Source organism: Geodermatophilus sp. SYSU D00742 (assembly GCF_054049935.1).
In genome coordinates, this window is sequence record NZ_JBJGYJ010000020.1 from 1 (window position 1) to 57,671 (window position 57,671).

The 57,671-nt window shown below is 72.1% G+C and carries 38 protein-coding genes and 1 riboswitch (1 of these 39 running past the window's edge); of the genes, 18 read left to right on the forward strand and 20 right to left on the reverse strand.

Going from position 1 to position 57,671, the window contains the following annotated elements:
* Positions 1-128 precede the first annotated feature (128 nt).
* The gene (locus ACI78V_RS14535) at positions 129-515 is read right to left on the reverse strand and encodes a hypothetical protein (RefSeq protein ID WP_456851888.1); all 387 of its coding nucleotides are present in this window, start codon (positions 513-515) and stop codon (positions 129-131) included.
* A 472-nt stretch (positions 516-987) separates the two neighbouring features.
* Here ACI78V_RS14535 and ACI78V_RS14540 point away from each other — a divergent pair, with 472 nt between their 5' ends.
* Positions 988-1,887: an SMP-30/gluconolactonase/LRE family protein gene (locus tag ACI78V_RS14540; RefSeq protein WP_456851890.1), complete on the forward strand. Its 900-nt coding sequence runs from the start codon at positions 988-990 to the stop codon at positions 1,885-1,887.
* Position 1,888: 1 nt separating this feature from the next.
* Here ACI78V_RS14540 and ACI78V_RS14545 read toward each other — a convergent pair whose 3' ends face one another.
* Together ACI78V_RS14545 and ACI78V_RS14550 are read right to left on the reverse strand one after the other, a co-directional pair.
* The gene (locus tag ACI78V_RS14545) at positions 1,889-2,113 is read right to left on the reverse strand and encodes a hypothetical protein (protein WP_456851892.1); all 225 of its coding nucleotides are present in this window, start codon (positions 2,111-2,113) and stop codon (positions 1,889-1,891) included.
* A 219-nt stretch (positions 2,114-2,332) separates the two neighbouring features.
* The gene (locus ACI78V_RS14550) at positions 2,333-2,503 is read right to left on the reverse strand and encodes a hypothetical protein (RefSeq protein WP_456851894.1); all 171 of its coding nucleotides are present in this window, start codon (positions 2,501-2,503) and stop codon (positions 2,333-2,335) included.
* Between the two features lie 320 nt (positions 2,504-2,823).
* A riboswitch (cyclic di-AMP (ydaO/yuaA leader) is annotated at positions 2,824-2,974 on the forward strand.
* A 15-nt stretch (positions 2,975-2,989) separates the two neighbouring features.
* On the opposite strand from ACI78V_RS14550, the gene ACI78V_RS14555 reads away from it, so the two are divergent.
* Entirely contained in the window at positions 2,990-3,484 is a 495-nt protein-coding gene (locus ACI78V_RS14555; protein WP_456851896.1) for a C40 family peptidase, read from the forward strand.
* A 16-nt stretch (positions 3,485-3,500) separates the two neighbouring features.
* On the opposite strand, the gene ACI78V_RS14560 is transcribed toward ACI78V_RS14555, so the two are convergent.
* Both ACI78V_RS14560 and ACI78V_RS14565 read right to left on the reverse strand, forming a co-directional pair.
* Positions 3,501-3,881 (reverse strand): hypothetical protein, encoded by a 381-nt coding sequence (locus ACI78V_RS14560; RefSeq protein WP_456851898.1) that lies wholly within the window; start codon positions 3,879-3,881, stop codon positions 3,501-3,503.
* Positions 3,882-4,044: 163 nt separating this feature from the next.
* Positions 4,045-5,190 (reverse strand): N-acetylglucosamine-6-phosphate deacetylase, encoded by a 1,146-nt coding sequence (locus ACI78V_RS14565; protein ID WP_456851900.1) that lies wholly within the window; start codon positions 5,188-5,190, stop codon positions 4,045-4,047.
* A 101-nt stretch (positions 5,191-5,291) separates the two neighbouring features.
* On the opposite strand from ACI78V_RS14565, the gene ACI78V_RS14570 reads away from it, so the two are divergent.
* Complete coding sequence (locus tag ACI78V_RS14570) at positions 5,292-5,867, forward strand: HAD domain-containing protein (protein WP_456851902.1); 576 nt, start codon at positions 5,292-5,294, stop codon at positions 5,865-5,867.
* Here the strand turns inward: ACI78V_RS14570 and ACI78V_RS14575 are convergent.
* The 7 genes from ACI78V_RS14575 to ACI78V_RS14605 form a co-directional block, all read right to left on the reverse strand.
* The gene (locus ACI78V_RS14575) at positions 5,818-6,426 is read right to left on the reverse strand and encodes a hypothetical protein (RefSeq protein WP_456851904.1); all 609 of its coding nucleotides are present in this window, start codon (positions 6,424-6,426) and stop codon (positions 5,818-5,820) included. The genes ACI78V_RS14570 and ACI78V_RS14575 overlap by 50 nt on opposite strands.
* Before the next feature lie 160 nt (positions 6,427-6,586).
* The gene (locus ACI78V_RS14580) at positions 6,587-7,066 is read right to left on the reverse strand and encodes a (2Fe-2S)-binding protein (protein ID WP_456851906.1); all 480 of its coding nucleotides are present in this window, start codon (positions 7,064-7,066) and stop codon (positions 6,587-6,589) included.
* On the reverse strand, positions 7,063-9,375 hold the full coding sequence (locus tag ACI78V_RS14585; protein WP_456851908.1) for a xanthine dehydrogenase family protein molybdopterin-binding subunit: 2,313 nt from the start codon (positions 9,373-9,375) through the stop codon (positions 7,063-7,065). Before ACI78V_RS14585 ends, ACI78V_RS14580 begins: the two co-directional genes overlap by 4 nt.
* On the reverse strand, positions 9,372-10,241 hold the full coding sequence (locus ACI78V_RS14590) for an FAD binding domain-containing protein (RefSeq protein ID WP_456851910.1): 870 nt from the start codon (positions 10,239-10,241) through the stop codon (positions 9,372-9,374). Before ACI78V_RS14590 ends, ACI78V_RS14585 begins: the two co-directional genes overlap by 4 nt.
* 13 nt (positions 10,242-10,254) lie before the next feature.
* Positions 10,255-11,499, reverse strand: coding sequence for an NRAMP family divalent metal transporter (locus tag ACI78V_RS14595; RefSeq protein ID WP_456851912.1), 1,245 nt, complete (start codon positions 11,497-11,499; stop codon positions 10,255-10,257).
* Between the two features lie 97 nt (positions 11,500-11,596).
* Positions 11,597-12,439 (reverse strand): polysaccharide deacetylase family protein, encoded by an 843-nt coding sequence (locus ACI78V_RS14600; RefSeq protein WP_456851914.1) that lies wholly within the window; start codon positions 12,437-12,439, stop codon positions 11,597-11,599.
* Positions 12,436-13,122 carry a GntR family transcriptional regulator gene (locus tag ACI78V_RS14605; RefSeq protein WP_456851916.1) on the reverse strand — a complete coding sequence of 229 codons (687 nt, stop codon included), beginning with the start codon at positions 13,120-13,122 and terminating at the stop codon, positions 12,436-12,438. The genes ACI78V_RS14600 and ACI78V_RS14605 overlap by 4 nt, the downstream gene beginning before the upstream one ends.
* A 69-nt stretch (positions 13,123-13,191) precedes the next feature.
* On the opposite strand from ACI78V_RS14605, the gene ACI78V_RS14610 reads away from it, so the two are divergent.
* Together ACI78V_RS14610 and ACI78V_RS14615 are read left to right on the forward strand one after the other, a co-directional pair.
* A complete protein-coding gene (locus tag ACI78V_RS14610) occupies positions 13,192-14,073 on the forward strand; it encodes a fumarylacetoacetate hydrolase family protein (RefSeq protein WP_456851918.1) in 882 nt (293 codons plus the stop codon).
* 127 nt (positions 14,074-14,200) lie between these two features.
* A complete protein-coding gene (locus tag ACI78V_RS14615; protein ID WP_456851920.1) occupies positions 14,201-14,911 on the forward strand; it encodes a hypothetical protein in 711 nt (236 codons plus the stop codon).
* 49 nt (positions 14,912-14,960) lie between these two features.
* Here the strand turns inward: ACI78V_RS14615 and ACI78V_RS14620 are convergent, their stop codons facing one another.
* Complete coding sequence (locus ACI78V_RS14620; RefSeq protein ID WP_456851922.1) at positions 14,961-16,628, reverse strand: FAD-dependent oxidoreductase; 1,668 nt, start codon at positions 16,626-16,628, stop codon at positions 14,961-14,963.
* Between the two features lie 47 nt (positions 16,629-16,675).
* Positions 16,676-16,990 carry a DUF3303 domain-containing protein gene (locus ACI78V_RS14625; RefSeq protein ID WP_456851924.1) on the reverse strand — a complete coding sequence of 105 codons (315 nt, stop codon included), beginning with the start codon at positions 16,988-16,990 and terminating at the stop codon, positions 16,676-16,678.
* Positions 16,991-17,284: 294 nt separating this feature from the next.
* Between ACI78V_RS14625 and ACI78V_RS14630 the strand changes: the two genes are divergently transcribed.
* From ACI78V_RS14630 to ACI78V_RS14660, 7 genes are all read left to right on the forward strand, one after another.
* Positions 17,285-17,920 (forward strand): hypothetical protein, encoded by a 636-nt coding sequence (locus tag ACI78V_RS14630; RefSeq protein WP_456851926.1) that lies wholly within the window; start codon positions 17,285-17,287, stop codon positions 17,918-17,920.
* Between the two features lie 77 nt (positions 17,921-17,997).
* Positions 17,998-18,504 carry a cupin domain-containing protein gene (locus tag ACI78V_RS14635; protein ID WP_456851928.1) on the forward strand — a complete coding sequence of 169 codons (507 nt, stop codon included), beginning with the start codon at positions 17,998-18,000 and terminating at the stop codon, positions 18,502-18,504.
* A 146-nt stretch (positions 18,505-18,650) separates the two neighbouring features.
* A complete protein-coding gene (locus ACI78V_RS14640) occupies positions 18,651-21,083 on the forward strand; it encodes a lysylphosphatidylglycerol synthase domain-containing protein (RefSeq protein ID WP_456851930.1) in 2,433 nt (810 codons plus the stop codon).
* Positions 21,084-21,701: 618 nt separating this feature from the next.
* Positions 21,702-22,538: a hypothetical protein gene (locus ACI78V_RS14645; protein WP_456851932.1), complete on the forward strand. Its 837-nt coding sequence runs from the start codon at positions 21,702-21,704 to the stop codon at positions 22,536-22,538.
* Between the two features lie 188 nt (positions 22,539-22,726).
* Positions 22,727-24,127, forward strand: coding sequence for an ADP-ribosylglycohydrolase family protein (locus ACI78V_RS14650; RefSeq protein ID WP_456851934.1), 1,401 nt, complete (start codon positions 22,727-22,729; stop codon positions 24,125-24,127).
* 32 nt (positions 24,128-24,159) lie between these two features.
* Complete coding sequence (locus ACI78V_RS14655; RefSeq protein ID WP_456851936.1) at positions 24,160-24,852, forward strand: HD domain-containing protein; 693 nt, start codon at positions 24,160-24,162, stop codon at positions 24,850-24,852.
* Positions 24,853-25,084: 232 nt separating this feature from the next.
* Entirely contained in the window at positions 25,085-26,131 is a 1,047-nt protein-coding gene (locus ACI78V_RS14660) for an EcsC family protein (RefSeq protein WP_456851938.1), read from the forward strand.
* 195 nt (positions 26,132-26,326) lie between these two features.
* On the opposite strand, the gene ACI78V_RS14665 is transcribed toward ACI78V_RS14660, so the two are convergent.
* The 5 genes from ACI78V_RS14665 to ACI78V_RS14685 all read right to left on the reverse strand — a co-directional run bounded on the left by ACI78V_RS14665 (position 26,327) and on the right by ACI78V_RS14685 (position 41,548).
* Entirely contained in the window at positions 26,327-27,298 is a 972-nt protein-coding gene (locus ACI78V_RS14665; RefSeq protein ID WP_456851940.1) for a DUF3048 domain-containing protein, read from the reverse strand.
* 635 nt (positions 27,299-27,933) lie between these two features.
* The gene (locus tag ACI78V_RS14670; RefSeq protein ID WP_456851942.1) at positions 27,934-29,148 is read right to left on the reverse strand and encodes an McrC family protein; all 1,215 of its coding nucleotides are present in this window, start codon (positions 29,146-29,148) and stop codon (positions 27,934-27,936) included.
* Positions 29,148-32,549, reverse strand: a complete 3,402-nt coding sequence (locus ACI78V_RS14675) for an AAA family ATPase (RefSeq protein ID WP_456851944.1) — start codon at positions 32,547-32,549, stop codon at positions 29,148-29,150. The genes ACI78V_RS14670 and ACI78V_RS14675 overlap by 1 nt, the downstream gene beginning before the upstream one ends.
* A 71-nt stretch (positions 32,550-32,620) precedes the next feature.
* Complete coding sequence (locus ACI78V_RS14680) at positions 32,621-35,869, reverse strand: TM0106 family RecB-like putative nuclease (RefSeq protein ID WP_456851946.1); 3,249 nt, start codon at positions 35,867-35,869, stop codon at positions 32,621-32,623.
* A gap of 255 nt (positions 35,870-36,124) precedes the next feature.
* Positions 36,125-41,548 carry an AAA domain-containing protein gene (locus ACI78V_RS14685; protein WP_456851948.1) on the reverse strand — a complete coding sequence of 1,808 codons (5,424 nt, stop codon included), beginning with the start codon at positions 41,546-41,548 and terminating at the stop codon, positions 36,125-36,127.
* Positions 41,549-41,978: 430 nt separating this feature from the next.
* Between ACI78V_RS14685 and ACI78V_RS14690 the strand changes: the two genes are divergently transcribed.
* The 4 genes from ACI78V_RS14690 to ACI78V_RS14705 all read left to right on the forward strand — a co-directional run bounded on the left by ACI78V_RS14690 (position 41,979) and on the right by ACI78V_RS14705 (position 51,210).
* Positions 41,979-45,035 carry a sigma-70 family RNA polymerase sigma factor gene (locus tag ACI78V_RS14690; protein WP_456851983.1) on the forward strand — a complete coding sequence of 1,019 codons (3,057 nt, stop codon included), beginning with the start codon at positions 41,979-41,981 and terminating at the stop codon, positions 45,033-45,035.
* A 714-nt stretch (positions 45,036-45,749) separates the two neighbouring features.
* Entirely contained in the window at positions 45,750-49,634 is a 3,885-nt protein-coding gene (locus ACI78V_RS14695) for a DUF3427 domain-containing protein (RefSeq protein ID WP_456851950.1), read from the forward strand.
* Positions 49,635-49,745: 111 nt separating this feature from the next.
* Complete coding sequence (locus ACI78V_RS14700; RefSeq protein WP_456851952.1) at positions 49,746-50,645, forward strand: HNH endonuclease; 900 nt, start codon at positions 49,746-49,748, stop codon at positions 50,643-50,645.
* 163 nt (positions 50,646-50,808) lie between these two features.
* Positions 50,809-51,210, forward strand: coding sequence for a very short patch repair endonuclease (locus tag ACI78V_RS14705; RefSeq protein WP_456851985.1), 402 nt, complete (start codon positions 50,809-50,811; stop codon positions 51,208-51,210).
* Positions 51,211-51,254: 44 nt separating this feature from the next.
* Here ACI78V_RS14705 and ACI78V_RS14710 read toward each other — a convergent pair whose 3' ends face one another.
* Positions 51,255-53,855 (reverse strand): GmrSD restriction endonuclease domain-containing protein, encoded by a 2,601-nt coding sequence (locus ACI78V_RS14710; RefSeq protein WP_456851954.1) that lies wholly within the window; start codon positions 53,853-53,855, stop codon positions 51,255-51,257.
* 177 nt (positions 53,856-54,032) lie between these two features.
* On the opposite strand from ACI78V_RS14710, the gene ACI78V_RS14715 reads away from it, so the two are divergent.
* Both ACI78V_RS14715 and ACI78V_RS14720 read left to right on the forward strand, forming a co-directional pair.
* Positions 54,033-56,909: an SNF2-related protein gene (locus ACI78V_RS14715; protein WP_456851956.1), complete on the forward strand. Its 2,877-nt coding sequence runs from the start codon at positions 54,033-54,035 to the stop codon at positions 56,907-56,909.
* Positions 56,909-57,671, forward strand: the 5' end (the start) of a protein-coding gene (locus ACI78V_RS14720; RefSeq protein WP_456851958.1) for a class I SAM-dependent DNA methyltransferase. 3,899 nt of this gene lie beyond the right edge of the window; the window shows 763 of its 4,662 coding nt (coding positions 1-763); the start codon lies at positions 56,909-56,911; its stop codon lies beyond the right edge, outside the window. The genes ACI78V_RS14715 and ACI78V_RS14720 overlap by 1 nt, the downstream gene beginning before the upstream one ends.

Below are 57,671 nucleotides of genomic sequence, written 5' to 3' on the forward strand. Positions count from 1 at the left end.
AGGACGGCATTAGCGTGGGACATGAGGACCTCCGAGCCGGTGAAGCCTTCGACAAGCCCCACCTCACTCGGAGGTCCTCCCTCACGTCACCTGCAACGCGCCGTCACCAACGTGTGTGGGCAGTACACCTAGGCGCGGCGGCCCACTCGACAAGTCCCTGTTGCGCAGAGCGCACGCCCGCATCGTCGCAGAACCGGCTCCACCGCCGCTCGGGCTCGGGCGTCGGGATCGACGTCCCGCTCCTTCCCTCTCTCGGCCACTCCAGCCGCCACCGGCGAACCCGGTGGGGACATCGCGCACGCCGGGGCGCCCGCGCGGGTGGCGGCGGAGTCGGCCCGATAGGCGCCAAGCCGCTCGTCGCCGCCGATCTCGATGCTGCCGCCGGGCACGCGCGCGGGGTCCAGCAGGACGGCGGCGGTGACCGCGCCGATGCCGGCGACGGCGATCGTCTGCAGCGGCACCCCGGCCGGCAGTGGCATCGGGACGACGACCCCACCGTTCTCCGTCGACACCATCCACGGCAGGTTCTCCATGAGACCGGCCGCACGATCGTCACGCGCAGGCCGAGGGACGTGATGTGCTGCTCGACGCGGCGCTTGCTCCCGGAGTGCGGGATGCCGGTGGACCGCGCTGACGACCGAGGTGGACACCAGGTGCTCGACGCGGGCGTCGGCGGCCGCGTCGGCCCGCGCGGTCCCCTGGGCTACCTCCGCCTCCGGGCTACCCGGACCGGGCCGGGGTGGTCATGGGGACACCCGGTGCGAGGCGGAACGCCGTCCGCAGGCTGTCGGGGTCCTGAAGGTGGGCGCGGACGAGTTCGGCGCCGCGGTGGGCGAGGTCGCGAGACCGCGCACCAGGGCACGGACCCCGGCGCGGCGTTCGGCGGCGTGCGGGCGACGGCGCTGCGCCGCCGTCCGGTGGCCTCGACGACGGGTCCGGGCGCGCTCTGCCCCTCGCTGGGGTCCGGTCCCCCTAGGGTGCCCGACCATGGCGGAGCGGCAGCTGCGGACGGTTCTGGAGGGCGGCGGGTTCTTCGAGGGCCCGCGCTGGCACGAGGGCACCTGGTGGGTGTCGGACTTCTACCGGCACTCGGTCAGCCGGGTGGCGCCGGACGGCACGGAGACGGTCGTCGTCGAGGTGGAGCAGCAGCCGTCGGGGCTGGGCTGGCTGCCCGACGGCTCGCTGGTGGTCGTGTCGATGAAGGACCGGCGCGTGCTCCGGTACGCCGACGGGGCACTGAGCACCCACGCCGACCTGGCCGAGCACTGCGGCGGGCACCTCAACGACATGGTCGTGGACGCGCGGGGCCACGTGTTCGTCGGCGACTTCGGCTTCGACCTGATGGGCGGCGGCGCCGCGGCGCCGGCGTCGCTCAAGCGGGTCGACCCGGACGGCACGGTGTCCGTCGCGGCCGGGGGGCTGCAGTTCCCGAACGGCGCGGTCATCACCCCGGACGGCGGCACGCTGGTCGTCGGGGAGACGCTGGGCAACCGGTACACCGCGTTCGACCTGGGCGCCGACGGGTCGCTGACCAACCGGCGCGTGTGGGCCTCCCTCGGCCCGGAGGTCACCGGGACGACGGTCGACGAGGTGCTCGGCCAGCTGGTGGTCGCCCCCGACGGGTGCGCGCTGGACGCCGAGGGGCGGATCTGGGCGGCGGACGCGGTGGGCGGCCGGGTGGCGCGCGTGGCCGAGGGTGGGGAGATCGTCGACGAGGTCGCCGTGCCGTCCGGGCTCGGGGTGTACGCGTGCATGCTCGGCGGCGACGACGGCCGAACGCTGCTGATGTGCTGCGCGCCGGACTTCTACGAGCACAACCGCGCGCCGGTGCGCGAGGCGGTGCTGCTGGCGACCGAGGTCGACGTCCCCCACGCCGGCCGGCCGTAGGTCAGCTCCCGGTGGCGCCGGGCGGCGGCTCGGCCGGACGCGGCTGCCCGTCGCTGCCGGGGACGCTCGGGTCGGCGGTGCCCATCGTGCCGCCCTTCGCGGCCCGCGGCTCCTCCTGCTCCGACGGCGGGCCGACCAGGTCGTGTTCCTCGCGCTCGCCGGGGTTGCCGCCGGTGGCCTCGTTCGCGCCCCCGTAGGGGCGGCCGGTCATGTTGCCCTCGGTCATCGGTGGACCTCCTCGTCCTGGGGCCGGAGGGGTACCCGGGACCGGCGGCCCTCACGCGGGGCCGTGGGAGGTGGTGACCAGGACGGCGGTGGCGCGACCGGTCGTCGACGATCGGCCCGCGGGAGGTGGCCGGCCGGGACGGCGGTGCGCGGCACGGTCGGACCATGCCGCAGCGGCCCCTGCCCGGGGGTCCGGGAGGGGCCGCTGGGAGGCGGGAGGTCAGTGCACGGGACCCCGGCCGTAGCCCTTGCCGCCGCCACGCTTCTTGTTCTGGTCGCCCATCTTGGCGATGAACTCCTTGATCTTGGCCTGGTTCTGCGGCTTGCTGGCCTCCTGGATGACCTTCGCCGCGAGCCCCGACGCCACCAGCTTCCGGATCATTCCGGCCATGTGGGTCTCCCTCCCTGGGTTGGTTGTGTCTTGTCGTGCCCGCCCAACGGCCCGGCCAACCCCCGAGGTTCCCGCAGCTCCTAGTGTTCGCGGAGCAACTCAGAGTCATAACACTCCGCGAGTGAGCGATCTGTCCGTCACCGCGCTGACCAGCGCACTCTCGGAGGAGGCGGGACCTTCGTCCCTGGTGTCCGTGGTGGTCATGACGGCGTGTCGCGCGCGTGTCGCGACGTCCGCCGGCGCGGCAGCGGGCGGCGCGGGAGTCGCCTAGCGTCCTCCGCGGTCCTGACGGGCCCCTCGTCGCCGCACCTGGTGACACCCGTCGGACCCCGCCGAACCGGGGCGTGGCCACTGGCCGCGCCCGGACCGGGGACCCACCGCAGCACTGGGGTGAAGCACGGCCGTGCGCCGTGCCGGGCGACCTCCCCGCCCGAACCCGTCAGCTAACCCGGTAGGCGGACGGAAGGAACAGGAGAACCGTCGTCGATGACGACTGCCCGCACGTCCTCTGCCCGTCGCACGTTCCGTGGGATCGCGGTCGCCGCGATCGCCGGCGCCGGGATCGCCCTCACTCCCGCGACCGCCTCGGCCGCGCCCGCCCCGACCACCGCGCCGGTGGCTGCCGCGAACCCCGTCGCCCAGGCCGCGGTCGACACCGCGCTGGCCCAGGTGGGCGACGCCTACCGGTACGGCGCCACCGGTCCGGACGCCTTCGACTGCTCGGGGCTGACGACGTTCGCCTACCGCGCCGCCGGCGTGGAGCTGCCGCGCACCTCGCGGGCGCAGGCCGGAGCCGGTGTGCCGGTCTCCCGCGACGCCCTGCAGCCGGGTGACCTGGTCTTCTTCTACAGCCCCGTCTCGCACGTCGGGATGTACATCGGCAACGGGCAGATGGTGCACGCCTCGACCGCCGGCCAGCCGGTGAAGGTCGTGAACATGGACTACATGCCGAGCTACAACACCGCTCGCCGCATCGCCTGACCCTCCGCCGCCGGTGTCACTGCTGATCGCGGCAGGGCACCGGCGGCTGGTCGGCCGGCTGCAGCGAGAAGACCGACCCGGCGTGCCGCGGCCAGGAGCGCAGGAACAGCAGGCCGAGCCGGGTGTCGAGGAACGCCTCGGCGCCGTCGGCCTCGACCAGCGCCGCCAGCCGGCCGGTGTCGTGGTTGCGGTGGCGCTGCAGCTCCCCGCCGGCCGCGATGGTGACGACGTCGTCCACGGCGCCCATGACGACCACCGGCTGCCAGTGCCCGCCGAGGCCGCCGTGCGCGAGCTGGACGTGCGCCGGGTGCGGGGCGTGGCCGCGGGCGTGCCGGCGGCAGGGGTTCGGGACCCCGACGCGGCTCGGGCCCGGATGTGCCTCGAGGTGGTCGGACACTGGCTCCCCCCTGGTTCGTGCTCCACCGGGCGGCCGGCGGGCCGTCAGCGAAGCACGGGAACGGCCCGGCGGCGGGGCCTGCCACACACCCGGGACGCCGAGGTCGCCCGAGTGGGTGGGCGCACCCCCGGATCCGCGCGGCCGGGTCACGGACAGCGACGGCTCAGGAGGGCGGGACGACCCACTCCCCCGCGCGCAGCACCCCGCGCACGGTCCGGTCCCGGTCGAGCAGGACGACGTCGGCCCGCCGCCCGGCCGTGATCGCGCCGACGTCGGTCAGGCCCAGCGCCGCCGCGGGGGTCGTCGCGGTGACCCGCGCGGCGTCCTCCACCGACAGCCCGAGCTCGGTCACGGCGCGGCGGAACAGCTGCGCGGACGTCGCCGTCCCCCCGGCGAGCGCGCCGCCGTCGGCCAGCCGGGCCACCCTCCCGGCGACGCCCACCGCGAGTCCGCCGAGGTCGTAGCTCCCGTCGCGCATGCCGGCCGCGGCCATCGCGTCGGTGACCAGCGCCACGCGGCCGGCGCCGGCCGTGGTGAGCACGTGCCGCTCCCACGCGGGGTGCAGGTGCACGCCGTCGGCGATGAGCTCCACGGTCACCCGCGGGTCGTCGAGCAACGCCAGCACCGGCCCGGGCTCGCGGCCGGCCGGTGCGGGCATCGCGTTGAGCAGGTGCGTGGCCGTGCGGGCGCCGGAGCCCACCGCGGCGCGGACGACGTCGTACGGGGCCTCGGTGTGCCCGACGGCGGGGACCACCCCGGCACCGACGAGCGCGGCGATCGCCTCCAGCGCGCCGGGGAGCTCCGGCGCGAGCGTCACCGTGCGCACGGTCCCGGGTGCGAGCACCCGGTCCAGCTCCTCCGGCGTCGGGGCACGGAGCGCGGCCGGGTCGTGCGCGCCGCGCCGCGTGGGGGCCAGCCACGGCCCCTCGAGGTGCACGCCGGCCAGCTCGCCGTCCCGGACCAGGCCGGTCAGGTCGGCCAGCGCCCGCTCCAGCGCGGCCGGCCGCAGCGACACCAGCGAGGCCACCACCGTCGTCGTCCCGGCCGCGCGGTGCGTGGCGAGGGCGCGGCGCGCGGCGGACGGGCCGCCGTCGTAGGAGGCGCCGCCCCCGCCGTGCTGGTGGACGTCGACGAAGCCCGGGACCAGGGTGCGGCCGGTGCAGTCGACGACGTGGTCGGCGGCCGGGGCGGCGCCGGTGCCGACGGCGGCCAGCCGCGACCCGGCCACGTGCACCCAGCCGCCGGCGAGGACGCCGTCGGGCGTGACGACGTCCCCACCGAGGAGCAGCCGGCCTCCGCTGTGTCCCATGCGGGCATCGTGGTGGCTCGACGCCCCGGGGGCTGCCTCGGGCGTCCGTCCGTCCGGGCCGGGTCGGGTCCGCGCCGCCGCTGCCGGGTACGGGGGTCGCCATGGCAGTACGTGGGGACGTGCCGATCCTGCTGCTCGACGTCGACGGCGTGCTCAACGCCGCCTGCGTGGACCTGCCGGAGGGCTGGGAGCGCGGGACGTTCGAGGGGTTCGTGCTGTCCTGGGACCCGGCGGCCACCGCTCGGCTGCGGGAGCTGCACGAGTCCGGCCGCGTGGAGATCCAGTGGCTGACCACGTGGGCCGCGAACGCCGACCGGCTGCTGGCCGGGCCGATGGGGCTGCCGCGCGGGCTGAGGGTGCACGCCCGGGAGGGTGCCGCGCCGACCGGCTCCCTCGGGCCGCTGGGTGGCCGGTCGGGTTGGTGGAAGCTCGACCGCGCCCGTGCGGTCGCCGAGGCCGAACCGGACCGTCGCATCGTCTGGATCGACGACGACCTGGCCCACCAGGCCGCCGACACCGCGCAGTGGCTCGCCGACCACCCGAACGTGCTCGTGGTCGCCCCGGAGCTGGCCGTCGGGCTCACGCACGCGCAGCTCGACGAGATCGAGGCGTGGCTGTGCGGCCCGGCTACGGGACCCGCACGAACTCCCGGCCGGTCCAGTGCCAGCGCACCGTGATGGGGATCGACGGGCCGTCGGCCCGGTTGTCCTCCGGCGCGTAGGCCCGCATCCCGGCGACGATGTCGCCGTTGCGGACCGAGAGCGCGGTCGGGTCGTGGAGCGGCGCCAGGATCGTCGACTCCCGCAGCGTGCGCGGGCTGGGCAGGAGCCCGAGCCGGCGCCCGTCGGCGGCGAAGACGTGGACCTCCTCGACGATCCCGTTGGACGGCTGCGGGGAGCACTGCAGCAGCACGACGGTGTCCGGCTCGCCGTCCCCGTCGACGTCACCGCTGGCCATGGCCTCGAACCAGACGTCGTAGTACTCGTAGTACGGGCTCCGGCCGGCGTCGGCGGGCACGCGGGCGGCCCCGCCGTCGAGGTCCGCCCGGAAGCCACCCGGGACGATCCCGTCGCAGGTCACGCTGTACGTGGCCTCGTGCCAGTCGCGCGCCGCGTCCGGGGAGGGACCGGCGGCGACCCCGCTGCCGCCGGCGGCGGCGCACCCGGCCAGCAGGCACGCCGCCAGGCCGGACGGTGCTCTGCGCAGCCGTCCCGGCGCGCTCCGGGATCCGGACATCGGCGATCACCTCGGCCGCGGAGGGCGGGGAGCTCCCTCCGGACACGGAGGGTCCCACGATGCGGCCGTCGTCGGTGGCTCTCGACGAGCGGCGCCCGTCCGGGACGCCGTCCACGCGGGCACGCCGCCGCGGTGGCGGGTGCCCAGCCGCCGTCCGGGTCTACCGCCCCGCGAGCCGACGCGCCGCCGCCTCGACCGCGTCCACGATCTCCCCGTAGGCGCCGCAGCGGCAGATGTTGCCGGCCAGGTGCTCCCGGATCTCCTCGCGGGTCGGCTCGGGGTTGCGGTCCAGGAGCTCCTTCGCCGTCATGATCATCCCGGGGGTGCAGAAGCCACACTGGAAGGCGAAGTGCTCGACGAAGGCCTCCTGCAGCGGGTGCAGGGCGCCGTCCTCGAGGCCCTCCACCGTCTCCACGGTGGCGCCGTCGCTCAGAACCGCCAGGCGCACGCAGGAGGCGACCGCGCGCCCGTCGACCAGCACGGTGCAGGTGCCGCAGACGCCCTGGCCGCAGCTCTCCCGGGCGCCGTGCAGGGCCAGCCGTTCGCGGAGGACCTCGAGCAGCGTCTCGCCGGGGTCCACCCGGAACGCCTGGCCGGTGCCGTTGACGGTCAGGGACAGCGACTGCTCGGCGCTGGTCATGCGGAACCTCCAGTGGCGTGGATCGCGTCGAGAACCCGCTCGGCCGTGAGCGGCAGCGCGGTGACGTCGGCACCGGTCGCCGCGAAGACGGCGTTGGCGATGGCCGGGGACACCGCGAACGTGCCGGTCTCCCCCACGCCCTTGGCCCCGTAGGGCCCGTCCCGCTGCGGTACCTCGACGATGACCGCCTCGATGGGCGGGACGTCGAGGATGCCCGGCACCTTGTAGAACCCGAGGCCCGGCGAGGTCGGCTGCCCCTCCTCGTACCGGAGCTCCTCGGACATGGTCATGCCGAACTGCATGACCGCAGCGCCGGTGAGCTGGGTGCGGACGAGCTCCGGGTTCAGTGCCCGCCCCGCGTCGCCGACGATGACGAGCCGGCGCACCGTGACCTGACCGGTCTCGGTGTCGACCTCGACGTCGGCGCCTGCCGCGCCGCTCATCCAGAACGCCGTCGCCCGCTCGCTCTGCCCCGTCTCGAGGTCCGGCGGCACGTAGTGCGGCGTGAACTCGCTGGCCTCGGTGATGTGGCCGGCCTGGACCCCGATCCGCGACACCATCACGTCGCGGAAGGACGCCTTCGGTCCGCCGCCTCGCACCAGGACCTCGCCCTCGTGGATGTCGAGGTCGTCGACGGACACCGAGAACATCTCGGCCGCCGCCTCCAGCAGCCGCTGTCGGACGGTCCGCGCGGCGGAGACCACGGCGTTGCCCACGTGGTAGGTCGACCGCGAGCCGAGCGTGCCGGTGTCGTACGGGGTGGTGTCGGTGTCGGGCTGGCTGATCCGCACGCGGCCGTCGGGCAGACCGAGGGTCTCGGCCACCAGCTGCGCCATGACCGTCGCCGAGCCCTGACCGACGTCCACGGTCGGGCACATGACCGAGGCGCTGCCGTCGGCGTTGAGCCGCACCACGGCTCCGGACGTGGAGGGGGTGACCACGGCCTTGAGCGCGATGGCGACCCCTCGGCCCCGCCGGACCGGGCCGGTGCCGGGATCCAGCGGCCGCTCCCACTCCATCGCCCGCACCAGTTCCTCGAGGACCTCCTCGTTGGCGGTGTCCTCGAGCACCGTGCCGGTGTGGTGCACGGCGCCGCGGCGCAGCAGGTTGCGCCGACGGATCTCGACCGGGTCGATGCCGAGCGCGTGCGCGATGAGATCGGTGTGCCGCTCGTAGGCCCAGGCCACCTGCGGGACGCCGAAGCCGCGCATCGCGCCGGCCGGTGGCAGGTTGGTGTAGACGGCCCGCGAGTCGATCCAGACGTTCTCGATGTCGTACGGTCCGGCAGCGGTCAACCCCGACTTCTGCGTCACCCGGGGTCCGATGTCGGCGTATGCACCACCGTTCCACCAGGCCTCGACCTTGCGGGCCCGGATGACCCCGTCGGCGTCCACGCCGCTGGTCACGGTGATCGTGCTCGCGTGGCGGGTGAGGGTCAGGAAGGTCTCGTCCATCGACAGGGCCAGCCGCACCGGTCGGCCGCTGATCACGGCGCAGGCCGCGACCAGGGGTTCCAGCTTGGGGTAGAGCTTGGCCCCGAAGCCGCCCCCGAGGAACGCCGTCCGGATCTGGACCATCGACTCGGGCAGCTCGAACAGCCGGGCCACCTCGAGCCGGACGATCGACGGGTTCTGCGTGGCGGAGTCGATGATCAGACCGCCGTCGTCGGCCACCCGGCCCACCGCCACCACCGGCTCCAGCGGGGCGTGCGCGATGGCCGGCGTCGTGAAGGTGTGCGAGAAGACGTGCGGCAGGCTGTCGAAGGCGGCGTCGACGTCGCCGCGGCGCAGCCGGTACTCCAGCGCCACGTTGGTGTCCCGCTTGCCGGACAGGTGCTTGAGGTCGGCGAAGGTGCTGCCCGGCCGTAGTTCGCTGTGCACCACCGGGGCGTCGGGCCGGCACGCCTCGACGGCGTCGAAGACGGCCGGCAGCTCCTCGTAGCCGACGTCGACCAGGGCCGCCGCCTCCTCCGCCGTCCGGGCGTCCCGGGCCAGGACGACGGCCACCGGCTCACCGCTGAACCGCACCTTGTCCAGGGCCAGCACGGGCTGGTCGTGGAAGGCCGGCCCGAAGTACGGGTGCGGCAGGACCCTGCGGACGTCCTCACCGGTGATGACCGCGTGCACGCCGGGCACGGCACGCGCCGCCTCGACGTCGATGCCGGTGATCGTGGCGTGGGCGTGCAGGCTGCGCACGACGCGGGCCTCGAGCATCCCGGGCACGCTCAGGTTGTGGACGTAGGAGACCCGTCCGGTGGTCTTGGCGCGGCCCTCGATGCGGGTCGTGGACTGCCCCACGTGGGTCTTCATGCCTGGCTCAGAGCCCCTTCCAGCAGCCGCCGTGTGCTCACGCGGACGATGGTCTGCTTGTAGTCGGCGCTGCCGAACTGGTCGGACGCGTAGTCCAGCCCGTCGGCCGCGGCCTCGGCGCACTCGGCGATCTGCGCGGCGGTCGGCAGGGTGCCGACCAGCATCCGCTCCGCCTCCGGACGACGCTCGGCGCGGTCGGTCACCGCGCCGACGGCGACGGCGACGTCGCTGACGACCCCGTCGGCGACGCTCACCGACACGGCGACCCCGGCCGCGGGCCAGTCCTCGACGGTGCGCGCCGTGGTCTTGGTGTAGCCGGCGACGGTGCCGGGCGGCTGCGGTGGGATGCGCAGCGCGGTGATGAGCTCGCCGGTGCCGAGCGTGGTCTCGTAGTAGCCGCTGAGCACCTCGCCGAGCGGCCGGACGAAGTCGCCGTCCGGGCCGGTGCCCTCGACCTCGGCCCCGAGGGCGAGGAGCACCGGTGGCAGGTCCTGGTGGGGATCGGCGTGCGCGACGTGGCCGCCGATGGTCGCGGTGTTGCGGATGCGGATGCTGGCGACCCGGCGCAGGGCCGAGACGAGCACCGGCGCGTGCTGCGCGACGTGCGGCGAGAGCTCCAGGTCGCGCAGCGTGGCCAGGGCCCCGAGCCGCAGCCCGCCGTCCGGGGTGGGCTCGATCCCGCCGAGCTCTCCCCGGAGCCCGCCGAGGTCGACGAGCGGGCCGGGCGGGGCGAAGCCGGACCGCAGGAGCAGGGTCAGGGCGATCCCGCCGGCGACCGGCCGGGCGTCCTCGTCGTCGACGAGGACGGCCACGGCGTCGGCCACCTGCACGGGCCGGGTGTAGGTGCACCCCCGGGGAACGAGCACCGGATCCCCTCTCTCAGATCGTGACGTACCAGAAGCGGACCGCGGCGGCGATCGCCACCAGCAGGCTGAACGCCAGGCCGGCGTTGAGCAGCGGCCCGGCCTTGTGCGCGCCCATCAGCGACTTCTTGTTCACCAGGTACCACCACGTGGCGATGCCGATCGGCATGAACGTGCTGTTGAACGCCGCACCCCACGACACCCACACGAACGGGTCCCAGCCGAAGAACGGGATGGAGATGCCCACCGCCAGGACGACGGCCTGCACGATCTTGAACCGCTTGTCGGTCATCCGGACCGGCCAGCGCACGAGGTCGCTGACGACGTAGCCGGCCACGCTGGTCTGCACGACGGCCGTGGTCAGGACGGCGCCGAGCAACCCGACCGCGAACAGCACGGCACTGAGGTCCCCGGTGACCGGTCGCAGTGACTCCGCCGCGGCGACCGCGCTCGTCGCCGGGATGCCCTGCGCGTACAGCGTCGAGCCCACCACGATGATCACCGCGAAGGACACGAACGTCAGCATGACGTTGATCAGGCCGGTCTCGAAGCGGATGAGCGGCAGCCGCTCGACGCCCCAGCCGCGGGCGATGCTGCCGTAGCCCTGGATCGTCGGGACGTTGATGGCGAGCGCGGAACCCAGCACGGCGGTGAACAGCAGCACCGAGGTCGCGTCCGACGGGAGGGTGAAGGTGAACATCTCGCCGACGCCACCCCAGTCGATCGGGACGACGAACAGGGCGACGAGGTACGTGGCCGCGAGGATGTAGAGGAAGAACTGCAGCAGCTTCTCGATCACGCGGCTGCGGCCGGGCAGCAGCGCCATGAGAGCGACCACGATGACGAAGGCGATCCCCCACGCGCGGACGCCGAGCTGCGGGAAGAGCAGCTGCAGCGCTGCGGCCCCGAGGACGACCTGGACGGTGTGGAAGACCAGGTTCACCAGCAGGATGGCGATCCCGTTGGCCCAGGCGACCAGCGGGTGGACCTCGTCCCGCATCACCGCGATCGGGTTGCGGCCGGCGACGACCGAGATCTTGACGCAGGCGTACCCGGCCGCCCAGATCGCGATGACCGCCGGGATGATCACCCAGCCGAAGACGAAGCCGGTGGCCGCGGCGAGGATCACCGCGTTGGTCACCGACGCGCCGCCGATGTTGAGCCCACCGGCCAGCCAGGCCGGCCCGGACTCCTTGAAGTAGTAGCCCAGGCGGGCGACGCGCCCCTCCGGGACCGTCTGGGTGTCGACAGGAGTGCTCACGCGCATACCTCCTTGCTCCGTGGACGTCCTCGTCGCACGCAGGTGGACGGCCGGACCGCGAACGCGGGGCCGTGGGGGAACTGCCCGTCGGGACGGGTCAGCCGGATTGGTTCCCCTGGCTCAGGAACCACTGGGAGTACTCGGACCGGGTGGGTGCCCAGACCTCGGGACGCCGGGCGACCTCGGCGCAGATCTCGTCGAAGACCCAGGCCCCGTAGGGCCGGCCGAAGACGTGCGCGTGGACGGTGACGTCCAGGTGCGCGATGCCCTGCTCGTGCCGCTCGGTCCACGCGAGGGTGTCGGTGAAGGTCTCCAGCAGCCGGCGCGGCTGCTGACCGTGCTTCATGTAGAGCGGCAGGTCGTTGACGTCCATGGTGAACGGCAGCCAGACCAGGCTTCCGGTGTCGTCCCGCAGGTAGGGCTGGTCCCGGTCGAAGACGTCGGAGAACCACTGCAGGCCGGCCTCGGCGAGCAGCCGCCCGGTGTTCTCGCTCGGCGTGCACCGGGGGCTCAGCCAGCCGTGCAGCGCGTCCCGCCCGACCACGTCACCGAGGCGCTCGAGGGTCAGGTCGAGGTTGGCCTTCTCGTCCTCGGGGTCGAGCAGCGCCGGGATGATGTTCTGCGCGTAGGAGTGCGGGGCGATCTCGTGCCCGGCGCCCTGGGCCGACTTCAGCGACTCGGGGTTCAGCTCGGCGATGCGGCCGCTGGTGAACAACGTGGCCTGCACACCGTGCCGGTCGAGGCTCTCCAGCAGCCGCCAGATGCCGACCCGCCAGCCGTACTCGCCGAACGAGGCGGCGTTGGTGTCGAACACGCCGGCGGGCAGCGGGTTGCCCATGGGACCGAGGCCCGGTGCGGCGCCCTCGGCCCACGCCTCGTAGGCGATGTTGAGCAGGACGACGGCGGTCTTGCCCTCCGGCAGCGTCAGGGGCTGGGTCACGGCAGGGCCACCTCGTCGGTCGTCGCCGTCTGCACGGCGCGTTCGTCCTCTTCCATGAGCGCGGCGACCAGGTCGTCGCCGACGCGGAGCTTGTGCTGGCACGCCAGGCGGGAGGCGAGCTCGCCGTCGCGAGCGCGGAGGGCGGCCACGATGGCGCGGTGCTCCGCGTTGGAGCGGTGCAGCCGCTCGGGGTGCAGGCGCATGACGGTGACCATGCCGACGTGGCCGTCCCAGACGTTGGAGATCAGCTCCTGCAGCCGCCGGTACGGGCACGCGCAGAAGATCAGCTCGTGGAACTCGCGGTTGAGCGCGCTGAAGCCGGTGACGTCCTCGGTCGCCAGCACGTCGTCCATCTGCTCGATCAACCGCTCGAGCTGGGCCAGCGTCTCGTCGTCGATGAAGTCGGCGGCCGCGCCGGTGGCGGCACCCTCGAGGTTCGCGCGGATCAGGTAGGCCTCGCGCACCTCGTCGGGCCGGTACACGCGCACCTGGGCGCCGCGGTACGGGGCGATCTCGATGAGGCCGTCGCCCTCGAGGCTGCGCAGCGCCTCCCGGACGGGGATGTCACTGCAGCCGAACTCCTCCGCCAGCCGACGGACGACGAGCCGCTGACCGGGCGAGAGCTCGCCGGCCAGGATGCGCCGCCGCAGCTCGCCGTAGATCTCCGAAGACCGCAACACCATGCGGAGGAATATATGATCTGATTGACGGTGTGGCAAGGGCCACAACAGGACACCAGGACGGGAGCCGGCATGCGCCTCGTGACGTACACCGACGGAGAGGCCTGCCGCGCAGGGCTGCGGCGCAACGGGGAGGTCGTGCCGCTCGGCCCTCCCGGCGGCTCGGTCTCGGACCTGCCGCTGGGCGACGCCGCCGCCCTGAAGGAGATCGTGGCCGCCGCGGGCCCCGGCGTACCGGTGGAGTCGGTGGAGCTGCTCGCTCCCCTGCGGCCGGCGGGCAGCGTCTACTGCGTCGGCTGGAACTACGTGGAGCACTTCGCGGAGGGCCACGCCGCCGGCGGGCACCAGGTCGCCGAGATGCCCGCGCACCCCACCTTCTTCTTCCGCGCGGCGGCCACGGTGGTCGGCCCGCGCGCCGACGTGCCGATCGACCCGGCGCTGTCCACCCAGCTGGACTACGAGGGCGAGATCGCCGTGGTGGTCGGCCGGGGCGGGCGGAACATCCCCGAGGACCGGGCGTGGGACCACGTGTTCGGACTGACGCTGGCGGACGACGTCACGGTGCGCGACATCCAGCGCCGGCACGGCAACCAGTGGTCCAAGGGCAAGAGCATCGACGGCACCTGCCCGCTCGGCCCGGAGGTCGTCACGCTCGACGAGCTCGGTGACCTGTCGAGCATCGAGCTGACCTGCACGGTCAACGGCGAGGTGCGGCAGAGCGCGACGCTGGGCCAGATGGCGTTCCCGATCCCGCGGATCCTCAGCGAGCTCTCGGCCGGGATGACCCTGCGGCCCGGGGACGTCGTGCTGACCGGTACGCCGTCAGGCGTGGGGTACGCGCGCACGCCGGCCGCGTTCCTGCAGGCGGGCGACGAGGTGGTCGTCGCGGCGACGGGGCTCGGCGAGTTGCGCAACCGGGTCGTCGAGGCGGACCTGAGCTCGTACGTGGGGTAGTCCCTGCATCCGTGATCACCGCGCCCCGCCCCGCGGCGCCCGCCGTGTCGCCACGGGACGGCGGGGCCGGTGACGGCGACCCCGGGCCGGTGGTCGCCGGTGGGAGCGCTCCGAGGAGGGGACCGGCATGACCGGGACGGGACCGAACGCCTGGACGCACGGACGGCGACCGGGCCTGCTGGGTCGGGCGTTGATGGTGTACGCGGTGGACGTCGACCCGGCGGACGAGGCGCGCTTCAGCCGCTGGTACACCCACGAGCACCTGCCCGAGCGGGTCGCCGTGCCGGGGTTCCTGCGCGGCCGCCGCTACGTGCGGCGCGCGGGACCCGGGCAGCAGCACCTGACGCTCTACGAGGCCCGGGACACGGCGGTGTTCTCGTCCCCTGCGTACCTGGCCAGGCTCGAGGACCCGACGCCGCTGACCCGCGAGGTGGTGGCGACGTTCCGCCGGCCGCACCGGGCGGTGCTGCGCGTGCTGGTCTCCCACGGGGCGACGGTCGGCCACCGGCTGGCGGTGCTGCAGCTGCCGACCGGCGACCTGTCGCGCCTGACCGCGTGGGTCGGGCAGGAGCTGGCGCCGGCGGTGCTGACCGACCCGGACGTCTGCGGCCTGCACCTGGGCGTCGTGGACGCCGAGGCGACGGCGGCCAAGTCGGCGACCGCGGAGGGCCGCGACGCGGCCGAGGAGGTGGACCGCAGCTGCGTGCTCCTCCTCGACGGGATCGGGTCGGTCGACGACGTGGCGGACCGGGCGGCGGGCCTGTGCAGCCGGGCCGGTCTCGTCGACCGGGCGGAACCGACCGTGTACTCGCACGTGGCGTCGCTGCTGGCCCCCTGATCCGGCCACGCACCCCGACCCGGCGGTGACCCGGGCCCACCGCGACGGCTCACACCGCGAGCAGGCGGTGGACGAACTGGATGGCGATCGAGCCCTCCCCGACGGCGGAGGCCACGCGCTTGACCGACCCGTGCCGGACGTCCCCGGCCGCGAGGACCCCGGGCACGCTGGTCTCCAGCGGCACCGGTGGACGCCCGAGCGCCTGGAGAACGCCGGCGCTGAGGTCGGAGCCGGTCAGGACGAACCCGGCGTCGTCCCGCTCCACCGTCGGCGGCAGCCACTCGGTGTGCGGCCGGGCGCCGATCATGAGGAAGAGCGCGTAGGCGCTGACCGTCTCCTGCTCGCCGCTCGTGCGGTCGCGCAGCACCAGGCGCTCCAGCCGGCCGTCGCCACCGCCGTCGACGACCTCGGTGCCCGTCCGGACCTCGATGTTCGGGGTCTCCTCCACCTGGCGGACCAGGTAGTGCGACATCCCGGCGGCCAGCCTCGCGGCCCGCACCACGAGCGTGACCCGCTTGGCGTAGCGGGCCAGGTGCAGGGCGGCCTGCCCGGCGGAGTTCGCGCCGCCGACGATGTACACCTCCTCCCCCGCCACCAGCGGCGCCTCCGAGGCGGCGGCGCCGTAGTGGACACCGGCGCCGCGCAGCTCCTCGAGCGGCTCGACACCGAGCCGGCGGTAACTCGCACCCGTCGCGAGCACGACCGCGCGGGCCACCACGACGCCGCCGGTGTGCAGGGTCAGGACGACGCCGTCGTCCTCCCGGGCCAGGTGCGTGACCTGCTGCATGAAGGCGAACCGGGCGCCGAAGACCCATGCCTGCTGGTAGGCGCGGCGGGCCAGGTCCGCGCCGCTGAGGCCGCGCGGGAAGCCGAGGTAGTTGCGGATCGACGAGCTCGCCGTGGCCTGCCCGCCGATGCTGCCCGAGTCGATGACGACGGTGCGCAGCCCCTCGGAGGCGCCGTAGACGGCCGCGGACAGGCCGGCCGGGCCGCAGCCGACGACCACGAGGTCGTAGCGGTCCCCGGACGGGTCGATCGTCGTCCCGGCCGAGCGCGCGATGTCCATGTCGGTGGGGTCCTCCATGACCCGCCCGTCGGGCATGCGCAGGATCGGCAGCCGCCTGTCCAGGCCGGCGTCGGCGAGGATGGCGCGGCCCTCCTCGGAGCCGGCCAGGCAGAACCGGTGCGGCATCGCGCAGCGGCCGAGCGTCTCGCGCAGCTCGTAGGCCCGGCCGGACCACGTCTCACCGACCACGTCGATGGTGTGCGGCGCGCGTCGCCGCGCCTCAGCCCACCGGAGCAGGAAGGTCGAGACCGCCTGGTGGAACTGCTCGTCGGGAGGCGGTGCCGGCCGGGTCACCCACTGGTCGATGCGTCCGCGGGCGATGTCCTCGAAGACCGCGTCGCCGGTGTCCGGGTCGCCGACGTGGGCCCACGGGAGGAGCAGCGCGCGCTGGGCGTGCGGGAACAGGCTCGGCACCCCCGCCAGGAGGTCCGAGCCCGGTGCGCCCGCCAGCTCTTCGCCGGCGAGCACCAGGGCGACCTCCTCGCCGGCCGTCGCGACCTCGTCCAGCGTGCGGCGGGCCTCGTCCGGCGAGCGCAGGCAGCAGACGCGGTAGTCCGACGCGTACCGGTTGCGCAGCTCCCGCTCGACGTCGGCCAGCAGGGCGGGGTCGTCGTCGACCGCGACCAGCAGGGGCGCGCTCGTGGCGGCCATGTCCCGTCACCGTAGGAAGGCGCCCTGCGCGGGACCAGGTCCGAAGGTCACCGGGTGGGCAGGGAATCCCGCCACTCGATCCCGCGCGTCTCGGCGGCGACGGCGTCCATGACGTCCATCACCGGCTCGACGGTGAAGGTGAACGGCGCGTAGACGGTGGTGAGGTACTGCAGGTCGGCCGGTTCGTCGGTCTCGATGACGGCGTAGCCGCCGAACTCGCCGACGCGGACGACGAACTGGTGGAAGGTCAGGCTCTTCGGCATCTCCCACTGCGAGAAGACGTCGAGGATCCGCTTCTGCGCCGCCTCGTACTCGCCGGCCGAGCCGGTCGGCCGTTCCCGCCAGGTGACGACGTACTTCATGTCGCTCTCCCCCCTCGGACGCCTCCGAGGCTCCCGAGGTGGAGGGCGGGCACGCAAGGAGGACGACGACGCCCGCCGCACGTCAGTGGCCGTCCCGACGCGTCGACACGGCGCGTCGATCTCCTGTAGCTCGGGGAGCACGACCCCGCCGGCGGGGCCGGGAGCTCGCGGTGGACCACGAGTGGACGCGTGCTCGAATCCTCGGCCTGGACGGGGTACCGCTCGGTGGCGGTGACCCCGGAACGCCTCGACGACGTGTGCAACCTCCGGTCGCCGACGGGTAGGCAGCCGGGCGTGGACGGACGCACGCTGCTGCTCGGGGACTGGACGCCGATCGTGCGGGACGGCATCGACGTCCTCCGGCTGGTCATCCTGGGTGGGGCCGTCGTCTACGCGGTCGCCGGGGACTGGGGATCGGCGGCGCTGCTCGCTGCCCTGGGCGGCATCACGCTCGTCGCGCGGCTGGTGAACCTGCCGCGGCTCTACGACCTGTCGCTGACCCTCGGCATGGCGCTGCAGGGGTTCGGCGAGACGCTCGGCCTGTACGACGAGTTCGTCCGCTTCGACGACCTGGTGCACTTCACGCTGCCGATGCTCACCGCGCCGGTGATCTACATCGCGCTGGCCCGCGTGGACGTCGTCCCGGACCCCCGCGACGAGACGCACCTGCAGCACTACATCGGCATCGGCGTCGTCACCGCGGCCCTGGGCATCGCCGTCGGGGCGCTGTGGGAGCTGTTCGAGTGGCGGTCCGACGCGTGGTTCGGCACGGCCCTGTCGGAGGACAACGACGACACCAACGGCGACCTGTTCCGCGACACCCTGGGCTCGCTCGTCGGCGCCGGACTGCTGGTGGTGTGGGCCCGCTTCGGCTGGGGGTCGGTGCGGCGCATCCCCGGGGTGAACACCCACGAGGAGGTCAGCGCCTGACGCCACCTGCCCGGACCCTCCCCGCGGCGGCTCGCCGGCAGTACCGTGCTCGCCCGCCCGCCATCGAGGAGACGACGATGGACGACCGACCAGCTGTCCCCTCGACACCGCGCATCCTCCGGGCCGCGGACGGCGTGGTGCTGGGTGATCCGGCCGGGGTCCGTGACCGGTTCATGATCGACGGTGCGGACGCCGGTGACCGGTTCGCCCTCGTCCAGCACCTCTTCGCGCCCAGGGCCCTGGCCGCCCCGCTGCACCGGCACCACCGGGAGGACGAGTACACCTTCGTGCTCTCGGGTCGGATCGGTGCGGTCCTCGGGGACGACGAGGTGGTCGCCGGCCCCGGCGACCTGGTCTTCAAGCCGCGGGACCAGTGGCACACCTTCTGGAACGCAGGTGACGAGCCGGCTGCGGTGCTCGAGCTGATCTCCCCCGCCGGGCTGGAACAGTTCTTCCGCTGGCTCGGCGGCCTGACCGACCCCCCGACGCCGGAGCAACTCGCCGAGATGGCCGCTCCCTACCAGTGCGACGCCGACCCCGACGGGACGCAGCGCATCATCGAGCGCCACGGCCTGACGTTCTGACCCGCTCACCGCGGCTGCCTTCCTGCGCCCGATCCCGGCCCGCCGCGGCCCGTCCACCCCTACCCTCGGTGCCCGCCGCATCCGTCGTCCGGGCCGGCCACCTCTCGCGCCGCGACCTCGGGGACACGGCCGAGGAGGTGGTCGGCATGACGCGGACCGGAGGGCCGGCGCGTCCCGGCGCAGCGGTCGCCCCGCCGGCGGAGCCGGTTCCCACCGGCACGGTGGCCGGTGACCACACCGAGGAGGAGGTCACCGGCTACGTCCGGTCACCGAGCGACGTCCTCCGCACCGTCGTGTTCGCCGCGGTCGCCCTGGTGCTCGTCACCGTCGCCCGGTGGTCGCGCGGCGCGGCCACGTCGCTGGACGAGGACCTCGCCCGGCGGTTGTCGTTCCTGACGCCGGCCGTCGACCGGGTCCTGGTGGGGGCGGTGACCCTGCTGGTCCTGGCGGCGGTCACCGCGGCGTGGGTCGCTCCCCTCGTCACCCGCCACCACCGGCTGTTCGGGCACCTCCTCGTCAGCGGCGTGCTGGCGGTGGCGCTCCTGCGCGGCGTCGAGGAGGTGGTCGGCCGGGCCGGCACCGACGCCCTCGCCCGCGGGGGTGGCGTCGACGGCCTCACCGTGGACGGCGTCGCCGTGGTCGCGGGCTCGTTCGTGGTGCTCGCGCCGTTCGTGTCCCGCCGGTGGCGGCGGGCCGGGGTGGTGCTGCTGGCGGCGGTCACGCTGCTGCGGCTGCTGGTGCCGCTGCCCGTCCCCGCCACGGTGGTGCTCGCGCTCCTGCTCGGTGGCCTGGCGGGCTCGGGGACGCTCCTGCTGCTGGGCCGTCCCAGCAGCCGGCCGACCGCAGGCGCGGTCGCCGCCGCGCTGACCGGCGCCGGCCTGCCGGTGGCGCAGCTGCAGCCGGCCTCGGTCGACGCCCGCGGCTCGGTCCCCTACGTCGCCACCCTGCAGGACGGCGACCGCGTCTTCGCCAAGGTGATGGGGGCGGACAACCGGGCCGCCGACCTGCTGTTCCGCGCCTGGCGGATGGTCCGGCTGAAGAACGTCGGGGACGAGCGCCCGTTCTCCTCGCTGCGCCGCACCGTCGAGCACGAGGCGCTGGTCTCCCTGCTCGCCCGGGACGCCGGCGCCCGGACGCCGCGGCTGCGGACGATCGCGCCGGTGGGGCGGGACTCCTTCCTGCTGTCCTACGACCTCGTCGACGGCACGACCATCGACCGGCTGCCGGACGACGCCGTGACGACGCCGGTCCTGCACGGGATCTGGCACCAGGTGGCCGTCCTGCGGCGGCACTCCGTCGCCCACCGCGACCTGCGCCGCGCCAACGTCCTCCTCGACCGCGAGGGGTCGCCCTGGCTGATCGACTGGGGCTTCAGCGAGGTCGCCGCCGCGCCCGCCCTCCTCGACGCGGACGTCGCCCAGCTCCTCGCCGCGCTGGCCCTGCAGGTCGGGGTCGACCCCGCCGTCGACGCCGCGATCGCCGAGCTCGGCCCGGAGGCGGTGGCCGCCGCGCTGCCCCGGCTGCAGCCCAACTCGTTCAGCGGCGCCACGCGGGACGCCCTCCGCCACCGCAAGGAGCTCGTCGGGCAGCTGCGGGCCGCCGTGTCGCAGCGGTGCGGGGTCCCCGAGCCCCGGCTCGCCGACCTGGAACGCCTCCACGCCAGGACCGTCCTCACCGTCGTCCTGCTGGTCGTGGCCACCTACCTGCTCGCACCGCAGTTCGGGGACGTGCCGGGCATGCTGACCCGCGTCCGCGAGGCGGACTGGGCGTGGGCGCCGGCCATCCTCGCGATGTCCGCGCTGACCTACGGAGGCGCCGCCCTCAGCCTGGTCGGCGCCGTCCCCGGCCGGCTGCGGGCGCTGCCCACGTTCGTCGCGCAGCTCGCCTCGTCGTTCGCCTCCAAGCTGGCACCGGCGGGCCTCGGCGGGATGGCCCTGCAGGTGCGCTACCTGCAGCGCAGCGGCGTCCACCCGGCGGTGGCCACCTCGGCGGTCGGCCTGGACTACGTGGCCGGTTCGGTCGTCCACGTCCTGCTGATGGCGGTGTTCGCCGTCTGGGCCGGCGGATCGGCCTTCGGCTCCCTCCGGCTGCCCGACCCCCACCTCTTCCTGTGGGGCGCCGCGATCGTGCTGGCCCTGGCCGCCGCGATGCTCGCCTGGCCGGCCGTCCGGCGGCGGCTGCTCGGCAGCCTGCTGCCGGTGCTGCGCCGCGCGGTCTCCGGCGTCGGCTCCGCCCTGCGGACGCCGGGGAAGATCGCGCTGCTGCTGGGTGGCTCCGCCGTGATCACCCTGGGCTACCTGGTGTGCCTCTACCTGTCCACGCGCGCCTTCGGCGGCGGCCTGGGCCTGGCCACCGTGGGCGCGGTCTACCTGGCCGGTGCCGCCGTCGCGGCCGCGGCCCCGACGCCCGGTGGCCTCGGCGCTCTCGAGGTCGCCCTCATCGCGGGACTGGTGGCCGCCGGGATGGACCACACGATCGCCGTCCCGGCCGTGTTCCTGTACCGGATCGCGACGTTCTGGCTGCCGATCCTGCCCGGCTGGGCCGCGTTCGTCTGGCTGCGGAAGTCGGAGTTCGTCTAGGGCCGGGCGGACGCTCCGCGGACCTCTCCGGTTCTCCTGACGCGAGAGGCCCGGGGGGAGATGGACTGCCTGGTCCCTCGGGCGACGCGGACGCTACCCACGGTCAGTGTTGCGTCACGGACGGCTCGCGGAGGTCGTCCTCGCTCCTGCCACAGCCGTCCCGCCAATGACCAGGCGTGGTCACTCGTGCGTGCGGGAAGTTGCCGGGCCACGCCGGACAGCTGAGCAAGCAACGAGGGGGCAGTCCCTACTCTCCCCCCGGTGACCCTGAAGGATGCTGCACGGGGCTGGGTACGGGCGCCCCGCCGGCCACGCTCTGGCATGAACGCTGCCCGTGATCCCGGAGACGGCAGCACCGCAGCCGCTGCCCCTGCCCCGAAGAGCCCGACGGAGTGCGAACGGGCGGACATCCCCGGGGATCGGCATGACCACCCGGCTCAGACGCGGCAGGCAGTTCCGAGGCGTCTGATCGAGCCCAGCTCAGCGGCTGCCCCCCTCCCCGTCCCCGACCGGAGCGGAGGCCCTGGACCGTCAGCGGGGAAGCCCTATCTGCGCATCAGCCACGAGCGGCGGATCGCTGAGCGTCGGGGGCGACCGGAGTGGCTCCACCCCGGCAACGTGAGCTTTGCCCTGGCGACTCTGGGAGGTGTCTCCTACGCCGCTCTGTACAGCTTCGATCATGCCTTTCTCCATCGATTCGGGACATCGCCCGAGGAAGTCGGACTGAGCCAGGCTGGCTTGGTCGCGAGAGCAACGCTGTTCGGCCTCTTGATGTTGGCAGCCGGCTCGCTCGTGTCGTTCGCCGCCTTCGCGGTTCTCTGGATTGTCGTCTCCCTCTACCGGGTCCTCAGGTATGCGAGGGCCTTGTTGATACGAGGTAGAGGCCGCGGTGACTCGTACAGGCCCGACGGCGCTGCCGGCAGGATCCGATGGCACACCAGGGGCATCGCTGGCTCTGCTGCGGGCTTCATGGCGCTGATGCCGGTCTTGCTCATCCGGGTGGGACTGAGGGAATGGCCACCTGCCACCTACTACCTGATCGGGTTGAGCCTGTTCTTCCTGGTGACGACCTACGGGCTCTTCCACCTGGTCGCACGGCGGAGTCATCCGCTGGCACTCGTGGCGTTGGCCGTGCTGGCGATCGCCTGGGTCGGTCTGATGGCGCGAGGCCTTGGCCTGGAAGCCGCAGAGGGCGTCATGAACGGCGAGCCGGAGACCTTCGCGGCCGGCCAGTACACAGCCGTGCGGGCGGACCAGGTCTGCATCTACTGGGCCCCGGACACGGCTTCCGAGCGGGTTCCGATCCAGGGGGTCTACCTGGGTCATGCAGATGGCGTGAACCTGGTGAGCCAGGACAGGCGCCTCTACAGGATTGCGGACGAGCATGTCGTCGCGATCGTCACACCTGTCAGACCCCCGGGTGGCGGGTACACCTGCGGGGCTATCGACAGGTGACCCAGAGCGTCGCGACTGAAAGCCCGTGAGACTCGGTGAAGTGGTGACCACTCCCTGATCAGCCACCAGGACAGTGTGGCGACGTTGCTGAGGCGGGGACCGCTGCTTCGAGACCGGTGTTGTGTAGCGGGTGCCCCGCGACACGAAGGAACCGAGCGTGCTTGACCCACCCCCCGCAGGAGGCCTGAGTGACCCCGCCGATGCACCGCAGTCACCGCGTCGCCGGCGCACTGGTCGGCTCGGCCGTCGGCGACGCCCTGGGCGCCCCCTTCGAGTTCGGCCCGCCCGGGCAGTTCACCGCCCGCTTCCCGCAGCCGGCCCGCGGCACGCACACCGAGATGTGCGGCGGCGGTGCGCTCGGCTGGGAGCCCGGCGAGTTCACCGACGACACCCAGATGGCGCTGCTGGTCGCGACGTCCCTCGTCGAGCGCGGCGGCCTGGACGAGACCGACCTGTTCGACCGCTTCCGCACGTGGGCGGCCGCGGACCCGCCGGACGTCGGCATCCAGACCCGCGCGGTCCTCGGGTCCGGTCTCCCGTGGGACGTCGCCGCCGCCGAGCACTTCCGGCGCACCGGCCGGGCCGCCGGCAATGGGTCGCTGATGCGCACGACGCCGGCCGCCATCCGGTTCTCCCGCGAGGGCCGCGAGGCGACGATGGACGCTGCCCGCCGGATCTCGGCGCTCACCCACGGCGACCCGTCCGCCGGCGAGGGCTGCGCGGTCTTCCACGAACTGATCCGGGTCGCGCTGGACGGCGACGACCCGCTGGAGTTCATCCCCTTCGCCCTGATGGCGGTGCCGGACGAGCACCGCGAGCGGTGGGCGACCGTGCTGGCGCCGGACTGGACGCCCGAGGACGCGACCGAGTCCAACGGCGCGGTGTGGCCGACGCTCGGCCAGGCGGTGTGGGCGCTGCGGCACGGCCGGGACTTCGCCGAGGTGCTGCGGCTGGTCATCGACCTGGGCGGGGACACCGACACGGTGGCCGCGGTCGCCGGCGGGCTGGCCGGGGCGGTGTTCGGCATGGGCGGGATCCCGGCGCGGTGGGCGTCGGTCGTCCACGGCCGGGTGCCCGGCCACGGCGAGAAGGTCTGGCGACTGGCCGACCTGCAGCAGCTGGCGGCGGCCCTCGACGGCAAGGACGCCGGACCGTACGACCCGGGCGTCATCCCGCGGATCGGCCCGCGCGAGGTCCTCCCCGGCATCTGGGCCGGCAACCTCGACGGCGCCCGGTACAGCGAGGAGGACTTCGCGGTCATCTCGTTGTGCCGGCTCGGCGAGCCGTTCCCCCACACCGTGCACCGGATGGCGTACCTCGCGGACAACGACCACAACACCGACCTGGACGTCGTCCTGGCCGACGTCCTCGACGACATGGCCGCGCTGCGCGCCGAGGGGCACCGGCTGCTCGTGCACTGCCACGGCGGCGCCTCGCGCACCGGCCTGGTGCTGCGCGGCTGGCTGGTGCGCGAGCAGGGCATGTCCGTCGAGGAGGCGACCGCCTACGTCGCCGAGCGGTGGGAGCACCTGGGGCTGTGGAACGACAGCTTCACCGCCGCACTGGAGCGGCTCGAGCGGTTGCGCTGACCGCACGTCCCTATCGACAGACGAGGAGACCGATGACGACGTCCCTGGAGAACCGCCGCGAGATGGGCTCCGGCCCGCTGACCGAGCGCTTCGACGACGCCCTGCTGTACGCCTCGCGGCACCACCGGGATCAGCTGCGCAAGGGCTCGCGGGTGCCGTACATGACGCACCTGATGAGCGTCAGCGCGCTGGTCATGGAGCACGGCGGCAGCGAGGACCAGGCGATCGCCGCGCTGCTGCACGACGCGGTCGAGGACGCGCCGGCCGGCACGGGCGGCGCGGTGCTGGCCGACATCCGGTCGCGCTTCGGGGACGCCGTCGCCGACATCATGCGGGCCTGTTCGGACGGTCTGGACGCCGACGGCAACCGCAGCGGGACGTGGGCCGAGCGGAAGCGGGACTACGTGGCCGGCCTCGCCGACAAGCCGCTCGACGCGCTGCTGGTGACCGCGGCCGACAAGACGCACAACGGACTCTGCATCGCCGCCGACGTCCGCCGGTACGGGCAGGACTTCTGGTCGACGTTCAACGCGAGCCGCGACGAGCTGCTCTGGTACTACACGAGCGTCGAGCGGGCGGTCGCCGAGCGGCTGCCGGGGCACTCGATCACCGAGGCCCTGAGCCGCGCCGTCGGCGAGCTGGTCGCCGCCGCCGGCGCCGAGCGCACCGGCGTCCCTGCAGACCTAGCGACGTCCTCGCCGGCTCCTCCACCCCCTTCCCGGTGATGTGACCACGAGCGGGAACCTCTGCGGGCCCGCCCCGGCGAGGAGGCGCGCCCGTTCTCGGAGGCCGATCAGGCAGAACCCGTGCGGCATCGCGACCAGCAGGGCCTCGGCGTGGGGTGACCGCCCATGGCGGTGCGCCTGGCTACAGTCCCTCCGCTTCGGGATGGCGGTCCGCCGGCACGTCAGCAGACCGCGTGAGAGACACGACCAGCTCAGCGGGGGACGCACGAACATGGCCGATCACGACGCCCTGGCATCGATGACCGCGTACGACGTCGATGCCTGGAAGGCGATCCACGCCCGCATCGAGGAGAAGCGGGAGCGGAAGCCCAGGCTCCCGGTACCGGTCAGCCGACGCCTGGCCGCCGCCGGTGAGTCCGCCGGCCGCGTCGCCGGTTCGGTCCCGGGGGCCGACGCGCTGAAGTCCGCGCTGGAGCAGGCGGTCGAGGGGGTCGAGGAGACCCTGGTCCGTGGTGCGCACTGGTCGCTGTCCCGTGAACGGGTTCTCAAGGCCTTCGCCAAGGACGGTCACTCGCTCGACGAGCTGGCCCAGATCCGCAACCTCTCCCTGCAGGAGGTCGACGGGACGTCTGCCTCCCTGGCCTTGAAGTACGCACTCGCCTCCGGCGCCCAGGGCGCAGCCGCGGGCTTCGCTGTCTCCGGCGGTCAGGCCGTCGCCGCGGGGGGGACGGTTCTGGGCGCCGGTGTCGGCGGCGTGGCAGGCGCCGGAGTCGTGATCACCGCGCTCGTCGCCGATGCTGCGGCGACCCTGCTGGCCTGCCGGCGGGCGGTGGGACACGTCGCGATGTCGTACGGCTACGACCCTCGGCTACCGGAGGAGTCGGTCATCGCTGCCCAGACCCTGGGCGTGGGGCTGGCCAGCGGGAGCGCCAAGGCCGAGGCGTTCCGTCAGCTCAACAACCTCGTGCAGAGCCTGGCACGCAACAAGACGTGGGCCGAGCTGAACAAGAGCGCCGTCACCCTCGCGGTGCGGGGCATCTACGGCGGCCTGGGCTTCAAGCTGACCCAGAAGAAGCTCGGTCAGGCTGTGCCCGTCCTCGGCATCGCCATCGGCGCCGGCGTCAACGCGCGGTTGGTGATGAAGGTGGTCCGCGACGCCCAGGACGTCTACCGCCGGCGCTTCCTCTGCGAGGCGTACGGACTGCCCTTCGCCGCCGACGACGACGGCCGCCCCGCCGACGTACCGGAGCCGGGCGAGATCCTCGAGGCGGAGCTCATCGGGGAGCACGACCGACTCGACGAGCCCACCACCTCGTGAGGGGTGACGGACGTCGTTAGAGGTGAACTGCACCTTCCCGTTGATCGGATGACGGGGGACATCTCGACGAGCCGGCAGAGGGCGTTGACCTGACGCAGTCGCTCCGGAGTCCGGACGGCGGCGTCGAGCACGAGCCCGGCGACGTGGCTGTCGGTGGGGTGACGAGGGGCCAGTCAGCGTCGCCGTCCGTCGTGGTCAACCGGTGACGACCGCGCCGCCGTCGTTGGGGACCAGCTCGATCCAGGTGCTCCCGGGCGCCAGCTCCACCGGGTCGCCGTCCGCTCCGGTGAGGGTCATCCGGTCACCGGTTCCCGGCTTGGACCAGGTGGCCTCGACCGCGTGCCCACCGGAGGCGACGAGGGCTGGGCCGGTGCCGGTGAGGATGGTCTCCGGGACGGGGTTGCCTGCCGGATCACGGGCCTGGGTCGCGAGGACGTCGACGCGGAGCACGACGACGTTGGCGGCGCCGATCCGCCGGCCGCCCGCCTCGACGGCCGGAGCGCTCCCCTCGCTGCGCAGCCAGCGACCTTCCGCCGCGCTCCACGTCCACCGGGGGCGGCTGACGCCGGACAGCGTGAGGTCCAGACTCGTCGCCGGCTGCCCCGCGGCGACGGCGGTGGGTCGATCGCCGGCCGCGGAGTGGTTGAACTGGGCGCCGGGTGCGGCGCGGTGCGCGACGTCGGCCTGGTCGACGAGGGTCTGCGGCACCGCGTAGACGTTGTGCGGCGCAGTGCGCGTCGACGTCCGGGAGAAGCCGTCGGCGCCGGTGTCCTGGCTGAGCACCTGCAGTCCGGCGTCCTGGGCCGCGGTGACGTAGGTCTGCACGCCCCCGGAGAACGCGAGCAGCCCGCCGAGCGGCGCGGCGATCGCGGGGTCCATCGGCCGGATCGAGCGCACCGGACCGACCTCGGGCGGGAGGGTGGAGTGGTAGACGGCGACGAACCGGGTGATCCCGCCCTCGACCACCTGCTCCCACACCACGTCGGCGGCGTCCAGCCCGGTCTGCGGTCGGGCGGCGACGGAGTTCTCGATCTTCACGGCGAGCGCCGGCCGGTCGGGGACCGCCTCGACCGGGACCCCGGTCAGCGGCCAGGTGGGCGCGGACGAAGTCGGGAGCGCGGAGACGATCGAGTCGAGGAACGGCACGCCGGACAGGTGCTGTCGCATGGCCGGCCAGGCGACGACGCCGGCCGCCACCAGCACGACGAGCAGAGCTGCTCGGCGACCTCGCCCGGGCCTCGCCCGGCGGCGCCCCTTCGCCGGCGTCCGCTTCGCCGGTGGCCGCTTCGGAGCCCGCTTCGTCGTGCGGGCACCCCTGTTCGACCCGGAGCGGGGTCGGGCCGCGGTGGACCTGGGCACGTGGGAACTCCTGGGTCAGCGGGGTGGTGCCTCCTCTGTATCGGCACGCTCCACCGGGTCCGGCACACGCCATCGGCGAGATGACGCAGACCTCAAGGGGTGATCATCGGCTGCCTCCGACGTCGCCCCGCGTGTGCCCGCCTACACCCGCGCGCTGGACGGCGACGTCGCCCCGACCGCGCGTTGGGTGCACGGGTGCTCTCGGCGATCCGGGTCTATGACGTCATCACTTGGATGAAGGGGAAAAAGCGGAACCTGCGGCCCACCGAACCCGACGAGCAGCCCGGTGCCGCTCTGCCCGAACAGTGAGCCTTGAGGTCGACACACAGACGAGCGGGGCCATGGCGCACGACCAATCGGGCTGTGCGTGGCTGTCCTTCCGTCCGGACACGGGGTGACGCGCTCCGCGCCACACCGCGCCGGGATGAGCTTCCACAGGACGGCTACACGGCCACCGCCGCAGGCCCGACGGTGGCACGGATCTGTCGAGACAGCGAACGGACCTGCTCGAGGACCTCGGCCGGCGGTGTCGTCACGTCGATGGTCCGGACGTGGATCTGTTGGCCCGCGTATCGGATCGTGAGGTCGCCGTGCACGTCCTCCCCCGCCGCGTAGACGAGCATCCCCTCCGCCAACTGGAGTGCGGTCATGTAGGCCAGCATCTGGTACACGTCGGCGTTGGGAACCGTGCCGATCGTCCGCTTGTACTTGCAATCACCGACGAACAGGCAGCGGTCTCCGGCCCACCAGGACAGGTCTGGTTCGAGCGTTACCAAGTGCTCGACGTCCAGATGAACCCTGTGCCCGCGACCCGCGGCCGGGAACGCCCGTGAGTCCACGCCGAGCTGTTCCCGCAGCGCGGCACGGACGAAATTCTCGAACACGGCATTCATGTCGACGACGAAGGCACTCGCGTCCTGGCCACCCGCCCGAGCCTCCAGTCCAGCACCGGTCACGATGAGTCTTGCCAGTGCCACCGCCGGCCGGTAGCGCTCGTTCAGACGGGTCCAGACCGGCTCCGGAACCCCGCGTCCGTCGACGGCCAGCGAGCCGACGCCCGCCAGCTGCTGGTGGAGCCGGACGAGCGACCGCCGCGCGGCCGGCGAACGAAGGCGCAGCCGTCCGAGCACGTCCACGGCGGTGCGCAGCAGCCGGTTCTCCAGCACGTCCGGAGTGAACTCGTCGTAGACGACCTCGATCGGCATCGGCAGCCCGGTCCTGGCCCGCATCTGCTCGGCCATCCGCACCCGTCCCCGGATTGTGGTCAGGGTGTCCTCGCGCGCCCGATAACCGTGGAGGAGACCGGGTCGCAACGCTGCCGCAGCTGCCCGGACGAAGAGCGGGACGAGTGCCTCGGCGATGTTCACGTCCTTGGCCAGCTGCGCCGGCGGCTCGCGCCACGCCCGCGGGTCCACGGCGTAGGAGAGCAGGAACAGCACCGGTGCAATACCCACCTTGGGCCGGAGCTCGACGGTCAGTTCCCCTACGCGCACGAGACCCACCGAGGACCCGGGTGTGAGCGTGTAGGTGTCATTGCTCGCTGCCACCGGTTCCACGACGAGCCCTGGCACCAGCGTTCGGAGCGCGTCCCGCTCGAAGACGCTGAGCTCGAGGGGAGCGCTTGGCCGGTACTCGGTGAGGATGACCGGCTCCCTCATCAGAAGGCCTCGTCGACCCCGGTGTCCGGCTCCCCGGCGTCCTTGAGCGCGCTGGCACCGGCCCGCAGCTGATCCAACCCGTACTGGCGGACCTGATCGGGGTCGGCGAAGAAGTACTCCTCCAGGTACGGGATGACCGACGACTCCCAGGTCAACCGCACGAGTTCTTCGGTCAGTCGGGGCTTGAGGAAGTGGCTGGGGCCGATCGCGACGTGGTGGTCAGCCAGCTTCTCGTTCGCTCGATCGACCACGTCGGCGACCCAGCGGAGGTCCGGCTGCCGGTCGGCAAGCCAGCGGCGCAGCAACGAGTCGATCGGGGCGAGGTGTGGGAAGAAGGGCACAAAGTGAAACCGACGCCGGAGCGCGGTGTCGACGAGGGCGATCGACCGGTCGGCGGTGTTCATCGTCGCGATGATCTGCAGGTTCGGCGGCAGCGCGAACAGCGTGTCGGAGTACTGCAGCCGGATTTCCTCGTCGCGGTACTCCAGGAGGAAGAGCAGCTCGCCGAGCACCTTGGCGACGTTTGCACGGTTCAACTCGTCGATGAGCAACACGTGAGTGACGTCCGGGCGCTCCTGCGCTCGCGCCGCGATGCGCTTGAGCGGCCCGTCGACCACCTCGTAGGTGACCTGGCCGTCGACCAGCCGAGGCCGGTAGCCCTCGATGAAGTCCTCGTAAGCGTAGGAGGGGTGGAACTGGACCTTTTCCACCGTGCCGCCACCGCGAGCGATGTGGCCGGCGAGCTTGCGCGCGACGAACGTCTTGCCCGTGCCAGGCGGCCCGTAGAAGACGACCTGCCCCTTGTCGTCCAGCAACCGCAGTATCCGGGCGAGGAAGTCCCCGTCGAGGTACAGCTCCTCGGCGAGGGCGGCCAGGGGTGTCTCCGGCACTCGCTCGCGGTGCAGCAACCACCAGGTGAACTCCTGCATCCCCCAGGGGTCATCAGGCAGATGGGGCTCGAGCCGCTCGCGGATCGCGTCGTTGCTGGCTGCAGCTGCTGCTCCGGTTCCGGACTCCCACGGCGCATCCACGCCGAGTAGCTCCAGAATCGCCAGCTTGCCGACCCTGCCACCGGTCACGTAGCAGGGTATCCAGCGCTGCGGATCGATCACGGCGAGCGCCTTGACCATCATCGCCTCGCCGACGCGGGGCAGTTTCCGTTCCCCACGGATGCACTCGTCGAGGCGGTCGACAATGTCTCCCGGACCGTAGAGCAGGTATCGGAGCGTGTCGGTCACCCGCGCGACGTCCTCGTCGTTCTGGAGGAGCTTGTTCAGTCCCGGTTGTGGGCCCCCCGACCCGTAGGCAGGACCTGCCAGCCGACGGAGCAGCCGCACGTCCGGATCGGCGAGCGCCTCAGGGGTCAGTGCGACGGCGAGCTCCTCGCGCTCAGCCTCCCGCTCCGGTCTGCCACCCTCCGGGTACCCGGTCGCTGCCCGATAGTGCTGGACCAACTCGGACAGCTCGTCCACGTCCTGTCCTCCCAGGAAGCGCTGATACGCCTCGATCTCAGCGGCATCCCACCCCGGCGGCGCCTGTCCGGCCAGCACCTGCCACAGCAAGCCCTGCGCATCGAGGCGGTCCTGGATCTGGCTCACGCCGCGCGCGCGGCATCGGTCACTGAACGCGTCCAGGAACTGCAGGGCCTCGGCGTAGCGGTCGGCTGGTTCCGCCTCGCTCCGGTGTGTCCAGCCGGTCAGCTGGTGAGCCGCGCTGAAGGGAGTCACCCGGTAGATGGGATACCGCGTGACGTCACGGGCCCCGAGGAGGAAGGAGGCCAGGTTGGTCTTGGTGCCGTCTCCGGAGATCTCGACTGGGAGCAGCGCGCAGAACGACTCGAGTGCGGCGTGCACGTCACGCTCGGAGTCCCACAGCGCTTGGAGCATCGTTCGGGCCTCGGCTCGATGCTCGTCGACCCAGCTCAGGAAGGTGCCATGCATTCGCCAGGCCGTGAGGTTGTTGGGAGGCCCGAATGATCGGCGAAGCAGCCTCGGCCATTCTGGATCGTCGGTCCGCAGAGCGTTGGCGGCGGCGAGCAGTCTGGCGGCGATCGCCAGCTTGTAGCGGCGCTCGGTCTCCTCGAGGTCCAACGACTCGGCGAAGCGCACGGCCCAGTGCACCAGGGGGTCCCAGTGCACTGCGGCCAGCCCTGGCTCCAGTGGCGCCAGTGCGCGGACGGCACGCCACTGCTCTGGCGTGACCGCGGAGTTGGTGCCGCCCCAGGGGCGACGGAGGACGTCGAGCCGGGCGAGCACCGGATGCGCCTGCGCCTCCGCCCGCGTGATCGGGGGTAGAACGTGCCTCTCGACGACCAGGTCGACGCGATACTCCTGCCGGCCAGAGGACTCTGGCCGGAACTCCGGCGTGGGCCGCAGCTCGGGCCTACTGGTCAGCCTGCCGAGCGCGTATACGCCTGCATCAGAGCCGCCCTGCCAGAGCAGCACACCGTCACCAGGCTCCATATCGGCGCGGTGCCGGGTCACTGTCCAGTCGTCCACATGCCCTGGTGGCATGTCGGGCAGGTGCTGCAGGAGGTCCCACTGCTTCGGGTTCGCCTGGAAGAGCCAGAAGCGGCGTTCGCCCTTGGCCCATGGCGAGCCGGCGGGCCACCGGTCCGCGAAGCGGTTCCGCACAGTCGCGGCAAACCCGGCGTCCAAGGGGAACAGGTAGCCCTGCTTGACACCACCTGCGGCGTTGAACGGGCCCTCGCTACCGTCGCGCTCCGGCAGGGATGCCAAGGAGACGGGGTCGGACAGGGGGAAGTACTCCACGCGCGCCAGCCAGCCCTCGCCGCGCTCGGTGGCCGGACCGTACGGCCGGCTGGCGTCGACGCCTTCGGTGACCACGTCGCCGAGGGCGACGATCGCCCCCTGGCGGTAGTGGAGGACGACGTCGCCCGGTCGGACGCGCCGGACGTTGAGGTGGTGCGCGACCTGCGGGCCGCCGCTGCCAGCGAACACGATGCCGGCGCTGCACTCCGCGTCGAAAGACTGCCCCTGGTTCACCCACCAGATCCCGGACGGCGGCTGCTCGGCGGCCCGGTTGAACCGCGGCTGCAGCTCGGCCACCAGTCGTGCCTTCATGCCCCGGGGGTCATCGGTCGGCCGCCAGGACACGGTGCAGCGGGCAAGCCACTCGGTGATCTCGGCCCCTGTGGCGGGGCGGTCGGGACGATCGAGCTCATCCCCGACCTGCTCGTGCAGTACCGAACCCTGCCGATTCCCACGAAGGTGCTGCCGCAGTCGCCTGCGCAGATCACTCGTGGCACCCACATACACCGGAACGCCTTCAGAGTCGACGACGACGTGGACACCGGCGAGCTGCGGCGCCGCGTTGGCGGTCTGCATCGTGAACGCCAGAGGTTCGCTGAAGTCCTCAAGGGCAGTCGTCGAACCGCTCATCGCTCCCCCGTCTTCGCCGCTTCCCGGACCATACGTTCCGCGGTCGGCCGGATTGCGGCGGCTCGGCCCGGTCACTCGACGACGCTTGCCATCTCGACGAGTCGACACAGGGCATTGACCTGGCGCAGCTGCTCCGGCGTCCGGACGGCGGCGTCCAACAGTTGCTCGCTCATCACGACGACGGCCAGCGCCTTGGCGCGCGACACCGCCACGTTCAGCCGGTTCAGGTCGTAGAGGAACGAGACGCCGCGGGGCGCGTCCTCGGCCGACGTCGACGTCATCGAGTAGAGGACGACCGGCGCCTCCTGGCCCTGGAACTTGTCCACGGTGCCGACCCGCGCGCCGTCGGGCAGCAGGCTGCGGATGCGGGCGACCTGGTTGTTGTACGGCGCGACCACGAGCACGTCGTCCGCGCCGATCACCGACCGCTCCCCCGCCGCGTCGACCCAGCCGACGCCCTGCAGCGAGCGCCACAGCTCGGCCACCGCACGGGCCTCGTCGTCCGAAGCCGCCGCGGCCGCGCGGGTGTGCTCGACGAACCGGACCGCGAGCCCGCTGGCCCAGCCGTCCACCGCGATCCGCTCGCGGTGGGCCGCCGACTCCAGCCGGCCCTCGTACGCGAGGTCGGAGACGAACGCGGTCAGCGCCGGGTGCATCCGGTAGGTGCGGTCGAGGAAGACGCCGCGGTCCTCCGGCACGGTCGGGTGCCCCTCCAGCAGGTGCTCGAGTGCCGAGAGCCCCGACTCCCCCGGGTGCACGGCCTGCGTCGGCTGCGCCAGCTGCTGCGGGTCGCCGAGCAGCACCAGCGACTTCCCGGCACGTGCGACGGCGACCGCGTTGGCCAGCGAGAACTGCCCCGCCTCGTCGATCACCAGCACGTCGACGGCCTCGACCAGGTCCGGACGCGTCCAGAACCACGACGTCCCGCCGACCAGGTTCGCCGTCCCGTCGAGCAGACGGGAGGCCACGTCGGCGGAGTCCTCCGACCACTCCACGCCCGGCGCCCCGCAGGCCTGGTGCTCCTCGCACTTCTGCAGCGCCGGCCGGCCGACGGCCCGCAGCACGTTGCCGATCACCGCGTGGGACTGCGCCGTGACGCCGACCTTCTTGCCGGCGTCCAGCAGCGCGCGGATCAGCCGCGACGCCGCCCGCGTCTTCCCGCTGCCGGGCGGCCCCTGCACGGCGAGCACCTCACCGTCCAACTGCAGCCCGAGCCGGACGACGGCGTCCCCGGCCTCCTCCCCCGGCAGCCGCCGGCAGTCGGCCGGGACGACGCGATCGAGCAGCGCCTGCCCGAGGCACGGCCGGCCGGCGAGGACGTCGTCCGCCGTCGCGGCGATCGCCGCGCGCATCTGCTTGTCGTCGAGCGGCCCCTCCGGACCGAGCCCGCGGGACGGCACCGGCGGCTTGGCGCTCTTGACGACGATGCGTCCGCCGACGGCGTCGAGCTCGCGCACCTCGCCGATGCGGGCCTGGGTGTCGACGTCGAAGGCCGGCTTGCCGACCGAGAGCTTGGCGTCCTGCGGCGGGAACGTGAACTCGTAGAGCTTGCTGCGCTTCTCGGTGCCGACCTCGATGCCGCCGGAGAGCCCGCCGAGCGCGGTGCGGTCCTCGACGAGCTGCTCGTCCTCCAGGTCGCCGCGGCTGAAGAACTCCCACCAGCCGGGCCGGGCCTCGCGGCGGTGCCACTGCACGAGGTCGCCGAGCAGGTGGTGCTCCTCGGCCTGCAGCCGCTCGACCAGCGCCAGCTCCGCGACCTCGGCGTCCGACTGCGGCTTGGGCGCGTCGATCTCCGAGAGCACCGGGCGCGGCAGCTCACCGTGCTCGGCCTCCAGCTCGGCGCGCTGGGTCTCCAGCCAGTCATGCAGCTCGCGGGTGGAGTCGACGTCGTCCCGGTTGTAGTCGTGGATGGCCTGCAGGCGGGCCGGGTCGCGGTCGATCAGCCACTTCTCGTACTCGACGACGCTGGACATCGCGTCGGCGACGTCGCCGGTGTGCTCGCGTCCGTAGAAGGCCTCGACCTTCTTGATCGAGTAGGACTCCTTGCTGATCCGCATCGACTGGCGGACGACGGGATAGAGGTCGACGAACCGCTCGGCGCGCAGCAGCTGGTCCAGCTCGGCCTCGCGGACGCCGTACCGGCCGGTGAGCCGCTTGAGCGCGCTGACCTCGTAGGCGGCGTAGTGGTAGACGTGCATGCCGGGGTCTTGTCGCCACGACTCGATGACCCGGTCGATCAGGTCCTCGACCATGCGCCGCTCCTCGGCGGCGTCGTGCGCCCAGAGGGCGGTGAAGTTGCCCCGCCGGTCACCGAGGCCGGCGAGGTACTCCAGCCCCTGACCGTCGCCGGAGAGCGGGTCGCCCTCGAAGTCGAGGTAGAGGTCGCCGGGGCTGGGCGCGGGAAGTCGTGAGAGCCCCTGGGCCGGCTGCGGCGTGAGCAGGGTGCGGGTCGGCGCTCCGGCCTGGCGGCCGCGGAGCTGTTCGCGGGCCTGATCGCGCAGCCGCTCGCGGGTGCCCTTCGTGATGCCGGTGGCCTTCAGGACGTCGTCTGTGACGTTCGCGAGCTGCTCGAGGGTGGTGACGCCGACGCCGATCAGCGCCGCGCGCTGGTCGCGGCGCATGCCGGCGACGAGGCTGAGGTCGTCGCCGGTGCGCAGCTCGTCCTCGCACCGCGCCTTCCAGGAGCACTGGCCGCAGTGCGCGATGGGGACAGGGCCGGTGGCCCCCGGGTTGGCGACGAAGGCCTCGAGCCGGGTGCGGGCGCGGCGGGCGTAGGCGGCGACGTCGACCAGCCGCCACGGCCGGGACTCGCCGTCGCCGGTGACCACGCAGATGCGCTCGGGGGCGCGGCCCTGGAGGGTGGCGAGCCGGTCGGCGTAGGTGGCCATCTGCAGCAGCGCCGGCACCTTGACGCGGCGGGCGAGCTTGGCGTCGGCGACCTCGTAGGACCAGTCGCCGAGGTCGGACGGCGCGGTTGTCTTCAGGAGGAAGTCGGCCTGGCCGCCCCAGGTGCCGTCGAACAGCGTCGCCTGGTGGATGACGTCGACGCCGGCGCGCATCGCCTCGACCGTGGCTGCCTCGCTGCGGCTCTGGTGGAGGCGGACGACCTCGAGGCCCTGTTCCTCCAGCGACTCCAGGTAGCGCAGCTCGTGGGCGATGCCGAGGTCGGCGACGAGCACCGTCTGGTCACTGACGCCCTCGGCGAGCGGTTGCAGAGTGCCGCCGGCCACCGCGAGGTTCAGCGCGGTGAGGTGGTGGCACTCCTGGTGCCGGGTCAGGTCACTGGGGCTGAGAACCAGCCGTCCGTCGACGCGGTACACGGCGTCAGCCGTCCGTCGAATGAGCGGCGGCGGACAGGGATGAGTGCGGCAACGTTCCCCCGTGGTGCTGCGTGCAGAACCTGAGCAGGCTGCCACGGACGACGCCGATCCCGCGCTTCCCGCGCCGTGTTGGCGGATGTCACCGGCGAGCGTGAAGCAACAGCAAGCTGGCCCCTCCGCGTGCGCGTCGAGTGGCCCTTACATCGCACATGAAGAACCAGCTCTGCGCCCCCTACCCGAGCCTGAACTGGGCGGTTAGGTATTCGTACCGTCTTCATCAGACTCGAAGGAGAGGAGCCGCGCGCGTGCCTGCGCGAGCTCCGCGGATGTGAAGAGCTCACGGAACCGCGGGTCCCGGACAGCGACCTCAAGGCTGTAGGCCAGCAGTCCGTGCTCCCACAACTTCTCCAATCCGTGCTGAGGGCGAGCCTGTCGCAGTAGGTGGCGGGCAGCTCCAACGCCGCCTTCGAGGCTGATCAAGCGGAGGTAGTAGCTGGGGTGATAGCCGCATCGCGCCTTGACCGTTGCCACGTCATCCAGGAGCCGCTGCTCGAACTGTTGCTCAAGGTCGCGCGCGTCCCCGCGAGGCGTCGTCGAGCCCTCAGGTCGGACTGAGGACTGTGGATTCCTCGCTCCCTGCCCTTCGCCCACGTTGTGCCCAGCGCGTAGATAGTGCGCACCGCGTCCAGCGCCACGCATCTCGATGTGGCCTTCGTTGACCAGCCGCCCCAGTAGGCGCTTCGCGTCGGCCCGATCCACGTCCAAGAGTTGGCGCACCATCTCGTTTGTCAGCGGCCCTCGATCAGCCAGGTCGAGGACGAGCTGGAGAAGATCCTCGTCGATGACATCGGCCGGCCGGCGGCCCGCGGGCGTGTTCGTCACCTGTGCTGCGGGTCGCGTGATCGGTTCCCGTGAGGGCTCGCCGGAGTTCGGCAGGACGTAGTGGGTCCCCTTCGTGGCTCCCCGTCGCTCCAGCACGCCGTCATTCGCGAGTGAGGTGAGTACGAGGCGGGCTTCGTCGGAACTGACGCCGAGGAATTGCCGCACGACCTCGTTGGTCAACGCGCCATCCGACGCCAGCTCCAGGACGAGCAGGCGCGTTTCCTCGTCCACGGCACCGTGTGTCCGGACCGGCTGCCGCGCCGCGGGAGCCGGGGCCACCGCAGGGGTCGGGTCCGGCCGATCTGCCACAGCCCGAGGCTCGGCCACCGTCAAAAGGCGAACCGGCTCGGCGGGCTTCGGCGGACGAACCTCCGCGGGCGCAGAGGCGCGAACCTGCTCGACACGGTTGAGAACAGGTGCCTGCAGCGAGGGCACCTCGATGACACTCTCGCTCAATTCCTCCGGCTCGGCCTCAGCCCCGTCCTCAGCGGCGGGCAGGTCGAGCGGCGTCCAGTCCGCGACGTTCTCGCCGTCCGTGGTGATGCGGGCCGGTCCGATGCCGCGCCGGTCGAGGGTGGTCCAGAGGTCGGCGAGTGCTCCCTCGGGATCGAGGTAGTACCGCGACTCGCGGATCCGCCAGAACTGCCAGCCGCAGCGTCGCAGCTCCAGCTCGCGGGCGAAGTCGCTGGCCACCTGTTCCGGTGAGCTGTGCCAAGCGTCGCCGTCGCACTCGACCGCGAGCTTGCCCTGCGCGCCGGTGACGACCAGGTCGATGCGCCGGCCGTTGACCTCGACCTGCGGCGTGACGTGGTAGCCCCGCTGCTGGATGCGCCGGAAGACCCGCTGCTCGAAGAGGCTGTCGAAGTCGGGGTGCCGCTCGTCCTCGGGCACGTCGTCCGGCATCGCGGCCGCGGCGGCGACCGGCATGGACGTCATGTACGTGAGCAGCTGCGAGCGCAGATCGTCCGTGCGGAGCTGGTCGGCCATGACCGAGTGGAAGAGCCACAGCTGGTCCCGCGCCCGCGACGCCGCGACGTTGTACGAGCGCTGTGCGTCGAGGCGGGTCTGCGAGGCGCGCTTGTGGTCGGGCGCCGTCACGAGGCTGAGCAGGATGACGTCGCGTTCGTCTCCCTGGAAGTCCGGCGGGGTGCCGATTCGGATGTTCCGCCGCTCCCACTCCTCCGGTTCGACCCGGCTGAGGAGGGCCTCCCGGATGACGTCGACCTGCGCGTGACCTTGAAGGACGACGACGCCGAAGGTCTTCCCGTCGTAGGCGGGGTCCTGCAGGCAGCCCACGAGCGCCTCGACGATCGCCTCAGCCTCGACCTCGTTGCGCAGCGAGGAGTTGGCGCCCTGGATGTAGGCGCCGGGGACGAACGTCGTCTTCAGCGGTGGCAGCCGGTCGGCTCCGTGCTGGCGGACGGGGATCAGCGGGGCATCGCGGTAGAACATCTGCGACGACCACGTGATGATCTCCGGCATGCAGCGGAAGTGCTCCCGCAGCCGGATCACCTGACCGAAGCGCGTGCGCAGGATCGAGAAGACGCTGGACCGGGGGGTGAGCGTCGACCGCAGGTAGTTCGGGATGTCCGGCAGCAGCGTGTCGAGCCGGTCGAATACCTTGTCCAGGGCTCCGTGCTTGACCTCCGACGGGGTGCACTGCTTGTCGTCACCGACGACGATCACCCGCGGCGCCAGCCAGAGCAGGAACAGGTTCTCGATGCCTACCTGGCTTGCCTCGTCGACGATCACGACGTCGAACGCGCTCTGCTGCGGCGGGATGGAAGCCAGCACCTCTTGCAGCGGCATGACCCACGCCGGGACGGCTTCCTGAGCCGCCGTCATGGCCTCGCGTGCGGCGAGCCGGTAGCGCTGGGCGTACTTGCCACTCCCCTTGCCGACGTTGGCCATGCTGTCCCGGTAGGCCTGCAGGGCTGTGACCTGGGTGGCGTTCATGCGCTCCAGGCACGCCTTCCAGGCCTGCTGGGCGGCGAGCTCGGCGGTCAGCTTGGCGACATCGCGATCCACGCCGGTCAGCCGGCGGTCGAGCTCTTCCTCGCGGCCGGGAGCCGTTCGCTCGCGCACGAACGTCGCCGCACAGGCCCAGCTCCACGCCTCCGCGAGCAGCGGGATTCTCTCGACCCAGGCGTCGTCCCGCGCCGTCTCCCGCAGCAGGGCCAGCAGACCGGGGGCCGTCGTCCCCAGGCGCTGCGACAGCTCGTCGCAGCGCAGCTGGGCCCGCCGTTCCCGACCGGCGACCTCGAGGTCGAGAAGGGCCGCCTCGAACGTCTCGGCGTCCGCACTCCGCAGGGCCTCGACGACGGCGTCCAACTCCGGCGGACGCTGCGACCGCTCGACCGTGGACTCCAGGGACGTGGCGAGCCGTTCCAGCTCGTCAGCGGCTCGGCGGGCGATCTCGACGTCGGCGAAGACGGTGGCGACGTCGACGAAGTTGCGGACGCCCAGGGTGGTCACCAGATCGACACGCGGCATGGCCGGGATCCGCGAGAGCTGGGCAGCGAGCCGGTCCCGGGCCACCCGCAGGGTCTCGATGGCCCCGATCGTCTGCACGACCCGGTGGGCGTGGGAGACCTGGAGCGCGCGTGGGCCGGGCACCCCGCCGGGGATCGCCACCATGGCGCTCGCGGAGGCAAAAGCCTGGAGCCGGGCCAGGGTGGAGAGGTGGAGCGCCACGAGGTGCGCCTGCTCGGCCGTCGTCACCGACTGGCCGTCGACGGAGGTGCCGGGAAGGTAGGGCTCCGCCGCCTTCTGCTGGTCGCTCTTGAAGAGCTTCCTCAGTGAACCGCCGCCGTGCAGGTATTGGGCCAGGTCGGCGAAGACCTGGGCGACCGGCGCGGGTGAGGCCTCCGTGGCCAGTTGGACGTCGCGGAAGCCGATCTGGGCGTTCATGGTCTGCGCGTCGTCGACGAGCTGCCGCGCCTGGCCGACCTGCTGCCACAGCAGCTCGTTGTCCTTCCGGAGGACGCCGTCGAGGACGGGCATCGCCCACGAGGCGTCGACACCGGCGGACAGGCCGTCGAGTCCGTCGCGGATCTCGGCGCACGCGGAGATGAGGTCGGCCAGCGTGGTGGCGTCGATCTGCCCGAGCACGTCGGCGAGGGAACCCGAACGGCTGGCCCGGGCGTCTGCGCCTCGGGCGACGTCCTTGGCCAGGCGCCGCACGACCTGGAGATCCGGGACGGCCGGCGCGGGAGGCAGGCACTGCTCGCGGCGGCGACGACGGACGTCGGAGTCGCCGGGCAGCTGCCCTCGGAGCTCGTCGAACTCCGCAGGCGTGAGCGGCAGCGTGCCCGTCGCGGGAACGGGCATCCACGCGAACTGCTCCCCGGCAGCGGCGACGCGTTCCGCGATGCGGGCGAGCGTGCCCGTGTAGCCGGGCGCGACCTCTGGGTTCTGATAGGTCTCGGCCTCCCGGAGCGCCCGGATCTCCTCGAGGATCCCGGCCCGCAGTGCCCGGGCCTGGTGCAGCTTGCCGGCGACGTCGTCGATCAGGCGCTGTGCCTTCTCCGGGTTGTACGACGAGTGCTCCGCGGCCAGCCGGCTGACGCTCTTGCTCAGCTCGAGCGAGCCACCGCGGCCGGCGTCGGTGATGGAGACGCAGAGTTCCTGCATCTCGGCCGGCAGCTTGTCCCGCAGGACCTTCAGCGCCTGCGCCTTCTCACTGGTGACCAGCACCCGCTGCCCCCGGGCCAGCAGCGCCGACATCAGGTTGGCGATCGTGTGGGTCTTGCCCGTCCCGGGCGGCCCCTCAACGACCACCCCGGTGTCGTTCCGCAGCCGACGGATGATCTGGGCCTGCTCCTCGTTGGCCGGCAGGGGGAACAACGGGTCCTCGGCAACGTCCGCGCCGGCGGTCGCTCCGGTGGCCTCCAGCCAGGCAACCCGGTCCTCCGCCTCGATCGACTCGACGAGCTGCGCCAGACCCAGGGGAACGGCCTCGCCGTTCTCGGCGAGAGTCCGTTCGATGTCGGTGTAGTACTCCTGAAGGGCGTACGCACCGCGTTGCCGCAGGACGATCGCCGGAGCGAGTGTCAACGAGGTCGCCGTCCCTGACGGCGCCGACCAGCCGTCGCTGACGTCGACCGGCTGGAGGACGGCGCGGGTCGCCCACTCCTTGAGGAAGGTCAGCGCGTTGTCGCTCGCCGGCCGGACGTCGAGTTCGGCAATGCGCCCCCGCAGGACTGCCGTGCCACCGTCGTCGAAGCAGTCGAGGCCGGTGAGGACTCGACCGTCCTCGAGGGACGTGACGGCCGCGGAGTCCAGCTTGACGACGACGTCACCGGTCTCTACCTCGATCTCGACCGTCACCCTGTGGGTCAGGACGTGGGTGCGGACGCCGTCGTTCGGCAGGACCAGCAGGCCCCCGGCGACGACCGCCTCGACGCTCTCGGGGTTCTCCAGCGTCTGCTGCCGCATGGTGCGCAGCTGGTCGTAGGTCTGGTGCAGCCGGCGCTGAGGGCGGTCGCGAGCAGCCCAGCGCTGCCACTCCGGCAGCCAGGAGTCGTACGCCAGCGCTACCTCGGGTCGCTGCTCGAGCGACACCCGCCCGCTGCCGTCCGCGTCCGGACCCTCCGACCGCAGCTGCGGCGCCTCCAGTGCACTGTTGTCCCGTTCGGTGACCGGGACCCACCCCTGCAACAGCGCAGGGAGTGCGGGAGCCGGTTCGAGGACGACGCGCGAGAGCCGCAGGAGCTCCCCGCCCGCGATCGCCTCGGGATCCAGGAGCGCCAGATCTCGGGCCTGGTCGAGCCACAGGTGGTCGAGGTGCCCGGTCACCTGGCGCACCGGGACGGCGCGGGCGGTGACGAGGTCCTTGAGGAACTGGATGAGGCGGTTGACCTTGTCCTTGAGGGCCGGGTCGGTCGCGCGGGCGGCAGCGGGCGCCGTGGTCAAGGTCTTCCCCCGTGAGTGCGTGGAGCGCAGAACGAGCCAGGTCGCTCGCCAGGTCACGGTATGTGGGATCTACGACACGAACCAGGCCCGAATCAGGCGAGTCCGTCCCGTTGGTCACGGCCGCCACACGGGCGGGTGACGCGACACCCCGAGTCGCCTCACGCTCGCCCGAGGTACCGGAGCGTGTCGTACCGGTGACCTACGGTTCCGCATCGACCGGGGAGCCGAGAGGCCGAGAACGCACAGGGGATCGATGTCCACGCACACCGACGACGACGGCGTCGTCGACCCATGGGTCGTCCTCCGACGGCTCATGGCCGAGAACCGTGCGCTGCGGGCGGAGCGGGACGAGCTGCGAGCGCGCCTCGACGAGGTCGAACTGCGACTGCTCGAGACGTCGCCCGGCGCGGTCACCGTCCCTGATGTCGGCCCCGCTCCCGCAGCGACTCCCCAGCCCCCGCCGACTCCTGCCCCGTCCCAGCAGCTGGCTCCGCCCCCGACCACCGCTGCTCCACCGAGCCGGACCGCCGTACCGACGCCGCGCCCGCCGGCGCCGCTCGTCCCGTCGAGGTCCACTCGCTCAACGCCGGCCTCTCCGGCCACCCGCCCGCCCCTGGACCTGCCCGACCTCAACCCTCTGCTTCGACCCTGGCAGCGGGACGCGGTGGATGCCTGGCGGCGGGCCGGCCAGCGTGGGGTAGTCGAGGCAGTGACCGGGGCTGGTAAGACGTTCGTCGGCATCAGCGCCGCCCGGGACACGCTCGCGGCCGGCGGCCGGGTGCTCGTCATCGTGCCGACCACCGAGCTGCAGGAGCAGTGGTTCCGGGTGCTGGCGGAGAAGCTGCCGGACGTCGACATCGGCCGGCTCGGCGGCGGCCGGCAGGACGACCTGTCGTCCTGCGACATCCTCGTGGCCATCGTGAACTCCGCGGCCAGTCGCACGCTGCGCCCACGGCCAGGTGACCTCCTCGTCGCCGACGAGTGTCACCGCTACGGCGCGCCCACCTTCGCCCAGGCGCTCGAACCGGGCTTCGAGCAGCGCCTCGGGCTGACCGCGACGTTCGAGCGCGAGGACGACGGCGTCGCGACGTATCTCCGCCCGTACTTCGGCGAGGTCGTCTTCACCCTCTGGTACGACCGCGCACGGGCCGACGGCGTCATCGCCCCCTTCGACATCGCCCTCGGTGCGGTGGAGCTGACGCCCCAAGAGCAGGCGGACTACGACACTGCCGGCGAGCAGATGGCCAGCATCGCGCGGGCCCTCCAGCACCGGCACGGCATCCCCCGTGAGCCGTACGACCGCTTCGTGGCCGAGGTCAACCGGCTGAGCCGCGACCGGGGACACCCTGCCTCGCGTGCCGCGCGGGCCTACCTCGCGCAGCTGAGCGCGCGGCGGTCTCTCCTCGCGGAGTCCCGAGGCAAGCTCGATGCGCTGGCTCTCCTGGAGCCGGCCGTCCGCCGGGCGCACGGTGCCCTCATCTTCACGCAGACCAAGGAGAGCGCGGAGAACGCGGCGGACTTGTTCGAGGACGCCGGTATCCCCGCGTCGGCGCTGTTCTCCGGTCTGGACCGCGAGGAGCGCCGGGATCGGATGGACGCGTTCCGCGAGCGCGCCGCTCGCCTGCTCGCGGCACCGCGGGTGCTGGACGAGGGGGTGGACGTCCCCGAGGCGGACCTCGCCGTGGTCGTGGCGGGGAGCCGCAGTCGGCGCCAGCTCGTGCAGCGACTCGGCCGCGTGCTCCGGCCGAAGCAGGACGGTCGGGCGGCCCGCTTGGTGATGCTGTACGCAAAGGGCACCGTCGAGGACCCGACCCTCTACCGCGACAGCCCGCTCACCGCGGTCCTCCCCCACAGCCGCCGGTCGGCTGACTTCGACCTGCCCGAGGGCCGGGCGGAGCTACTCCGCTTCCTCATCGGAGAAGACGTCGACACGACGTGGCCGGACACCGAGCCGCGCCGCGGCATGGAGCAAACGGAGACCAACCGGCCGTCACCGGAGCCGCGTACCGCCCGTACCGGTCCCCCGCCGCACACGTCCGCCGCATCAGCGCCGCGAGCCCCGGCACGGAAGAAGGCTGCCGCCAAGTCCGGCCACAGGAAGTCGACCATCGGTGGCACCCGTTCTCCCGTCCGACACGGGGAATGGCCGCCCGGCACGGAGGCGAACCGGTTCTTCGACGTGGATTCAGTCAATGAGGAGAGCAGCGCCTTCGAGTGGGACGAGGAGGAGTCCGACGCCCTTCGTCTCGCCCGCAACGAGGCCGAGGCCGTGGTCGCTGCGGACTCCGTTCGCGCATATCTGAAGCAGATCGGCAAGGTCGCGCTCCTCACCGCTGAACAGGAGGTGGACCTCGCCGAGCGCATCGAGGCGGGAGTCTTCGCCGCCGAGCGACTGCGCCAGACGGAAGCGGAAGGCCGTCGGCTGTCCCCGCAACTGCGCCGGGACCTGAGCTGGATCGTCCGCGACGGCGAGCGCGCCAAGGTCCACATGATCGAAGCCAACCTCCGCCTCGTGGTTTCCCTCGCCAAGCGCTACACCGGCAACGGACTGCCATTCCTCGACCTCATCCAAGAGGGCAACCTCGGCCTGATCCGGGCCGTGGAGAAGTTCGACCACACCCAGGGCAACAAGTTCTCGACCTACGCGACGACCTGGGTCAAGCAGTTCATGACCCGGGCGCTGGCCGACCAGTCACGAACGATCCGCATCCCGGTGCACATGGTGGAGCGTCTGAATGGATTCCAGCGGGAGATCCGCGAGGCGGAGCAGAAGGGCCAAACCGTCGACACCCTCGAGGAGATGGCGCGGGTGGCCGGTGAGGCGGTGTCCGACGTCCGCCGGTATCAGGAACTGCTGCGCCAACCGTGGAGCCTCGACCAGCTCCTCGAGGACCCAGACCTGACGTCAACCTTCGACAGCTTGGTCACTGACGACGCCGAGCGGGAGAACGCCGCCGCGATGCACGAGGCCGCTCGCTGGGCGCTGAACTCAGTGGAGCCGCGGGCGCAACAGGTCCTGCGCATGCGCTTCGGCTTCGCGACCGGAGAGCCCATGACCCTCGAGGAGATCGGCACCCACTTGGGCGTCACGCGTGAACGCATTCGCCAGATCGAGGCCAAGGCCCTGGAGCGGCTCGCCGGCAAGGTGACCAGGGACCTGATGTGGCGGACTCCGTCGAACCGAACGCCCCCGCCAAGCCCGACCCCCGCACAGCCCGTGAAACGGGACTTGGCGGCGCGCCGTTCACTCGTCGAAGCGTTCCTCCAGCAGTCAGCTGGAACCGCACCGTCCTACGCGGACCATGTCGCCACAATCTCGCCCGATTCCCAAACAGAGACTGAGTTGGGCGCTTTCAAGGAGCCCCTGTGACGCACGACGAAGTGAACAAGGTCATCGTCCCTCTGTAGAGCAGCGCGGTGGACCGCCTGGAGACAGCCCTCCGGACGTAGATGAGGCCCTCCGGACGGAGATCAGCGGTGTCTATCCGGACGCCCTCACTACTCGCGTCCTGGAACGGCTCGCTGGTGTGCCGTCGATAACCATCGAAGCAGCCGAGTGGACCGGAGACGCCCGCTTGGTGCGCGCGGCGGACATCAATCCCGCATCGGAGATCGGCCGTGCTTTGACCAAAATGGCTAGTGCTACCTCACGGATGCCGACCAGCGAGGGGACCGTGTACCGCATCGTGGTGCCAGCGCATCTGGCCGCTGGCATGTCTCGCGGGCGCCCTCCGTTGTCGAAGCTCCTTGATCGACGTCACGGATCGACTCAGCTCCGTGCAGCTCAAGATGCCGGACGGCATCCTGTCCCGATGGTGGACTGCACCTGACCGCGGGCTCGATCCGTCAGGCTCTTGAGCCGGCGTCGGACAAGCAGCTGGCCGTGGACGTCGTGTACGAGTTGGACGGAAGCATGACGCTGCTCGATCCAGCCTGGGTTCACCAGCGATAGCCCCCTCGCCGGAGTCCGCCGCACCCGTAACGGCTGCCCCACGTGAGGGTGACGGCCGCCTCGAGGTCCCGAGGATCAGCGAGGCGGTGACCTAGCGTCGTGGACCGCAACGCAATCGATCACGGGGGATCCATGTCCACGCAGGATGGCGCTGTCGTCGACCCATGGGTGGTCCTGCGTCGGCTCATGGCGGAGAACCGGGCGCTGCGTGCGGAACGCGACGAGCTCCGGTCGCGCATCGACGAGCTCCAGCTACTGCACCAGCCCACGACTGAGGTCGTGGTGGACGACTTCGGCCCGGACCTCCATCCGCCGGTTTCATGGGAGGACGTCGCACCGGCCAACGAGCCGAGCACCGCCGAGCCGCCTGCCACGGTGGTCGCTCCGGAGCCACCGCGTCCGCCGCGGGCACGGCGGGCCTACCTCGAACTCCCCGACATCGCCTCGCTGCTCCGCCCCTGGCAGACCGAGGCCCTTGCCGCGTGGCGCGCTGCCGACCAGCGCGGCGTGGTTGAAGCGGTGACGGGGGCGGGCAAGACCTTCGTGGGAATCGCGGCCGCCCGGGACACGCTTGCAGCCGGCGGCTGCGTCGTCGTGGTCGTCCCCACGACGGAGCTGCAGGACCAGTGGCACGCCGGCCTCACCGAGCGGCTCCCCGGCGTCCGGATCGGTCGCCTGGGCGGTGGCCGCCAGGACGACCTGGACACCTCTGACGTGCTCGTGGCGATCGTGAACTCGGCCGCGCGGCGGACGTTCCACCCGCGGCCCGGCGACCTCCTCATCGCCGACGAGTGCCACCGCTACGGCGCCCCGGGCTTCGCGCAGGCGTTGGAGGAAGGCTTCGAGCAGCGGCTCGGCTTGACGGCGACCTTCGAGCGCGAGGACACCGGCGTCGACACCTACCTGCGTCCGTACTTCGGCGACGTCGTCTTCACCCTCTGGTACGACCGGGCCCTCGCCGAGGGCATCATCGCGCCGTTCGACATCGCCCTGGTCGCCGTCGATCTCAGCGAGGAGGAGCAGCGCGAGTACGACCAGTGCTCGGAGCGCATGGACGTCGCCGCCCGCACGCTCGAGAACCGGTTCGGGGTCTCCCGGGACTCCTACAGCGAGTTCATGCTGACCCTGAACCGACTGGCCCGCGGCGACCGGCAAGACGGCGCTTCGGCGTACGCGCGCATGTACCTGGGGCCGATGAGCGCTCGGCGGGGGTTGCTGGCCGCATCACAGGCCAAGCTGACAGCCCTGGCACAGCTGGAACCCGCCGTGCGGGGCGCCCAGGGGGCGCTCGTCTTCACCCAGACCAAGGAGAGCGCCGAGAGCGCCGCCGACGTCTTCGAGGACGCCGGCATCCCGGCATCGACCCTCTTCTCCGGCCTCGACCGCGAGGAGCGCCGGGATCGCATGACGGCTTTCCGCGACCGCGTGGCACACCTGCTCGCCGCGCCGCGAGTCCTCGACGAGGGGGTCGACGTCCCCGAGGCCGACCTGGCCGTCATCGTCGCCGCCAACCGCAGCCGCCGGCAGCTGGTCCAGCGGCTCGGCCGGGTGCTGCGCCTCAAGAGCGACGGGCGCGCTGCCCGGCTGGTGGTCCTGTACGCACGGGGCACGTTCGAGGACCCCACGCTGCACGCCGACTACCCGCTCGCGTCGGTGCTCCCCCACAGCCGGCGCTCGGCCGAGTTCGACCTGCCGCGCGACCGCGACGACCTGCTCCGCTTCCTCATCGGCGAGGAATGGCAGCCCGAGGAGCCGGCCGCCACTCCCCCGGTCCGCTCGGCGCCCCCGACCACCGAGGCCCCGGCCCCGGTCGCGGTGACGGAACCCGCGACCTCCCCGACCGTCCGCCCCTTCCCGTACCAGCAGGAGATCCTCGAAGACCTCGCGGCCGAGCGGATCGTCCACGGGCATTGGCGCAACCTCGTCGTGATGGCCACCGGGACCGGCAAGACCGTGGTCTCCGCCCTCGACTACCAGCGGCTCCGGGCGGCGGGGACCGTTGAGAGCCTCCTCTTCGTCGCCCACCGCAAGGAGCTGCTGGCGCAGAGCCGGGACACCTTCCGGCGCGTCCTGGACGACGACGGCCTCGGCGAGCTCCTCGTCGGCGGGGAGCGCCCACGCGCGTGGCAGCACGTGTTCGCCTCCGTGCAGTCGCTCGCCCACCTGGACCTGGCGAACCTGAGCCCGCGCCACTTCGATCTCGTGGTCGTCGATGAGTTCCACCACGCTGAGGCGTCGACGTACCGGCGGTTGCTCGATCACCTCGAGCCCAAGGTCCTGCTCGGCCTGACGGCGACGCCGGAACGAGCCGACGGGGCGGACGTACGAGACCGGTTCGACGGGCGCACGGCGGTTGAGCTGCGGCTGTGGGAGGCCCTCGAGCAGGGACTCCTGGCGCCGTTCGAGTACTACGGCATCCACGACGGCGTGGCCCTGGACCAGCTGCAGTGGAAGCGGGGGCGGGGCTACGACGTCTCTGAGCTGACGGACCTCTACACGCGCTCGCGGGACCGCATCGAGGTGATCCTGGAGGCGGTACGGGACAAGGTCGCTGATCCGCTACGGATGCGCGCCCTGGGGTTCTGCGTGAGCGTTCAGCACGCGCGGTTCATGGCCGAGGCCTTCACCGCCGCCGGCATCCCGAGCCTGGCAGTCACCAGCGAGACGAACGCCGGGGACCGGGCCGCGGCTCTCGCCGGGTTGGCCAACCGAACGGTGAACGTGCTGTTCACAGTCGACTTGTTCAACGAGGGCCTGGACCTCCCGGCCGTCGACACCGTGCTGTTCCTCCGTCCGACGGAGAGCGCGACCGTCTTCCTCCAGCAGCTCGGGCGCGGGCTGCGGCTGTCCGAGGACAAGACGCACCTCACCGTGCTCGACTTCATCGGCGCGCAGCACCGGGACTTCCGCTTCGACAAGCGGTTCCGGGCGTTGACCGGGACGTCGCGGGGCGGGCTCCGGGAGGAGGTCGAGCAGGGCTTCCCCAACCTCCCGGCCGGTTGTCGGATCAAACTGGACCACCTGGCGCGGGACGTCGTCCTCGACAACGTCAAGCGGTCGCTCAGCGTCTCCTGGAACGGCCTGCTGGCCGAGGTCAAGGGGCAGGACAGCCCGAGTCTGCCGACGTTCCTGGAGGACAACGGCGTCGAGTTGGAGGATCTGTACCGCGGCCCCAAGCACAGCTGGTTGGACCTGCGGCGGTCGGTCGGCTGGGACGTCACGGTGCCCGGGCCGGACGACAGGGCCCTCGGTGGGGCCTTCGGCCGGTTGTTGCACATCGACGACGTCGAGCGGCTCGAGTTCATCCAGTCGTTCGCCAGCGTGGCCACCCGGCGCGGCGAACTCGACGTCAGTGAGCGGGTTCAGCGACTCGCCGCGATGCTGCACTTCTCGCTGTGGGGGTGGCGGGTGCCGTTCACGAGCATGGAGGACTCGCTGGAATTGCTGCTGGCCAACCCCGGCAGGGCAGAAGAGTTGATCGAGCTCAGCTCGGTGCTCCGCCAGCGCGTCCACCACGCAACGCCCACCCTGGACCCGTCCGAGCCCTGTCCGCTGCACCTGCACGCGCACTACAGCCGCGACGAGGCGTTTGCGGCGTTTGGCATGCGCAACCTCGCCGGGACCTTCGGACAGGGCGTGCGCTGGGTCCCCGGCGATCAAGCCGACGTCTTCTTCGTGACCCTGCACAAGACGGAGGAGCAGTTCTCGGCCACGACGATGTACGCCGACCGGCCGTTGTCGCCGACGCTGTTCCAGTGGGAGTCGCAGAGCACGACGGCGGAGTCCTCGCCGACCGGCCAGCGGTACGTCAACCACCGGAAGGAGGGCTCCACGGTGCACCTCTTCCTCCGGGAGACGAAGACGACGGACACCGGTGGCACGCCGCCGTTCCTGTACGCCGGACCGATGACCTACGAATCGCACACCGGTGAGCGGCCCATGCGCATCCTCTGGCGGATGGAGCACGAGCTTCCTGCGACCGTGCTCGAGTTCGCGGCGCCGGGCAACGAGGTGTAGGCGCCCTCGGGTCTCCGTCGGCTGAACAGACGGCTAACCTCCCGTCCAAGACGTGCGGTCACGGCGATCCTTCACGGCCGCTCCCGGAACGAAGATGGCGAGGGGCGCGCCGTGCTGGACGAGCAGGTGCGGACCGCGATGTTCGCCCACCTGGAGCGACTCACGGCGCTGCACCCGGAGGGTGTGACATCCGCGGAGATCAACCAGTTCAGCGTGGGCGGCCAACCGTTGAAGCTCGTCGTCCAGCCGGGCATCTGGAAGCCCGCGGTCCTGGAGGCCGCGCTGACGATCCGCACGACCTACACCGCCCCGAACCAGCTCCCCCCATACGAGGACGCCATCGCCCCCGGCGGTCTGGTCAAGTACGCCTACCGCGGCACGGACCCGACCCACTCGGACAACCGAGCTCTCCGCACGGCGATGCAGCAGCAGCGACCGCTCGCCTACTTCATCGGCGTGGCGAAGGGCGTCTACCAGGCCCAGTTCCCGGTGTACGTGGTGGCAGAGCACGCCGAGGAACACGCCTTCCTCATTGCGGTTGACCAGGCCCAGCGTCTGGTTGACCCGGATTCGGTGGAGTCACTGCCGGCAGACCGACGCTCATACTTGGAGCGGTTAGTGCGGGCTCGCCTGCACCAACCGGTGTTCCGCGCTCGGGTCCTGCAGGCCTACGAGAAGCGGTGCGCCGTGTGCCGGCTGCAGCACACCGACCTGCTCGATGCCGCGCACATCATCCGGGACTCCGATGAGGGCGGGCTGCCCGTGGTGCCCAACGGGCTGAGTCTCTGCAAGATCCACCACGCTGCGTACGACCGGGACATCATCGGCGTGCGGCCTGACTTCGTCGTCCAAGTGCGCCGGGACGTTCTCATCGAGATTGACGGGCCGATGCTGAAGCACGGCATTCAGGCGATGCACGGCGTCCAGCTGACCGTGCCGCACCACCGCGATTCCCGCCCGGATCCCGAGCGCCTTGAGCAGAGATACGAGGAATTCCTCGCCGCCAGCTGAAGAGCCGCGCGCAGGGCCATGCCATGGGCCGCCGAAGTGTCAGCCGTCGCTGGTAGCGCTGGCCTGTGAAATCCACACGTCCGCGCAGGTCCGTATGAGCGAGGTGACCCGCCTCGATCCCGGACCGCATCCCGGCGCCTCGAGCGTCGACGTCTCCCGCCGCATGAGCAGGCTGCGAAGGCGTGACAACGGCCCTGAGATGGCTGTGCGACGGCTCCTGTACGGGCGTGGGCTGCGGTATCGCGTCTGCTTCCGCGTTCCCGGTCAGCGGCGGAGGACCATCGACATCGCCTTCCTCGGCGCCCGGCTCGCGGTGTACATCGACGGGTGCTTCTGGCACGGCTGTCCGGAGCACAACCACATGCCCAAGGCCAACGCCGAGTGGTGGGCCGCGAAGATCGCCATGAACAAGGCGCGCGATGCGGCGGTGAATGCGCAGCTGGAGTCACTGGGATGGACCGTGCTCCGGTTCTGGGAGCACGAAGCCCCCGAACACGTGGTCTCCGCGGTCCTCGCCCACCTGAAGGGCCGGAGCCGAAAGCACAGCGGGCGACTACTCGAGTGACGACGGGGGCTCGCCGCCGCCGCCACCGCGGACAGACAGGCAGCTCACAGCGTCGGAGGAGAAGTCCTTTCGTCGCTGTCGGAGCGGCCCCGTGCATCCAGCTCGTCGTCCATCGCCTGACGGAAGGTCTCCGCGAACCAGTCCAGCGCCGCGGCCACGACGTTCCGACGAGCGTCATCAGCGAGCAAGGCGAGAGGAAAGGAAGGCCGGAGGTTCAGCTTCGTGTCCGGTATGTCGATGCCCGCCGGCGTGAGCCGGTCCCGGAAGGCACGGCGCAACGATGGGTCGTCGAAGACCGGGCGCCGGCGCATGTGCTGGAACACGACCTCGACGGTGCCCGACCGCGGATAGACGGTGATCGGCCACGTGTCCTGCTGGTCCCATCGGCGGGGCTCTATGACCAAGAAGCACGAGGTCTCGTCCGCCCGGCCGAACGACAGGCCACCGCCGATCGCCTGCCAGCGGGTCAGCACGTCGACGACCCCCTGGGCCATCTCCGGGTGGGCCTCCTGGAGCTGGTCGAGGAAGCGCACCCCGGCCTCGCTGCCCAGGGGATCGTCCGTGGCGGCAGAGCCTGGGCCTTCCCCGGTGTCCATGCCGAGGAGATCGGCCAGCTCTCGCACGGTCAGCCTCTGCGCGGGATCAGCACGCCCGCCGGTGAAAGCCACCCCTTCGGCCGACAGCACGTCGATCGGGTCGTCGGTGCGCTCGGGGTCGGCCCAACGAAACTGCGGCGAGATCTTGCCCTCCGAGCTCAGGACCCGCCACGCGTTCGGTACGGGCTGGGTGGCGAGGTGGGCTCCGACGGGAACGGGATGGCTGCCGATGAGCTCTGCCATGTCGCCGTACGTCGTCCAGGAGCCGAGCGGGATGGCGGCGCATGCTCGTCGGAGCAGAGACCAGTCCCGCCCCTCACCGGCCTCGTCGGCCCCGCGCTCCACCGGGCCGGGCCAGATGGAGACCATCCGGTCGGCCAACCGGTCCGCCCGCTCCAGCACCTGGACCTTCCCCCACCGGGGCGCATCGGCGATCTCCCGGTTCATCTTCAGGGCACTTGCCTGGTAGATGTCCTGCTTCCGCTGGAAAGGGCTGTTGGACAGCCGCGCGTTCTCGGCCGAGAGCGTCAGGTTGCCGAGTGTCTGCACGAGCAGCTCGTGCAGCTCCTCGGGCCCGGACTCGTCGACCACCTCCGTCTGGAGCACCGCCAGCCACTCCTCGGTCGGCGTCTGCGGTAGGACGTGCTCGATGGTGAGCTGGGCCTTCGCGAAGTCCACGGGCTCGGCCGCCCCATAGCTCTCCTCCAGCCGGCGCAGGACGAACATGCGCTGCGGCCAGCGACCGATCCAGTAGAAGGGCCGGCTGCGGACGCTGCGCCGGAGGTCGGCGTCACTCGGCCAGTGCCGGCGCCGGCCAGACAAGTACGCCCGGACCTCGGCCGCCACGGGAACGCGCTCCCCGATCGCCGGCGGTGATGCACTGAAGACCCGGTTCAGGTTGTTGGTGGGCACCTGGCAGACCATGCGGCGAACGAGGAAGCTCTCCACGTAGGTCAAGGCCTCGGCGACGTCCGCCTTGTCGGTGAGTCCTCGGTCCTCCAGGTCCAGCAAGTGCATCACCAGCGGGTACGAGGTCTGGGCTCCCCAGTCGCGGAGCCGCTGCAGGCGCTCGCGGAGCACGGGATCGGGCTCGCGAGCCGGGCGCAGGATCCGCTCGAGGTGCTGCGAGCGCCGGGCCAGCTCTTCGATCTCTCGCGCGATGCCCGCTTCGTCGTCGGCGGGGATCTTCTCCAGGCGCTCCTGCTGACCGCGGTAGATCTCGGACTGCTTGACCCGCTCGTCGCCGCGGATGACGAGGTCCAGCCAGACGAGGAGCTCGAGTTCGCCGGTGTTCAGCCGGTCCTGCATCGGCAGCCAGACGTCCCGGTAGACGTCTTCGCCGCGAGTGGGCAGCCGCATGAACAGGTAGTTCCGCAGCAGGTCGGCCTGGCTGAGCTTCAGGCCGGTGTTGTTCAGCGACTCGAAAATCCGGTAGACGTTGTCGCCGCGGTCGGCAGTGATCTCCACGATGGACAGGCCGGCCCGGATCACCTGCTCAATGCGGGCGATGTCGTCGGGGTCATCCGGGTCGTCGGCCGCGGCAAGAGCGGTCCGGAAGAACTGGTAGGCGTCCAAGACCGCCCCGGGCTTGACAGACCCCGGCGCGTGGTTCAGCACGAGCGCCCGGTAGGCGTCGCGATCCGCCTGCGTCGGTAGCAGCCGGAGGTGGTCATCCCCCTGCCGGAACTCGTTCACGAGGTACTGACGGTGGATGCGGTCCGCGGTGGCCGCGTCATCCGCGCGGGCGTGGTCACGGACGGCTGTCAACGCCAGCATCAACGTGGTGAGGCGCTGCTGACCGTCGACGACCAGCCAGCGCTGGACCCCGCCGGCCTGGAGCGCGGGGCTGGGGGCCAGGACGATGGACCCGATGAAGTGGCCGGGGCGCTCACCCGCTGACGCCAGCACCTCGGCCTGCTCGCGCAGGTCCCGCCACAGCTGGGGTAGCTGCTCGCTGTCCTTCCAGCTGTACGTCCGCTGGTACAGAGGCACCTGGAACTGCTTCTCGCCCTGGACGAGGTCGAGAAAGCTCACCTCGTGCGCGCGCATACGGTCCCCCGATCCGCCCGGGACCGCACGCGGCCCCGCCGTCAACCCGATGCCCGACCGTAGAACACGCTCTGCCGTTGCCCGAGATCCGGCGGACCACCGGGACCGCTGGTTCTGCTGTGACGGCCAACCCGATGGGTGGGAGACGAACGGAACCACGCCGGTCATGATGAACGTATGGCAACGGGGGAAGCACTGTCCGTCGCGCCCGGTTCGCTCGTGGTCGTGCGCGACGAGGAGTGGCTCGTCACTGGCGCGGAGAACACCGACGGCGTCTGGCGCCTCGAGGTCCGTGGCCTGACGGAACTGGTCCGCGGCCAGAGCGCCGTCTTCTTCAGCGACCTCGACTGCATCGACGAGCTCGACCCGCGCAACGCCAAGCTGGTCGCCGACACCTCACCGCGCTACCGCCGCGCCCGGCTGTGGCTGGAGGCGACCCTCCGCAAGACGCCGGTCCCCCACGGCGACCCGCGGCTCGCGGTGTCCCATCGCATGCTCTCCGACCCGCTGATCTACCAGCGCCAGGCCGTCGCGCACGCTCTCGCCGAGACCAACCTCCGCCCTCGGCTGCTCATCGCCGACGCGGTCGGCCTCGGCAAGACGCTCGAGATCGGCATGATCCTCTCCGAGCTGGCCCGTCGCGGCCGGGCCGAGCGGATCCTCGTCGTCACCCCGAGGCACGTGCTCGACCAGATGCAGCACGAGCTGTGGACCCGGTTCGCCCTCCCCCTCGTCCGCCTCGACAGCGAGGGGATCCAGCGGATCCGCCAGACCCTGCCGGCCTCCCGCAACCCGTTCACCTACTTCAACCGGGTCATCGTCTCGATCGACACGCTCAAGGGTGCCCAGTACCGGGCCTACCTGGAGAAGCAGCGGTGGGACGCCGTCGTCATCGACGAGTCGCACAACATCACCAACACCGCGACGCTCAACAACGAGCTGGCATCGGTCCTCGCCCCGAACACCGAGGCCCTCATCCTCGCCTCGGCGACGCCGCACAACGGCAAGAAGGAGTCCTTCGCCGAGCTCCTGCGGCTGCTCGACCCAACCGCGGTCACGCCGGAGGGCGAGTTCAGCGACGAGGACGTCCGCCGGCTGCTCCTCCGCCGCCACCGGCACTCCCCCGCTGTCGCTGCGCAGGTCGGCGCCGACTGGGCCGAGCGGCTGCAGCCCGAGGTCATCGCCGTGCAAGCCACGCCCGAGGAGGACGCCCTCGCCGCCGAGATCGCCGACACCTGGCTCTACCCGGAGAACGGCCGCTCCCCCTACTCCGGCGAGCGCAGCGCCCTGTTCCCCTGGACCCTGGCCAAGGCATTCCTCTCCTCGCCCGCTGCACTGCAGGAGTCCGTCCGCAACCGCCGTAAGCGCCTGGACATCGACACGGACGCCGGCGCCCGCGAGGCGGAGGCCCTCGACCAGCTCGACGCCCTCGCCGACAAGGTCTACGGCAACTCCGCCAAGCTGACGAAGCTCGTCGAGCACCTCAAGGGAATCGGGATCGGCAAGACGTCGACCACCCGCGTGGTCCTCTTCGCCGAGCGGGTCGCCACCCTCGACTGGCTCAACGACACCCTTCCCGGCGCCCTCGGCATGAAGTCCGAGCAGTTCGCCGTCCTCCACGGCGGGCTCCCGGATGTCGTGCAGCAGCGCATCGTCGAGGACTTCAAGCTCGCCCACTCCTCCGTGCGGGTCCTCATCACCGGCGACGTCGCCAGCGAGGGCGTCAACCTGCACGCCCAGTGCCACGACCTCGTGCACGTCGACCTGCCGTGGAGCCTCATCAGAATCGAGCAGCGCAACGGCCGCATCGACCGCTACGGCCAGCAGCACCCGCCGCGGATCGCAGCCCTCGCGCTCATGCCCAGCCACGACCGTTTCTCCGGCGACGTCCGGGTGTTGCACCGCCTGCTGGCCAAGGAGCACGAGGCCCACACCACCCTCGGCGACGCCGGCGCGCTGATGAGCAAGCACTCGGCCAAGCTCGAAGAGGACGAGATCCGGGACATGCTCGCCAAGGGCACCGCTGACCTGGACGACGTCGTTCCCTCCCCCCAGGAGGTCCTCGAGTCCGACGACCCGCTGGCCGCGCTGGACAAGCTGTTCGGGACGGCAGACCAGTACGTCCCCGACTCGCCGCCGGTGGACGACGGCCATGCACTGTTCCCCACCGACCTCGACTTCCTGAGCACCGCCCTCGCCGAGATCTACGACGACCCGGCGCACGACCCGGACGCCCGCTTCCAGCCGGGGGTCGGATGGCGGACCTATCCGCAGCAGGGGCTCGTCGAGCTCGCACCCCCGGCCGACCTCCGCGCCCGGCTGGACGCCCTCCCCCAGGGCTACCTGCGCGACCACAAGGTCAAGCAGCGGCTGATCCTCGCCACCACGCCGGAGGTCGGCACCGCTCACCTGCGGGCGGCACGCGGCAAGGGGAGCACGACCATCTGGCCGGCAGCGCACTACCTGTCCCCGCTGCACCCGGTTCTCGACTGGGTGGCCGACAAGGTGCTGTCCGACCTGGGCCGCAACGAGGTGTTCACCGCCTACGGCGACGTCCACGCCCCCACCGTCGTCCTGCTGGCCACGCTGATGAACCGTCGCGGCCAGGTGGTCTCCCGCCAGTTCGTGACCGTGGCCTTCCCGAACAGTGATCCGGCCCTGGGCTACGCGCAGGTCGAGTCCGACCTCGGGTTCCTCGACGCCACCGGCCTGCGCGCCGGCGGCACGAACCCCGGCGGCGTCCCGATCACCCCGCAGCTGCAGGCCCTGATCCCTCCCGCAGTGGACAAGGCGGAAGGCCCTCTCAGTCTCACCGAGCAGCAGCAGCGGGCCGAGCTGGAGCAGCGCCTGGCGGCCTTCCGCGACCGCTCGCACGGCTGGCAGCAACTTGCTCTCGACCTCGGTCTGAGCGGCGCTGCCCGCAGCAAGCTCACCCAGCACGAGAAGCGGATCGTCGCCGAGCGCGAGATCGCCGAGTCCCTCGCCGCGAGCCAGCAGCTGGTCCGTCCCCTGCTGCTCGTGGTCCCTGCAACGGCGCCGGTGGAGGTGGCCTGATGCCGTCGTTCGACTCGATCGTCGTCAGCGAGGAGTGGATCTCCGAGCACTACCTGACGACCGACGCCAGGAGCGGATCCTTCCTCGGCCAGGTCAACGCCCTGCGCACTGCCTGGGACGAGGAGGAAGAGGCGGGCCGCGCGTCGAGCCGCTCCCGGCTGCAGAAGGCCGCGACCACCATCGCCCGAGCCACCAGCACGCTGACCGCTGACGATACGGATGCAGCCGGCGAGCTGCATGCGGTCGTCCGGGAGGCGCTGGGGTACGCCGGGAAGCCAGAGGAGTGGACGACGACCCGGGGCGCAGCCGAGGTGACCGTGCCAGGCGCGGTAGTGCTCCGCGGCTCGGCCGGTGTGAGCCTGGTGATCCTCGAGGCGCGGCCGGCACAGAGCGTCGAGGACGTCCTCGACGCCACGGGAGCCGGCCGGCTGCTCGCGGCCGCCACTCTCGACGGTGCGCCAGTCGCAGCCACCAGCAAGGTCGTCTCCGAGCTGTTCCACTCCGACGACGCGCCGCCGTTCATCCTGGTCCTGGCCGGCCGCTGGGCGCTTCTGGCCGAGCGCACCCGCTGGCCGGAGGGCCGCTGGCTCGCCGTCGACCTCGGGTTGGTCGCCGAGCGGCGCGACACCAGGCGCGCCCGCGAGCTGGACCATGCGGTCGCCCTGCTCGGGCGGGACACGGTCCTCCCCCGCCCTGACGGCTCGACCCTGTGGGCCGACATCCTCGCCGAGTCGGTGCAGCACACCGTCGGTGTCTCGAAGG

What these genes read in the sequence shown, in the direction of transcription:
- ACI78V_RS14535 (WP_456851888.1), bottom strand. Translation starts at nt 515, where the DNA reads ATGGTGTCGACGGAGAACGGTGGGGTCGTCGTCCCGATGCCACTGCCG.
- ACI78V_RS14540 (WP_456851890.1), top strand. Translation starts at nt 988, where the DNA reads ATGGCGGAGCGGCAGCTGCGGACGGTTCTGGAGGGCGGCGGGTTCTTC.
- ACI78V_RS14545 (WP_456851892.1), bottom strand. Translation starts at nt 2,113, where the DNA reads ATGACCGAGGGCAACATGACCGGCCGCCCCTACGGGGGCGCGAACGAG.
- ACI78V_RS14550 (WP_456851894.1), bottom strand. Translation starts at nt 2,503, where the DNA reads ATGGCCGGAATGATCCGGAAGCTGGTGGCGTCGGGGCTCGCGGCGAAG.
- ACI78V_RS14555 (WP_456851896.1), top strand. Translation starts at nt 2,990, where the DNA reads ATGACGACTGCCCGCACGTCCTCTGCCCGTCGCACGTTCCGTGGGATC.
- ACI78V_RS14565 (WP_456851900.1), bottom strand. Translation starts at nt 5,190, where the DNA reads ATGGGACACAGCGGAGGCCGGCTGCTCCTCGGTGGGGACGTCGTCACG.
- ACI78V_RS14570 (WP_456851902.1), top strand. Translation starts at nt 5,292, where the DNA reads ATGGCAGTACGTGGGGACGTGCCGATCCTGCTGCTCGACGTCGACGGC.
- ACI78V_RS14575 (WP_456851904.1), bottom strand. Translation starts at nt 6,426, where the DNA reads ATGTCCGGATCCCGGAGCGCGCCGGGACGGCTGCGCAGAGCACCGTCC.
- ACI78V_RS14580 (WP_456851906.1), bottom strand. Translation starts at nt 7,066, where the DNA reads ATGACCAGCGCCGAGCAGTCGCTGTCCCTGACCGTCAACGGCACCGGC.
- ACI78V_RS14585 (WP_456851908.1), bottom strand. Translation starts at nt 9,375, where the DNA reads ATGAAGACCCACGTGGGGCAGTCCACGACCCGCATCGAGGGCCGCGCC.
- ACI78V_RS14605 (WP_456851916.1), bottom strand. Translation starts at nt 13,122, where the DNA reads ATGGTGTTGCGGTCTTCGGAGATCTACGGCGAGCTGCGGCGGCGCATC.
- ACI78V_RS14610 (WP_456851918.1), top strand. Translation starts at nt 13,192, where the DNA reads ATGCGCCTCGTGACGTACACCGACGGAGAGGCCTGCCGCGCAGGGCTG.
- ACI78V_RS14615 (WP_456851920.1), top strand. Translation starts at nt 14,201, where the DNA reads ATGACCGGGACGGGACCGAACGCCTGGACGCACGGACGGCGACCGGGC.
- ACI78V_RS14620 (WP_456851922.1), bottom strand. Translation starts at nt 16,628, where the DNA reads ATGGCCGCCACGAGCGCGCCCCTGCTGGTCGCGGTCGACGACGACCCC.
- ACI78V_RS14625 (WP_456851924.1), bottom strand. Translation starts at nt 16,990, where the DNA reads ATGAAGTACGTCGTCACCTGGCGGGAACGGCCGACCGGCTCGGCCGGC.
- ACI78V_RS14635 (WP_456851928.1), top strand. Translation starts at nt 17,998, where the DNA reads ATGGACGACCGACCAGCTGTCCCCTCGACACCGCGCATCCTCCGGGCC.
- ACI78V_RS14640 (WP_456851930.1), top strand. Translation starts at nt 18,651, where the DNA reads ATGACGCGGACCGGAGGGCCGGCGCGTCCCGGCGCAGCGGTCGCCCCG.
- ACI78V_RS14655 (WP_456851936.1), top strand. Translation starts at nt 24,160, where the DNA reads ATGACGACGTCCCTGGAGAACCGCCGCGAGATGGGCTCCGGCCCGCTG.
- ACI78V_RS14660 (WP_456851938.1), top strand. Translation starts at nt 25,085, where the DNA reads ATGGCCGATCACGACGCCCTGGCATCGATGACCGCGTACGACGTCGAT.
- ACI78V_RS14665 (WP_456851940.1), bottom strand. Translation starts at nt 27,298, where the DNA reads ATGCGACAGCACCTGTCCGGCGTGCCGTTCCTCGACTCGATCGTCTCC.
- ACI78V_RS14670 (WP_456851942.1), bottom strand. Translation starts at nt 29,148, where the DNA reads ATGAGGGAGCCGGTCATCCTCACCGAGTACCGGCCAAGCGCTCCCCTC.
- ACI78V_RS14675 (WP_456851944.1), bottom strand. Translation starts at nt 32,549, where the DNA reads ATGAGCGGTTCGACGACTGCCCTTGAGGACTTCAGCGAACCTCTGGCG.
- ACI78V_RS14690 (WP_456851983.1), top strand. Translation starts at nt 41,979, where the DNA reads ATGGCCGAGAACCGTGCGCTGCGGGCGGAGCGGGACGAGCTGCGAGCG.
- ACI78V_RS14695 (WP_456851950.1), top strand. Translation starts at nt 45,750, where the DNA reads ATGTCCACGCAGGATGGCGCTGTCGTCGACCCATGGGTGGTCCTGCGT.
- ACI78V_RS14705 (WP_456851985.1), top strand. Translation starts at nt 50,809, where the DNA reads ATGAGCAGGCTGCGAAGGCGTGACAACGGCCCTGAGATGGCTGTGCGA.
- ACI78V_RS14710 (WP_456851954.1), bottom strand. Translation starts at nt 53,855, where the DNA reads ATGCGCGCGCACGAGGTGAGCTTTCTCGACCTCGTCCAGGGCGAGAAG.
- ACI78V_RS14715 (WP_456851956.1), top strand. Translation starts at nt 54,033, where the DNA reads ATGGCAACGGGGGAAGCACTGTCCGTCGCGCCCGGTTCGCTCGTGGTC.